We start from the raw sequence: 54699 nt of genomic DNA, 5'->3' as shown, positions 1-54699 counted from the left end.
CGGCGGTCGGCGCCACCAATGCCTTGACCACCTTCACCTTCACCGACGGCATCTACCAGGTCAATCCAGAGGATTTTATCGATACGGTCAACAACCGCGGCAACCTGCGCCTGCGTTCATCGGCCTCGACCGCCGTCTCCACCACTACCGCTGCCCAGGTCCGCGAATGGGACTTCGCTTTCATGAGCATACGGTGGGTGGAGAAGCCGGCTGCGGCTCCCAATATCTCCAGCTATTCTAACTCGACCGAGGCGGGGTTGAATTACTCGGCTTCGTGCACTGATTGCGGAGCCCGCATCGGCCCGGGCGCAACCTACGAACAGACTATCGTGATCAGCGGGTCTGATTTTGGCGCCGACCCCGGTGCCGGCAATCGCGACTCGGCTACCAATAAGGTGGAAATAGTCGGCCCGACTTCGACGACCCTGATCGCTGACGGGAATGTAACATCCTGGTCGGATACCTCGATCACGATCACGACCGACACCTCGGTCACTGGCAATGCCGACGCTGATTGGGGGACGAATTTCGGCGGCGCCAATGCTTTGCGGGTTACGGCCGATGGGCAGGCCAGCAATGCTATGAACTTCTATGTTTTTCCTCAAGTAACCTCCTTGACTGCACCGACTGCCGTAACTGATGCGGCCAGGGAATATGATCCAGCTGATTCGGACGGAGTAATCACCTTGAACGGCACCCGTTTTGGCGCCAACTCTTCCGGGGGGTGGGTGCGGATATTAGGTTGCGACGCCGCTACCTGTTCAGGTCCCTCGGGTTCGGCCACGACGACGGCTTGGAACAATACCTCGATTACAGTGCAAATTCCGACCGTCATTCCTGATAATTCCTATACCGGCAGCGTAGTGATGCAGCAGGGCAGCGGCAGCTGGGGTGACCAGCACACATATACCGCTTCGGGGTTCCGCATCCTGCCTAGGGTGTCCAGCTTTTCTCCTTCAAGCGGAGCCATCGGTGATGCCGTGACAGCCAATGGCAATCACCTGTGCCAGAATGGCGGCAGCTGCCCCGGCTCATTCAATGGCAGCAATAAAGTGACTTTCAGTTCCGGCGTTGACGCGACGGTTTTCACTAGTTGGTCCGATACGGCCATCCAGACGGCAGTTCCCACCGGCGCGGTGACCGGACTGGCAACCACGACTTCCAACGGCTACCCATCAAATACTAAGAGCTTCACGGTATTGTCCAGTACGCCAAGCGATCCGTCGAGCTTGAACCAGTACAGGAATTCCGGACTGACCCAGAGCATCGCCACGGGCGACACGGCCAGCGCTACGCCAGTCTACCTGACCATGACGATGCAAGCCCCGGTTTCCGGCGGCACTCTTTACCCGCAAATCGAGTACAAAGCCGTCGGCTCTGCTTTCGTCTGCGGTGCCGGTGCCTGCGGCAGCGCAAGCGAGGGAACTGGCGTAGCCGGCCCCGGACCGATTGATTGCAGCCAGACCGGCAATAATTGCGCGATCGCTATTTCACCTGCTGACAATAATTACCATTGGCAAGCCCGGGTGCGGTACAACAAGAACGGCACTGATTATTATAGCGCCTGGGTGAGCTTCGGCGGGAACGCTGAATCGGCCAATGATTTTGTCATCCACGTGACACCGCCGGTAATAAGCGCCATCGCCTCTTCGACCACTGCTAATTCCGCGACGGTGACTTGGACGACAGACGAGTTGTCGACCAGCCAGGTTCAATACAGCATCTCTGGAACTTTCGTTAATGATTGCGCTACCAATAACGACTGCACCTCTTTGGATGCGAGCCTGGTAACCAGTCACTCAGTTGACATTAGCGGCTTAGCCTCGACCACGTCTTATTATTTCCGAGTACGTTCGACCGACGGCGCCGGCAATGAATCCATCTCACCAAGCTATGTCTTCGTCACCGGAGGAATGGCACAGATTGCCATTACCGGAGATCTGGTTTCCGCCGTTTTCGATACCGCCAGCTCGACCGATGGACCCGCCTATAATTCCATCTTGTGGCAAGGCGTGCTCGGTGGCGTCGGCCAGAATGAAGGCCGGGTCAGGTTCCAGCTCGCGGCCTCTGATTGTGCCAATGGCTCGACTGATTATCCAGCCTGCTCGGTCGGAACCTGGGTCTATATCGGCGGCACAACTTGCGCGCCAGGGGATTGGTATGACCCGGGCGGTCCCGATGTGCCGGCTGAAATCGGTTGTTTTTCAAGCTTCAATAATAAGCGCTATTACAGCTACAAGGTCCAAGTCTGCTCCGACGATTGCACTGCCAGGGGTTCGTCTACGCCCCGGATCGATGAAATCGTCGTGAATTATAGCCCATAATCATATGCAAAAGAAAAACAAGGTAATAATACTTTCAGTCATCGGCTCAATCCTTCTCCTGACCGTAATTCTGGTTTTTGTCCAAAGCCGGACGTTCAAGCGCCTGGCACCTTTGTTGATCGGCGGCAGAGTCATCGAGGAAGAATTGACCATCCCTGAACTCAAGTCGGCGACAGACGTTGATGGCCGCCTGATGAGTTCCAGCCGATTTCTCACGCCTTTGGTGCCCAAATCAGCCCGCGACAGGGTAATCGTGCCATTGGCTGACCTCACTTTGAAACAGGGGCTGGCAGTCGCCCGCTTGAATGCTGGATATTGGTCTGACGATGCCAAATTGATGTATGCCAAGTCATCTGGCGCGGTTACTCTTGAGGGCAAGTCGAGTCAGTGGCTTTATGTGTTCGGGTCAGAGAAGAAGCGAGCGGCCCTAGGAGTTGTGGTCAGGGGCAAGGAAGTGGTCGCTAATCTTGAACTCGCGGCTGATAATTATGGTCACGATCTGCCCGGAGACTGGCTTGATGTCTCCGAGGCCATTGCCAGTTTAGCCAACACCCCTGGTTTAAGCGACCGCTCGATAGGAGGGCTGGCTCTTTATCATAACGAAGACAGCAAAAAATGGTCATTCGGGATCGCTCTGGACAAAGGCCAGAGTACCTCGGTGCCACTTGAATAAATGAAAATCATTATCGATAATAAAGGCTTCACCTTGCTTGAGGTGCTGATATACACGGCGCTTTTGGCTCTGCTTGCGACTATTCTCACCAATGCCATATTGATGCTTTCGCGCAGCCGAGGACAGGTAGTGGTCAAGTCGGAAATAAACCAGGGCCTGCGGTTTGCTGCTGAACGGATCAAGCGTGATGTTTCCGCTTCTTCAACTTTGATTACGCCGGCATTTGCCGGCGCCACAAGCAGTTCGCTTGTACTGTCAAATTCCGGCGCCAACATCACCTATTGCGTCGCTGATTACCAGCTCAGGAGACAAGCTGGCGGAGCGTGCAATGCTTCATCTGAAGCCATAACCGGAAGCTCAGCCCGTGTCGGCACCCCAGTCTTTACCAGGCTGGAAAATCCCAGCACCGTATTCAGCAAAAAGATAGTCACGCTTGAAATCAGGCTCAGCGCTAGCTCAACCGCTGCCTCCCCGGATTGGCAATATGGCCAGAGTCTCAGGACTACGATCGATTTTCATCAGGATTTTTAATTATGAAAAATCTCTATACACAATCAGGAGTTGCGGCCATGCCAGTAATATTTGCTATGCTGGCTTTGATCGTCAGCTTGAGTCTGCTCACGGCCAATCTGAGCGGCAATGACAACGCATCAAGCGCCGAGGTTGCGAATTCCGATAGTGCGCTTGCCGCCGCTGAATTCGGAGCCAAGGACGCATTGCTCAAGATTGCTCGCAACAAGGGGTATTCAGGCACATATTCCGTGGCAGTGCTTTCTGGCGGGTGCGCTTCACCTGTCAGGGGTTGCGCTACGGTCACGGTCGACACCCAATCCAACCCCAAGACCATCAATTCTTCCGGCCAGGTCGGAGAGCTGGTGCGTAAAATCGTAGTCAAGGCGTATCTAGATGGCAATGGAAAGATAGCCAACTATACTTGGCAAGATAATTAAGGCTGTTTCAATACAAAAAAGCTGCGGATGATTCCGCAGCTTTTTTGTATGTAATGAAGATTATTTCAACCCGATAATTATTTCCAGGTCATAGGCGGCGTCATTTCCAGCAATTTCGGTGATGGCGTCATATTGGGCAGAGACGCCCAGCTTGACGGCTTCCAAGGTTTCATCTGACACACCCAGCTTGTACCTGATGACAGTCTGCTTGAGCGGTGGCGGCAGGTTGTCTGTCTTGAAGTCCGCATCCAGCTTGGATGAAAGCGAGTTTTTTAATTTGCTGGCCAAACCGGATTTTTTAGTGCTGTTGGCGATATGGATAGAGAGTCTTTTTACCGGCTGGGCAAGGGGGGCGGCTTGTGCGGACGTGGTGGCAGTTGTTGTCGCCGATTCCATGGCCACTTCAATGGCTGTGGTCGAGGTGGCTAGAGATTCGGTTGAGGTAGGTGAGGCCTCTGGGGTTGAAGTCGCCAACTTGAGCTTGGCAGCAAGGCGTTCATAACCCTGAAGATCCAGGGTCGTGGTAACGCCTTCCGTTTCCAAGGAAGGCTGGCCGAAGCTGCGGTTGATTTCCTTGGCCAAGAATTTACTGACGGAGATGAAGATTGACAAGAAAACAAATGAATACGCCGCAAAAATAAGGGCATAGCGCCAACGCCACAGGGAGGAGTTCTTTATTTTATTCAACTCGATTTTCTGCATAAAAGTGGCCGATTAAGGTGATTGAAGAGTTGTCATGCCAGCCGGAGCCCGATGCGCTCTTGAAGGAGAAGCTGTCAACGCTGAAGAAATACGGCTGGCCCTCAAGGTCTGATAATAATTTTTGGAAGCTGCCGACAGTGGCGTTGCTCAGCGTGGCTTTGAGGTCCATGCGGTAGAGAGGGGAAGCGTGAATCATCTTGTCTGTCGCCTGCGGACCGGATACCGATATCGATGAGGCGATGCCGTATTTTTGGGCCAAGCTGCCGATGGCATCAGTAATCGGCGACAGATTGCTGGCTGCCGGTATCGCTTCTTTGAGTTCGGCGTCGAAATTCTTGGTCATCTTGATCTGGGCGGAAAGGCGGCTTTCGGAATCAGTCTGCGTCTTCAAGAGGGACAGCATGACTTTCTTCTGCTCGTTGTCATTATTTATTTTTTTGATCTTCTTGGCGTAGACATTTCCAACCAAAAATGAACCAAGCATTAGAGGCAGCAGCCAGGCGATGCTTATGATTATCTGTTTCTGTGTCGGGGTTAGGTTCTTCATTTTGTTGCGTAAAGCGCCGGCGCAGCCAGGCTAAGCGAGAAACTGAACGGTATGTCTATCCTCTTGTCCAGATTGTCCAGCGGCAGCGGGGTGGGAGCGAACATGCCGGATCCGTTCAGGACCTTGATGAAAGAGTTGAGGTCAGCTCTGGTCTTGGCTGTACCGACTAGGCTGATCGGCTGATTGGTCGTGGCCGCAGCGAGCGAAGTTATGATGATGTTCTCCGGAATTATCTTTTCTATGTCGTTTACTAAGCGGCTATAGGCTGTCTGCTCCTGCAATAGCAAGTTGGTCTGGCTCAAGACTTGGTTCAGCTGCTGAGCCCGATTCTGCATTTCGAAGACGCTCCCTTGGCCAGCTTGTCCGGAGTAGGTGGCAATCTGCTGTCCGGTAATGGTTTGCAGGCGGTTCATGAGGACCCAACTGCCGAAAAAGACCGCTACGAAGAATATGGATAATGTGGCCGTAAGCCTAGTTATGAAGGCGACGAAGGAGATCGCCTTCTGGTGCTCATAAATTTCCTCGGTTCCTAACGGCATCAGGCTGATCTGCTTGTCGTTCTGACGTGGCAACAGCCCTCTTCGCGCGGCTCCCAAGGCGATGACCCAGTCAGCTGCGGGCAGGAGCTTTTCCGTTCCGGCAATCGGAGCAAGCGCAGGAACGACGCTCTTCAGCCCGGTTTTGTAGACGTCAGGAGAATCGCCTAATAGGATCAAGTGCTTGATGTCATGGCGCTCGGTCTGGGCGTAATCTGCGAGGTGCTTGATTGCAGACTCGATTCCGGTTTTATTTTTTTCAGCTTCTGGCAAAGGGTGAGCAACTACAGGAATCGCTTGGTCAGTCAGGGAGACTGTGAATCCATGCTGGTTGATTATGGCCAGGATATAAGACGGGTCAGCCTGTCCTTCCAAGAGGCGGCCAGCTGAAAGCTGATGGAACTCGATGGCCACCAGCTCAATGCCCGCTAAAGTAAAGAGGCTTACCAGCTCGTCGATCTTATTCTTATTCGTGGCTACGATCAGCACTCGGCGCTTCGTGGAATCCGGCTGTTTGGGCAAAACCTGCCAATCGAAATACAGCTCATCTGCCGGTAACGGCAATTGGAAATGAGCCATCAGCTCGATCGATTCTTCAATCTTGTATTCTTCCAAGTCAGCGGGGAATTCCACGATTTTCAGGTACAGGTAGTCAGCTGGCAAAGTCAGGACGGCCAACTGCGTCAGCTTGCGGGTTTTGGCGGCCAGGTTGGCCAGGCTTTTTGCCAAACCTTCCGGATTATTGACGCGATTGCCGACAAGATCGCCCGGAGCCAGCGGTTCCAGCAGGGCCTGTTCGAGTAGTACGCTGTTTTTTTTACCCTGCTTGAGCAATGCGAAACGCAATGCCGCATCGGAAAGTTCGATACCGGCTATGGGTTCGGGCTTGATTAAGATGTTGGGCCAATGCATTGATTGAGTCTTTTGAATAGTTATTATATTATACCATAAAAATAACCGATTGGGCTAGAATCGGTTATTTCGAGTAAACGTGGTATAATTATCTCAGTCCATCAGCTGACAATAAAGTAGCTGGCCAGGCTCACCAGGAAGCCGATCAGGCTGCCGACGGCGACTTGCGCGGGCGTATGGCCGATCTTTTCCAGGAGTGCCGGATATTTATAGTCCAGGACTTCGTCATCCTTAAGGTCTTTGACCAGGATGTTGAGTACCTTGCCGTGCTGCCCAAGGTAGCGCCTGAGTCCGACCGCATCCCTAAGGACCAGGATGGTCAAGACGACACAGACCGCGAATAGCGGATCCTGGATACCCAATTCGAGACCGATGATGGTCACGAGGGAGATCATCAAGGCTGAATGGCCAGAGGGCATTCCTGAATAGGCCACCAGGTTGGTGACACCGATCTTCAAGTGGTTGGCGCCGATAAAGAATTTGGAAACCTGGGCGATTACCGCTGCCACGAGGGGCGTAAGTAGGATTTGATACATAATTTAAATTATATGGAATATATAAGCGCGATCATTTTCGGGGTGGTGCAAGGAGTCACTGAGTTTTTACCAGTGTCCAGTTCCGGACACCTTTTGGTCTTGCATCGTTTATTGGCTTTGCCGATAAAAGATGAAGTGGCGTTCGATGTTTCGCTCCACCTGGCTACCTTCGTGGCTGTATTATGGTTTTTCCGCAAGGATGTCGTCTCTTTGGCCTTGCGCTGGCTGCGCAGTTTCAGGTATCTGCCTGGCAGTTTGACTGATTTGAGCTGGCTGATCATTTTTGCCACCATTCCGGCCGGACTGGCCGGGCTGCTCTGGGAAGACACGATCGAAACTGTTTTACGGTCGCCGTTGCTGGTGGCCTTCATGCTTGTCCTGGTCGGAATCCTTTTTATCGTGGTCGAGCGGGTGGGCAAGCAATCGCAAGAGTTGAGCCAGCTGACTTTGAGGCAAGCTATGATTATCGGACTGTCCCAGGCCTTAGCCTTGATTCCTGGCACCTCAAGGAGCGGTATTACTACTATATCAGGTATGGGCCTTAATTTGAAGAGAACGGCTGCAATCCGTTTTTCCTTCCTTTTGTCGCTGCCAATAATCGCCGGAGCGGCCTTGAAAAAAGTTCCTTATCTTTTCGAATCCGGTTTGGAGCCGAGAGAGTGGACAGTTGTGGGGTTGGCCTTCGTTGCAGCGGTCATTTCCGGCTGGCTGGCCATCGCCATGCTTCTTCATTTTACGCAAAAGCATAGTTTACGTGCCTTCGCTTATTATCGTTTCGTTTTAGCTTTCATAATAATTTTTCTGATGTTTTTCTCCGATGTCTTCAATTGATCTCTTAATAGAAGACGGCGCCTTGAGGACGCCGGCAATCATCGCCGCGATGCGCAAGATCAGGCGTGCCGACTTCCTGCCGGTCGCCAATCGTCATATGGCCGATATCGACCAGGCGTTGCCGATCGGCTTCGGACAAACCAACTCCCAGCCTACAACGGTTGCCATAATGCTTGAATTGCTGCAGGTCGAGCCTGGCGATAGGGTCTTGGATGTCGGCAGCGGTTCGGGTTGGACCACTGCTTTGATGGCCGAGCTAGCTAAGCCTGGCACCGTCCTGGGACTGGAAATAGTCCCCGAGCTAGCTGAAACCGCTCAAGCAAACGTCTCGAAATACCATACGTCGGAACAGGCGCGTATAATCTGCGCCGACGCCTATTCAGGTTTGCCCGAAGGAGCTGTTTTTGATAAGATTATGATAGCGGCAGCTGCGCCGAAAGTGCCGTCCAACCTCTTGGATCGCCTTGCTCGTGGCGGCTGGCTTGTCGCCCCGGTCGGGCGGACGGATGCTGACCAGGACCTGGTCCTGATTGAGAAAAAAACTGACGGTACTTATGCTGAAAGGCGCTGGCCTGGCTTCCGCTTCGTACCGCTAATAAACCCAAAATCATGAAATTAATCATTTTAGCCGGCGGTTCAGGCACGCGCTTGTGGCCGGTTTCCCGCAAGAATACGCCAAAACAAGTCCAACAGATCGTCGGCGACCAAACGCTGCTTGAGAAGACTTATGAACGCCTGCGCGCCGGCTTTCCGGCAGAGGATATCTATATAGCAACGAACCAGGTCCAGGCCGAGCTGATCAAGCAGCAGCTGACCGAGGTCCCTCATGGCAATTACATCATCGAGCCTTCAAGGCGCGACACGGCCGCCGCCATCGGATTGGCAGTCACCAAGATACACCACGACCATCCGGGCGAAAGCATTATCAATATAAATTCCGATCACTACATCAAGAACGAGGCCGAGTACCTGAAAATCATCCAGCTGGCCGGAAGGGTTCTGGCCGAAAAGCCTGACGCCGGCGTCTTGATCGGCGTCAACCCGACTTATCCCGAGACCGGTTACGGCTACATCAAGATGGGTGAGGAGTGGAAAGAACTGGAAGGCACTAAGATTTTTGAAATTTCCGAATTCAAAGAGAAGCCGACTTTGGAAAAGGCGCAAGAATATTTCGAGCGCTGGGAGTATCTTTGGAATATCGGCTGCTTCGCTTTCAAGACCGATTACCTCCTTTCGCTGTACCAGCAGCTGCTTCCGGAAATGCATAGCCGCCTGATGGCGATCGAATCGGCCTGGGGCACACCGGAACAAGACGCGATAATCGAGCGCGAGTTCAACCTGATTTCGCCGATTTCCATGGATTACGGCATTATCGAAAAAGCTCCGAAACTTCTAGTGATACCGGCTGATTTCGGCTGGGCCGATGTCGGGCATTGGCGTACGGTCAAGGAAGTCTTGTCAGCGCAGCCGTCCGACAATATCGTCAAAGGCAATGTCATAGAAGTCGAGAGCAGCGGCAATCTGGTTTACGGTTATTCCAACAAGCTGGTCGCTTTGGTCGGGGTCAAGGACTTGGTGGTTATCGATACTCCGGACGCCATGCTGATCTGCCCGCAATCGGAAGCCCAGTCGGTCAAGCAGCTTGTCGACAAGCTGAAAGCCGAGGGCATGGAGGAATACCTATAATTTATGAAAAAGCATATCTGGCTATTCCTGTTCGCCTTCCTACCCGCGGTCATTATCGTAACGATTATTTTTTTCGGCTGGGAATTGCAGCGCAAGCCTGGCGACGGCAAGCCTGGCGAAATCGCCTTTACGATCGAGCGCGGCGAGACTTTGAAGCAGATCAGCCGCTCTTTAGCTGACGAAGGAGTCATCAGTTCGCCTTGGTTCTTTGAAGTGCTCGTGCGTTTGAGTCATAAACAGAACAAGCTTCAAGCTGGCGATTATGAGTTGCCGCGGGGGTTGTCTTTGCTTCAGCTCATCGAAGCCCTGGGCAATGCTCAAGCTAACCAGGTGCAAATCACCTTTCTGGAAGGGGATAGTATCAGGAGCCTGGCCGACCAGCTAGCCAAAGCAGGCATCGTGGCTTCTTCTACCTTTATTGATGCCGCCGGCAGACCGACCGTTGATTACGGCAAACTACCCCTGTCTGAACCTCGGCCGGCTGATTACGCGAATGATTTCAGCTACCTTGAGGATAAGCCGGGTCATTATGGCTATGAGGGGTATCTTTTTCCTGACACTTACCGTTTCAGCAAGACTGCGACCTCCGGGCAGATTATCAGGAAGATGCTTAAGAATTTCGATTCGAAACTTTCTGCGGCAATGCGCCAGGAAATAGCGCGCCAACGCAAGACGGTTTGGGAAGTAGTCATCATGGCTTCGCTTCTTGAAAAAGAAGTTCGTACTGCCACCGATATGAAGCTGGTTTCCGATCTTTTTTGGCGGCGGCTCGACCGCGGACAGGCGCTACAGTCTGACGCCACCCTGAGCTATGTCTTAAATGACACCGTAGCCGCTCATTCGGCTGAAGACCTGGAGTCCGACTCCCCCTTCAATAGCTACCGCTTCAAGGGCCTGCCGCCGACACCGATCGGCAACCCTGGTTTGGCCGCCCTGGTGGCAGCCATCTATCCCGAGCCGAATGATTATAATTTTTTCTTGAACGACCCTAAGACGGGCGCGACCATATTCGCCGAAACATTCGAGCAGCATAAGCAGAATAAAAGGCAGTATCTATACTAAAACAAAATCATGTTCGACAACATGGCTCAAGGGTCCGGCTATTCCGGGCCGGTAACAAACAGACCGCCGCAGAATAACAAGATGCAGATCATGCTTTTTGCCGTTTTGGGCGGCGTGATAGTCATCAGTATCATGGTCGGCTTCATCAAGTCATATCTCGGCACGACAAAGAAGCCGGGTGATAAGCCGCCGGTGGCAACCTCGACCGAGGTGCAGAAGAACTCCACCTCGACCGGTGCGGGTCTGCCGGAGAACGACCAGGCCACGAGCTCCGATCCTTATGGCTGGTCAGGCGATTTTTCCAACGTCAAGGCCGAGGTCCTGAAGTTTTCTGATTATTATGAAGCGCCTCAGGACAAATACGAAGCCAAGGCTGATACCATCAGGATGCCGTTGTCTATCAAAGTCGATGTCGCGAACTACTATGATTTTTCACGAAAAGTCGAATTATCAGAAAAGCAGATTGATGAACTGAACAAGAATGGTTTTACCATTATGGACAATGTCTTCAAGAAGGAGGCGACTGATTTTTACGGGCTTTATAACCAGATCAGCAAGAAGGACATGCCGCAGTTCATCAGTTCAGATTTCATCTGGTATTTTTACCAGAATCAGATGAAAGAAGTATTCGCCGACATCAAGGTCGGGACTTTTTATAAGGATTTGTGGAAAATCAACAAGGAATTCTTCCAGATCGCCAATGCTCGCTATAAGAAGACTAAGGCCAAAGTCGGCACGGCCAACGACCCTGTTTTGGAAGCCGAGCGTCTTGAAGCGGCTTTTTTTGCCGTCGGCCTCGAGCTTTTAAAACCCAAGACCGGGCAGATTTCGAGTGAGGAGCTGACGACCGGCAATAAATTCTCAGCTAGCGAAAAGGACGGCTATGTCTTTGAGCTGCCGGATTATCTGGCGGCTGACGTAGCCAAGGAGTTGGCGCTGATTGCCAAGGCCAACGGCACCTCGAAATCGCCAGTCCTGCTTTATGAGCGCGACTACAGCGAATTCGACCCGACCGCCGAGAACCTGGGCAATGCCAAACTGGCCAACTTCTATCTGGCTCATCGCTGGTTCAACTCGGTCTTTCCTTTGTACTACCGTGATGACAGCTGCAAAGATTGCTTGTTGGACCAGAACGACTGGCTGATTAATTTCATCGCTAACGCTTTCGTGGCCAAAGACTTCGCCGATAACCAGGAGCTGAAAAATCGCTGGGCTAGGATTTACAAGGTGGTTTCGTATTTTTCCGGGTTGCGCAAGGACCTGACCTACTTGCACTATAATGAAGTGATGCTGAATCTTTTTGGCGAGGGTTATGATCCCGAGCAGATTTTCTCGATCGAGCCGGAACGGCAGAGAGCCGAGCAGGCCGCCAAGAAGGTTCAGGCCGAAATCGCCAAGCGCAGCGATTATTACGGATTGGAAGGGAGCTATGACCGCGCTGACCCCAAGACTAAGCCCATCTTAGGCATGCGCTTGCTGCAGACTGATTTCTGGCCCGATTATTTTATCTTCAAGCAGCTGACCAATCCCAAGGTCTCCAAATTTTTGCCAGCCAAAAAGGAGCAACTGGCCAAGAACGTCACCGCTTGTCCGAATCAAACCAAAGAAAAGTCTGAAATCGGCGATGTCCGTTGCGCGGCCATCGGCTTGGATATTATTAACATACTTCAGCCGGTCGTTTCCAACGCCTATTTCAACGAGAACACATCTTATAGGAATTACACCCAGCAATCAGACATCCTTAAGAACCAGCTTCTTAATTTCAGTGCCAACAGCTGGCATGCCAGCCAGTATTGGTCAACGCTCGATGTGATGCGCAAGTCCATGCTTGACCCGCTTGAGCTCACCGGACCGATCGTCACCAACACAGCCAACTGGAGCAACCGCCAAACGACTGCTGCTTTGGCCGCCTGGGTCAATCTGCGGCTGCCGGCTGATAAGTGGGTCCCTAATCTGGAAAATGTCTCCGGTGGCGACTTGGCGGAGTCTTCCTATATGGTGGAGCCGGCCCCAGTCCTGATTGATGAGCTTTTGGCTAACGCGCGGATGCTCGGCAAGATGATGGGAGCCCTGCGCCTGGTTAAAGATGTCGATCTGACCGGCAAGAAATTGGCCGAGGTCCAGGACGAGCTCTTGAAGCTTAAGGCGATTACAAAGAAGGAATTGGCCGGCGAGAAACTGGATAATAATGACTTGGCCAACTTGGCCAACTTCGCCAGGAAGAACCTTGTCAGCAAATCTGGCGAGAAGCGGACGGCATTCAATTTCGAAAAGCTTAAGACCATTGAAGATATCGGAACCCTGAAACTGATAGTCATCATCGAACAGATCAAGGGTAAGAAATATCTGGCCATCGGCCCGGTTTATAATCTGCAGGAAGGTGGCCGATAGCCGCAAGACTCGGGCTATTGACAAAAATGGCTAATCTGCTAGAATAATCTTACATCAAAATATTACTTTACCAGAGACCGCAGGCGTACAAGATAAGCCCTGCCGAGGTGAGGACCATTTTTAGGTTCTTGTTGCTGTGGTAAAGCCACAGTTTTTTTTGTTTATGATTCGTGATTTTTGAGAAATTAAATAATAATTATGGCTAAAAGCAGAGTAAAGAAGCAGACTGAGCTGCGGACTTTAGAGGAACGTGCCGGACGAGCCAAGTCGGTAGTTTTCGCTAATTTCAACGGTTTCGGTGTGCAGGCCAGCGAATCTTTGCGCAATGCGCTCAGAGAAGAACAGGCCGAAATGCTCGTTGCCAAAAAGACCTTGATCGACCTGGCTTTCAAAGGCAAGGGTCTGGACGGTTTTTCTGCCCGTAAGATGGATGGCCAATTGGCTGCGATTTTCGGGTACGGCGACGAAGTGGTCCCAGCTAAGCTGGTGGCTAAGTACAAGAAAGAGAACGAGGGTAAGCTGGATTTTGCCGGCGGTGTTCTCGAGGGTCATTTTATCAGCGCAGCTGAGGTGACTGAATTGGCAAAATTGCCAAGCAAGCAGGAATTGTATGGCCAGTTGGTCGGTTCATTGAACGCTCCGGTTTCCGGATTCGTCAATGCCTTGGCTGGCAACTTGCGCAACCTGGTTTATGTCCTCAAGGCAATTGAGGAGCAGAAAGCCTAAAACATTTATAAAAAATTATTAAGTAAAAAACTATGACTGAAGAAATCAAGACTGAGGAAACCGTAGAGGTTCCTGCAAAATTCCAGGCGCTCGTTGCTGAAATCGAAAAGATGAGCGTCATCGACCTGGCCGCATTGGTCAAGGTTCTCGAGAAGAAGTTTGGCGTATCCGCTGCCGCACCTGCCATGATGATGGCTGCTGCCGGCCCAGCTGCTCCGGCTGCTGAAGAGAAGACCAGCTTCGACGTCGAATTGACTGACTCTGGCGCCAACAAGATCAACGTGATCAAAGTTGTCCGCGAAATCACCGCTTTGGGCTTGAAGGATGCCAAGGATTTGGTAGACGCAGCTCCTAAGATGGTGAAGGAAGGCGTAAAGAAGGAAGAAGCCGATGACATCAAAAAGAAGATCGAAGAGGCTGGCGGCAAGGTTACCTTGAAGTAAATCCTTTTACAATAAAAAAAAGACGCTTCGTAAGAGGCGTCTTTTTTTATTGCTGAGAAAGGGGGCTTTAGTTGACAATTATACATAAATGTGTTATAAATATAAATTCGCGCTTTTTGCTAAAAGCGGGCACCTTAAACAAGGAGAGGAAATACTTATAACGCTGGATTTTAGCGGTCACGTCAATTGAGGAGCTTTTACTCATCCCTAGGAATTGCCACAACCACCACAAGGAGGCAGTCAATGAAAACCGAACAAGCAGAATTCAGAAACACCAATTTGTCGCTCGCCCTCGCCGCATTCGCGATCCAGGATGACATCAATGGTCTCGAAGGCGAAGACCGCAAATCCCACCAACTGCTGGTGCAGAGTGCTGCGCCGAAGGTTTGCGAACGCAAGGTGATGGCCCTTATGCCTGACGTCGAGGTCAAAGTGCCTAAAGCTGGCGGTCTTCGGCTGCAGACAGAGCAGATAATCGAAGGCAAGTCGGTTCCGGCCCATTACCACCACGTCAAGAACTTCAAGGGAGTCTTCGTCAACTGCCACTACTATGGCATTACGCCGTTTGACTTCGGGCACGAAATCACTGCCATCGTGGAGGTTGTCGACAAGATCATCGGTGAACGGCGTTTTACCTTCATCAACTTCAGGAAAGTGACGACCTCACTCCCCGAATTCGACATGAAGATCATGCCTGATACTGAGGGCATCCTCCTGGCCGGCACGGATCATTCGGTGCATTTCCTCCCAAGACAGTAGCGGCTCAAACCGCAAACAGGGCGTACGCAAGTACGCCCGTTTTTTTATCTGGAGAAGGTTATAAGTTGATTTCCCAAGCACTGGAGCCGGAGAGGATGTAGGCTTTGCTGCCGTCGGCTGAGAAGGCGGCGTCACGAGGCTCGTTCAAACCGGCAAAGGTCGCTTGGTTGATGAAGTTGCCGTTCTTGTCTAAAGAGATGATGCGTTTGGCGGCCGGCTCGAAGATAAGTATTTTTTTGTCCGTAATGAAAAGCTTGCTTGCTTTAGCGACTGGCGGCTGGATCTTGGGGGTAGTGAAAGGTTCGGGTTCACCCCGGAGATATTTATAAATCTGCCCATTGTCGACAAGCACGAAAATGGAGGAGTCGATTGACAGCGAGACTGCCCCGGCCAGCTCATTGGCTGGCTGTTTCAGCCAGGCAGAGCCGCCAGAGTATGAAGCGCTTGTCTTGTTGAAGCGATAAATCTGCCTGTCGGCGCTGTTGAGCTGGTATAGCTTGCCATTATAAATAGCCTGATTGGCGATACCGATGGGATTGCCTTGGGGTTCCAGGTTGAATTGCTTGGCCTTGCCGGTCGTCGGGTCGAATTCGATGACCTTGTCCTTGTTGAGGAAACTGGCTGATTTTTCGTCCAAGGCAGGCAAGCGCAGTTCGGAGACCTGGTCGGTGAAATCGTTCTTGATCGTCCCTGACTTGGTTGCCAGGTCGAATCGGTAAATGGCAGAATTGGCTGCGTCGCCGGCGACTAGCTGGCCGGCAATCAACGACAGGTTTTCTGGCTTGGCTTGAGGGCTGATTTGAGCGAAGTTGGCCGCTTCGACGGGGTTGGTCTTGTTTTCTTTGCGGAGCTTCGCCACCTGCTGTTCATATTTCTTGAACAGCTCGGCATATTGAGGGTCATCGGCGGGCAATTGGTCAAGAAGCGGCTTGATTTCCGAAAGGATCTGGTTGGCGCCGTCCTCGTTCTTATAAATAAGACTGGATTCGACGGCGGTTTCTTTCTGCTCGATGAGCTTGGCTGAGTCTTGGTGATTCTGCTCTAAGGCTTCTTCGTAGTTCCGTTGTTTTAGGGTGAAGAGATTCTCGACGAAAAAGCCGAGGGTTACGAGCACGACCACTATTACCACTTGGTGCTTACGCTCCAAGTTCTTGAACCAGAGGAAAAAGCTGGCAGTCCTTTGTTTGGCCGAGTTGAGGCTTTTCTGCCAGCGGTCGGCTTTTAAGAATTGGGGCAAGCCCTTGATCAGATCGAACAGTACTAAGAAAAAAGCTAAAACGACTTGGAATGATTTTTTGAGCCAGAATAGGCCGGTTCTTTTCTTGCTGGCAACCCGGTCAGAGATGGAAAGTTGCCCGCCTTTTGCCGATCGAGGCAGGGAAACGCCCAGCTTGGGGCGCCAGCGGGTAATTTTCTGAATCCAGGACTTAAGGTCTATTACTCCCGAGGGGGTCAGCAGCCGTTCAGTGGCCTGTTCGGTCGAATTGAGCGAGTTGATCGAGTTCTGGCTTGAGCCGGACAAGATGATGCGGTCTGCCGGATTGGCTGCCTGGCCGACAGTATTCTTGATGATCAGCGCCAGGAATGAAACGTAAGCGTTCACTTTGGCCAGCTGGTTCTTTAATTGTTCGACTGCGGAGACGGGGGAGAGGGTGGTGACGATTTCCATGAGCTGTTTGGAAGAGACATACTCAGGCAAGGCCTCGTTGGAAAATATGAAGTAGCCCTTTTCCGGCAATTGGCCATTAATGACGTTGGAGAAGATCTTGGTGGCCACCACGGGGGCAACCGGTTCCGAATCGACCCTGCCGGTGATTTCAGTGATCCGATAATCGCGTCCGTCTAAGTCTTTAGGATTCAGGTAGGCCAGGAAAGCCTTGTTGGCACCGATGACGGAGAAGTGGAGCTCATTTTCGAAAATTACCCCGACCGTGGCGTTGATTGACCGCAACTCGAAGTCGATGACCGGGTTTTGCATGAAATCGGCCAAATTCTTGTTGGTCTTGGCTAAAGCCGCCTCGAAGATATGCTCAATCTTGATCGTAGAGAGCCTTTCGCGCAGGATCAGTTTCTCGTTCTGGTAGTAGTTATGAGTCAGCTCGCTGACCAGGTAATTGATGAATTTGGCTCCGCCCGAGGCATTGGCTGGCAGTTCGATCAATATGAAAAGCCGCCCGGCAAGCCCTTCTTTGTGGGCATCGGGTTGGGCCAGGTAGACTTCGCCCAGCTGGCTGCTTTTTTGAGTGGGCGTCAGGATGAGTTGAGCAATTTTATAAAACATTTTTCTTCAACTCACTATAAAAAATAGAGCCAATAACGAATTGACTACCCCTATATTATACTATAAAATAATAGTAAAGAACAAGCAGTATAAGCTAGCAACAGGTAATCTTAAACTATGCTCGAGAAGCTTTTTGGATCACGAACCCGCGTCAAGCTGATGAAGCTTTTTTTGTTGTCGCCTGACCGGCGCCTGACTTTGGTCGAGATCGTCAAGATGCTCAAGCTCCAGCTGGTGGCGGTCAAGAAAGAGTTGGACAATCTGGAGGAGTTCGGCATGGTCGAGCATGTCATGGCCGAAGAGGTTAATAGCGACGAGAAGGGTGCTCCGCGGCAAGAAAAGAAGCACTACCGCCTCGATCCTAATTTCGTGCTCAAAGATGAGCTTAAGGCGTTAATCGTCAAATCGCAGATCCTTTATGAACGAGACTTCCTTGATCGCCTGATGAAGCTGGGCCGGATAAAGCTGCTGGTCCTGACCGGTATTTTCGTGAATCTGCCCGACTCGCCGATCGATATCCTGATAGTCGGCAAGATCAATAAGGTCAAGCTGCTCGCCCTTTTGGCACAATTGGAGCAGGAATTAGGGCGAGAAGTGAACTTCACCTTTATGGAGCCGGGAGAGTTCTCCTTCCGCTTGAGTATGACTGATGTCTTCCTTTATAATATCCTCGAGGGGAAGCGCTTGATTCTTATTGATGAATTTGGCGTATAGTTAGCAAAAAATAGAGAAAATTCGCTGAAACTAAAAGATTTGCCCGGAAGGGGCATTTTTTTGTTGCCTTGGCCGAATAAGCTATTGACATTTTTACAATAAAATGTTACCATAATTAATCATTTTGAACTATCATTTATAAACCCGATATCTTTAGCGTAGTCGGGGCTTTGAATGTCTAGCCGTAAGACTCATATGGAATTAGCCCAATTCTATCAATTGATCAAAAAAGGCAAGCTGACCTTGGTGACAAGCGTCCTTATTTTCGTGCTACTTGCCATGGCCTTCACTTTTTTGCGTCCGCTCGAGTTCCGAGCCCAGTCACGTTTGCTGATCATCCAGAATAGCCAAGAGGGTACCGATCCTTTTGTCGCTGCCAAGGCTAACGAGTATTTGGGCGGCGTCTTGACCAAGATCGTCGCTTCCAATTCGTTCCTGGAGGAGGTCTTAGCTTCGGGGCTGAATGTCGACAAGGACTATTTCAGCAACGACCAGCGAGAGCGCGCCAAGACATGGCAGAAAATGATTGCCGCCAGGTCTTATGGCGATTTGGGTGTGATCGAGATCTCGGTTTTTCATGCCGACAAATATCAGGCCGAGCAGGTGGCTCAAGCCGTCGATTTAGCTTTGAAGAATAAGAGCAGCGTCTTTCTGGGTACTGGTGATAAGGTTGAAATCAGGGTGATCGACCAGCCCATCGTTTCGAAGTGGCCGGTCCGCCCCAATATCGTCTTGAATATGATATTGGGTCCGGTCATCGGTTTGATTTTCGGCCTGTTCTACCTTTACCTTTTCGCCAAAGTTTCCATCGAGCCGGCGCCCATCCAGGCCGTCCAGGAGACGCAGCCAGAAAAGATGCCGATCGAGCCAGCTCCCCAGCAGCAGGCAGTGGCAACTCCTTGTCCTGAGCCAGCACCAGTAGAGGTCCAGGCTCAGTCGGAACCCGCACGACCTCGGCCAGCCGAACCGGTCGCGCAGCCGGCCGCCGGGCCTTCGCCTAAGCCGGCAATAAGTGATGACTTTGACCTTGACGATATCCTGAACCAAGGCAATATCAGCAACCTGCTTTAGAAGGTTGTTTCGCCTCTGCTCCAGTCTCGTTGACGGGATCAGAAAGAGACAAGCTTAGGCTCATTGACAACACGTGACAACACCGGTCAGATGACCGAAAATCCTCCTCTAGATTGAGGAAAAATCAGGAAGGAGTACGCTATGTTCAGCATGTTCAGTATGGAGTTCGGAACCGATGAATTCTGGAACCTGATGTGCGCCATGGGTGTGGCAGGGATAATTTTCCTTTTTTGCCTCTTGTTCTGGTTCCGATACCAGGATAGGCGCACCTTGCGCGAGGCGATCAAAGGGAATGCCTTGCGGCAACTCGAGGAGCACGACGGAGAAACGCGAGAGGTGTACGTCAGCGGTTATGCCATAAAGGTCAAATACCACGACGGCATCTGGTACTCGCCCTTCGTCAACGCCTCAGGCCAGAATTTCAACAGTTCAAACATCGAAAGCTTGCGCCACTCGATTAGGACTTGCCTTAAGAAACCGGATCGTTTCCAGGAGCAGTTCAACCGATTGGAAGACGCGAAAATCATTACCAAGCTGAGCGACAGGAAGGTGATCGACATCACCGGCGCCAGCTACAACGAGCAAGCCGAAAGGAGGGCGTCATGAGAACAGCAAGACAGCTTATCGCAGCACTGATGTTCGGCAGCCTCGTTTCCGGCTGCTCACACGACTTCATGCGCAAGGAAGAGATGCACCTCGTGCCTCTGCCTGCCAAGCAGGTGAAGCAGGTCATGGTTATGACCTTGCCGCTTCATCCGCAGCTTGACCTGGCAGAAGGCGGGGAACAGAGAACGACCTGGCCCGTCCGCGTAGTTTACAAGGACGGACGGGAACCGCTGAAACTCCATGCCGTCAGCCTGTTCGACAATCCGCTCGTCGACATGGCCTGCACCAAACCCCTGTTCATAACCGTACCCATGGCTAAGCCCGAAGATTTCGATGGCGCGCTGGTCGCCGTGCTTAACCGCACCATGACTGCCGCCTACGGACAGGGCACCGAAGTCAAACTGAAAGAGGCGGGCAAGATCGACTACAAAGAGCTTGAAGCCCACATGCCGAAGTTCGGTACTGGGCAGGAATTCGCCAAGGCAATGAGCACCGACTCACCCGAGTACCGGCAGCTCCTCGATATCTATGCGGGGGCCCTGGTCAAGGAAGTGAAGTGGATGCGCCAGTACTTGGCGGAGGAACACCGCCTGACCCTCAACCCCTCGAGCAAGCTTACAGAAAAACAGCTTGAGGAGATCATGTGGAAGGATTCGAAGGTTTACAACTTTGCCCAGTGGCTTGGCAGCGACTGGAAGATCCTGGTGACCTTGCCGTTCGTCGGCTTCAGGGAATCAGCGATAATCATCGCCGCCATGAAGTTCATCACCGTCCCCGAGATTTTCATCGCGGACAAGATGAACTCCGTAGGCTATGATCAGTACCAGCCATCATCCGGCGACGTGTCCAGGATGTTCCGGTATAACCGTCGCTATGACGCTTGCCTCAGCAAACTGGGGTACATACCGAAATTCTTCCTGGCTGAGTAACTTCACTTGCGGCTTCGGTCGCATCCAAATACGCAGTCCGCTTATACGTTGCATTGCCACACTCAGCTAGTTCCCAAGTAAGCTGGTAGGAAGCCGCAGGCTCCCAGCAGGCTAGGCGTTGACCCGTCGGGTCCGTCGCAGTTGCGCTCTCAAAGCGCAGCATGTCGCTTCCGTTAGCTCGGAAGAAACAGGAATCAGGTGATGGTGCGCAAAAGGATTTCAATTTTTCCAGTATCCAACTGCTGGAGGAAAGGAGCAAGTCATGAAAAAGTTGATCATGCCGACACTGATCGCGCTTTTCGTGCTGATAGCCCTGTTCATGGGTTCCAAGCATAAAGAGCAGCCGGTCAAGACAGTCGCTATCGCGAAGCCAGCCGTGCAGCAGCCGGTTGCCAAGAAACAGCAAGCTTGTATCGCTTGCCACGTTTCTAGAGCCAGCCAAGCCCAGCCAGCCGCGGTGCCAGCATCCGTGCCCGCACCGCCGCAACCGCGCGAGAAGGCCGCAGTCGCAACTTCGCTCAAGCATGTAGTCATCAAGGGCCAATGCCTTTGGACGATCGCTGAGCGTTACTACCGCGACGGCAGCCAGTGGACTAGGATCCATGAAGCCAACCCTGGCATCAAGAATCCACATCTGATCCACCCCGACCAAGCTTTGGTAATCCCGATCGTCAATGGGATCGTCCAGCCAGACACTTCGGTGCCAGCTGAACGCAAAGCCAAGCAGGCGGGAAAAACGCACACGGGCAAAACTGCAGCTAAAGCTTCGGCCGGAGTATTCCTCTGGACGATAGCCGGCGGCAATCCTTTCGGGAAGCGCGACCATCGCAAAGCCCTGAATCTGCTGCCGACCGACGACCAGGAACTGAAGAATCTCCTGGTCAAAACCTTCACCTCAACCACTCCGCAGGCAACCACTGTCAAACCCGGCACCGATTTCGACTGGATACTTTTCGGAAACTACCACTGGGTCCATACGGCCCGCTGGTCAGGTCAAGAAGAGCTCCAGGCGCAAGTCTGGCCCGAGTTCGAACATAAAGGCAGATTGTGGACGATCACGCTGACATCGAAGTGCAACAACCTCGAGATCAGCTCTCGCCCGCTGCCGCCAGCCGTACCGGTAATTCCGCAGGAACCGCCCAAATCGCAACCGCCGCAACCGCCGAAGGAGGGCGAACCGCCACCGCCACCGCCACCGCCGCAGAAAGAAACACCGCCTCAGCCACCACTGCCACCGCAGAAAGAAACACCCCCACCACCGCCGCCGGCTGAAAAACCCTGCTGCAAATGGACGCCTGATTACAAAGGTGCCCTGTTCATCGCACCGCGTTGGGGCGTCAACTACCCTAACAAGGACAAAGAGATGATCTATGGCGGGGAGATGGATATTTTCCCCGGGTACTGCGGCGATAAGAACCGCACCTTCTATCCCGGCGCTTCAATCAAAGGCGTCGGTTGGGACGGACAGTTCGGAGAAAAGAATGGCGGCCTGTTGAAGTTCAAAGGCAACCAGATAGTCTATGGCGGCGTACTCGAAGTACGTCAGCCAAACGACCTCTCAATCCTGCATCTCCGCTACGGCGAACAGGAGGGCTGGGCCAAGAACAACACCGGCTACGAAGGCAGGGAAGAGAACGAACTAATCAATGTCGAAGCGCGGCATCTGCACAAGACCGGCCACGACTGGCCGAGCGAAGTCCAGGTTGCCGGCAGCGCCAACATCGACATCGGCGGCAAGAAGCAGTCATGGGTGAACGGCAAAGCAATGACCGCCGCCCAGGACCCGAGACGCGACCAATCACAGTTCGCGCTTATGGGACAAGCGTCCCTTTACGCCAGCGACAAGGTCGAACCGCTCGTTGGTCTGGTAGTAGACCACACTCCAGGCGCCAAGATGACCGGCGTCGAGCCTTATGTCGGAGCCAAAGTTCTCGAAGAACAGCTCGAACCTTCGGCCCGCTACCGCTTCAATATCGGCAAAGATGATCCCAGTGACACCTTCGGTGCCAATGTAGTCTGGAACTTCGATCGGACATTCAAGAAGGCTTATCATCATGTCGTCAATTCATGGGCCAACCGTGGCGTAACTGAAGCCCAAGCCGCCGAACCAGCCGCATTGCCACTCCCGCTCAAAACCTCCGTACCCGTACCGGCAGTACGCGAACGGCCGTAGGTCTTGACAAATCCTCACTGATGGACTATACTCTGAAGTTCACTGTAATATTGTGAATAATGAGCTCATTCCATCTTGGGGAGGTAAAAAACAGAGTCCACCTAGGCAGCAGGTAACTATCAACCATTCGGAACCTAAGCTCCGGGAAATCGGAGCGATGCTCCGAACAAACCGGAGACAGTGTTCTCCCACACTACAGAAGGAGGAATAGTTATGAAACGTCTTATCAGTTCAACCCTGGTGGCCCTCGCCATCACCCTCAGCAGCACGCTGGCGTTCGCTGGCGTAACCCAGACTTGTGTCGATGGCGACTCGATCCGCGTGCCCGCACGTGCAATGGTCGGACTCAACATGTCCGCCACCATCTACGCGGCCTGCGATGAAAACCAGTGGGGCGCAGGCGACATGACCGGTTATGAGCTGGTCAAGGATTCGGCCGGTGACTACGTCATCGCCAAATCAAAAATCGCCGACGGTCGCTTCCACCCCGTCAACGTCACCAGCGGTAAAGTCCTCTGGTCCAAGACCCATGCAGTCAAGGGCCTGACAGTCGACCGCTCGGAAGGCGGCAGCAACCTCAAGGCAGACGCAGCCTGCAAATAAGCTGCACGTTCATTCGTATCACCGGGCGCTACCCCAAGTAGCGCCCGTTTTTTTATGGTCAAGAAATTTAATTTCCGACTATGTAAATAGTCTAGGTTTTTACCCAAAATGGGGAATATAGTTGACAAAAACGCCAAAATATGATATATATATTAATCCAAGCAAACCTATGGCGACATTAGCAATAACGCAAAATTTAAGCCAAAGTAAGCTATTCTTATCCAAATTCGGTCTCTTCTTGGGCTGTTTGGCTAGTTTTTTGCTGCTAAGCAAGCTAGGCAGCATCGCCCTTGCACTCAGCTTCGTTCTGGCCGTATTTTTCTTTTTCATCTGGCGCGATGAGCTTTGGCGCCTGGTGCTTTTGGCCTTGCCGCTCATAACCTTGGGCAAGGTCATCTTCCTTGAAATCAAACCCGGGCTATCATACGAGATGACTTTGACCGAAGCCGTGCTCCTGTTTGCCTTAGTGGTATTCCTGATCGATCGCACGGTCAGCAACACCTGGAAAGAGGTTATTGTCGACTGGATTACTCTAGCGCTGTTCGGTACGCTCATCTTAGCGGCTAGCTCTTATCAGGTCGGGATGTCCGCAACCTCGTATATCTATGTCATCAAGATCCTGAGTTTCAGCTGCCTTGCCTATTTCTTGTCGCGAAACCTGATCAATTCCGCCAAACGCGTCTCGGCCTTCTATTGGTCGATCGCCGCTACTATCCTGATCATCGCCGGTGAGATCGCTTACAAATTCTTCCAACTCGGCATCACCCAGAAATTCTTCACTGACCGGAAGAGCGTCGTCCTGCCCGTAGCCCCGATTGCCACGACGGCCGCCATCATGGTCTCGCTGACCCTGCTTTTGACCAGTTATTACCTTTGGCGCCACCAGCTTACCAGAAAGAGTTTTCTTTGGCTCGGGGTCATAATCATCGCCTTAGCCGCCATTTTCCTGTCCTTAGGCAAAGCTGCTCTCATCAGTCTCGGCATCGGCATGGTTTTCCTTTTTTTCAAGATCCGGGAACGCCGCACCGCCCTGATGCTAGCCGGGTTGGCTGCAGCCGTTACGGTCGCTCTGATGTTTTCTCCGGTAGCAGTCGTCCTGTGGGAGCGGGTTGCCAATACTTTCAACGACGCCAACACCCAATATCGGGTTTTAGAATATAAGACTTCCTGGAAGATACTGCAGCAGCACTGGCAATTCGGCGTCGGCGCCGGCCAGCAGATGGAGCATTTCAAGAAGATGCTCGGCTATGACCAGAGCGATTTATTGAATAATTTCATCCTCCAAGCGGCAGTCGACCTGGGCGTACTGGGAGTCGCCATGGTGACATTATTGATGGCAAGCGTGCTGGGCCAAGCGGTCTACACTCGCCGTCGGTCGCCAGGAGAACGCTGGCTCGGTTACGGCGTCATCGCCATGGTTATGGCTGCTTTCGTCAATGGGCTGGTAGAGGTGACGTTCCTGGCCTTGCCTTATGCCTTGGTCTTCTGGCTCTCACTCGGAGCTTTGATAAATATAAGCGCTTATGAAAAAAGTATCAGCAGTAATAATTAATTACAACACGCCGGAACTGACTGAGCGCGCGATCGTGCGTTTGCTTGAGCGTGCCGACGAATCGGTCAAGGAAGTCATCTTGATCGATAACGGCTCGACCGAGAGGATGTATATCGAGAACCTTGCCGACGAGCGCATACGCTACTTCGCCAATGAAACCAACCTCGGCTTTGCTGGGGCCGCCAACCAGGGCATGCGCTTGGCTGAGGGGGAATTTATCCTTTTGCTCAATTCTGACGTAATCGTCGAAGCCGGGGCAGTGGACAAGTTGGCAGCCTATCTTGAACAGAACGCCCAGGCCGGCATCGTCGGGCCACGGATGGCTTATCCTGACGGGGAGTTCCAAGTCAGTTGCGGCCGTTCGTTCAGTTTCATGTCGGAATTCATCCGCTTATCCACGCTTTACAAATATCTGCCGGGCGGCAGCCTGCTATATCCTAACCGTTTCAACCGCTCGCTTTTCGAGCATGGCGGCCAAGTCGGCTGGGTTTCCGGCGGCTGCTTGATGCTCAGACGAGCTGTCTTGGAACAGTTGGGCGAGCTGGACGAGAAATTCTTTTTCGGAGTCGAAGACATCGATTACTGCTCGCGGGCGACCGAGTCCGGTTGGCAGGTGGTTTATCTGCCCAAAGCCAAGGTTCTCCACTACCACGGTTTTTCCGCCGGCGGACGCCGCACGCTCGAGCGTATGCGCTGGGAGCGCGACAATCTCGAGTATTTCATGGGCAAACATTGGCCCGACCGCCTCGTCGAGCGGAAGCTGGTCAAGCTGATGCACACTTTGAAGATTTCCATATTAAGATTATTCATCCATTAACCATATGAAAACCTACCAGCCGATCGACGCCACTATCGCCATAACCTATCGTTGCAACTCGCGCTGCCAGATGTGCAATATCTGGCAGGACCAGAATCCGGCCGAATTGCCGCTCGGGTATTTCCGCAATCTGGCGCCGACCTTGAAGCATATCAATCTTACCGGCGGAGAGCCGTTCCTGCGCCCCGACCTGCCTGAAATCGTCGCGATCATCAAGGAGGTTTCGCCGAAGGCCCAGATCATCATCTCCTCGAACGGCTTGGCGACCGAGCTGATCCGCGAACAGATCAATAAGATCTTGGCGGTCGATCCGCAAGTCGGTGTCCGCATCTCCATTGACGGCCTCGCCCCGGTCCATGACCGCATCCGCGGCATCCCAGGCATCTTCGACCACGCCATCTCCACCATCAAGATGCTTAAGGAATCCGGAGTTTCGAACCTCGGCTTGAGCTTCACGATCATGGACGACAACGCTGGCGAGCTGCCGAAAGTTTACGACCTGTCGTGCGAACTCGGCATTGAGATGGCCTTGGCCCTGGTGCAGAACTCCGATATCTATTTCCAAAAGGATTCGAATCGAGTGACCGCGCTGGAAGCGGTTGAACGCGACCTGACCTATCTCATCAGGAAGGAGCTTAAGAGCTGGCGAATCAAGCGCTGGCTCCGCGCCTTCTATGATTACGGCTTATTGCTTTACGCCCGCAAGCAGCAACGTCTGCTGCCGACCGGTGCCGGGAAGGATTCGCTATTTATCGAACCGAACGGCACGATCTATCCAAGCAATCTGATCAGCCAGAAGTTGGGCAATCTGGGAGAGGGGAAGTTAGCGACGACTTGGTTTTCCGCCGCCGCTGACCAGGCGCGCCAGGAGATGGAGGTCAAGAATACCAGCGAGTCATGGATCATCTGCACGATCCGAGGCGAGATGCGCCGGCATCTGCCGAGCGTCGGCTGGTGGATCATCAAGCATAAATTTTTCAGAGCAAGCTTGTAACCGAAGAAGTTGCCTGCCTCTGTATGTCATTTTCGAAGGAATAAAAATTCGTAAGCTTTTATAAAAAAAGCTCCAGAATTTTGATCAAGAAACATGAATTCCCGACCATGCAAAAGACTTCGTCTTTTCTATGCTGACTGAGAAAATGACATACAGAGGCAGGCGACAATAAAGATAATAATCATAATCATGAAAATCCTGCAGATCAACAAATTCTACTACCTCAAGGGCGGCGCCGAGCGTCACCTGTTCGAGCTGTCGAAATTGCTGGAGTCAAACGGCCACACGGTCATCCCGTTCTCGATGCAGGACCCGCAGAATTTGCCGGCACCTTATGCGGAATATTTTGCCAAGCCGGTCGGTTTCGATCATTTCAGCCTATCAGGGTTTTTCAAATTCTTTCATAACTGGGAGGCGGTCAGGCAGCTCAAGCGCTTACTGCGCGATGAAAAGCCTGATTTGGCCCATCTCCATAATGTCGCCCATCAGCTGACACCGTCCATTATCCGCGTCCTGAAGCAGTATGGCATTCCCGTAGTGATGACGCTGCATGATTATCAGCCGATCTGCCCGAGCTATCAGCTGTATGTCAAAGGTAAATATTGCGAACGCTGCAAAGGCGGCAAATATTACCAATGCGCCCTGAATCGCTGCGTCAAAAATTCGCGGCCCAAGAGCCTGATGAGCATGCTCGAGCTTTATCTGCATCGGCGCATCTTCAAGAATTACGACTTGGTTGACCATTTCATCGCCCCAAGCCGTTTCATGGCCGAAGTATCTGCCGCCTTCGGCTTGCCGCAAGAGAAGATATCGGTCGTATACAATTTTTTGGGAGAAGGGCAGCGCATCGAACTGGAAGCTGATGCGGATTACCCCCTTGGCGACTATCTTCTTTATTTCGGGCGGTTGTCCGAAGAGAAGGGGATTAACGATCTGCTTGAGGCCATTTCCGGCACTTCGGCCAAGCTCAAGGTCGTCGGCGCCGGTCCGGAACATGAAAGCTTGCAGGCTCGCTCCAAAGCACTGGGTCTCGGCCGCCAGACGGAGTTTCTGGGCTACCAGGAGGGCAGCGAGCTGATCAGGTTGATCAAGCAGGCCCGAGCGGTAGTATTGCCGGCGCGTTGGCCGGAGAATATGCCCTACAGCTTGATCGAGGCCTTAGCCGCTGGCCGGCCGCTGCTGGTTTCCCGCATCGGCGGACTGACCGAGCTGGTCAATCCGGGCGAGAATGGCTTTACTTTCGCCCCTGGCGACCCCGAAGACCTTAGGCGGGCCATCCTGAAGCTCGAAAAGGCTGATTTCCAAGCTATGTCAGAGGCCTCCAAAGAGCAAGGAAAGAGGTTTGATAGTGGACAGTTTTATCAGAAAATCAGTCAAATATACGAATCATTAATTTGAATTTAAATAGCTAATATTAAATAAAAAATAGTAATTAATCACGAAAACCCTTGACAAAACATTCTGTTTATAGTAGTATAGATTGTTTATCGATATATTTCGTCGATGGCTTTAATTTTCTAAGCGAAACCGTATGAACTACCTAAGTAGTCTGAAAGCAAAAATCAAATCGATCGTTTCGCTCCTATTGATCGTCTCAGTGGTGGCTCAAGGAGTTGTGCTTACAGCCAACGCCGCCGATGCCGTCCCTCTGCCCACCAAACCAGGCGCGAACATGATAAAAGGTGGCAGTTTTGAAACTGACCTCTATACGAGCTGGGGAGTCTGGCAGACAGCCGCTACTCGCCAATATACTTTGTTCCGTTCCTATGAACCGGCTTTCGGGCAGGGATCATACGCAGCCGGAGTTGAAGTTTCCGGTGCAGCTGGCAACCGTGCCAGTGCCGGACTAGTCGGTTCCAAATCCAACTCCTTTCTGATGGAGGCCGGCAAGCAGTACTGGCTGCGATATTATGCTAAAGCTTCCGTGCCGAGCAAACTTTCGGTCTATTTGGAGAACAGTTCGACCTACGTTCCAAGAACGCCCCTGTTCGAACAGTCGGTCGGCACTGATTATAATGAATATAGCCAGATCGTCGTGCCGGAAATTACGGCCTCAGAGCCTGGGCTTCTGGTCTTCGCCTTCGGCGATATCGCTTCAGGCACAACCATGTTCATCGACGGCGTCTCGCTGGTCGAGCTCTCGAGCAAACTGGCAACTTCCGAAGTTCGCGGCTCCATCGGCGACACCAGGAAAGCGCTGCAATTCAACAATTTGAGCTATCTGACTGAGAATGATATCGAAGTCGAGCTCCCATATTATAATCCGACTTCCGGCCAGCCGGAGAGGAAGAAATTCCGCATCGACAGCATGACTGGCGCCGTGGCCTATTTCAGCTTCTATCAGCAGACATTCGGCGGAGTCGGCAAAGTCTATATCAAGGGCCAGCTGGCGGGACAATTCAATTACAATGTCGTGCCTAAAATCATCGAGTTGATCCCGTCGATGCTCGAGGCGGACCAGGACGCCACAATCCGCGTGACCGGTTTCAGTCCGGCTACCGACGCCAGCTTCGTCGTCGTCCGCGTGACGGACAAGACAGGCAAGCAGTGGGACAACTGGCTCAAGCCGATCCGCTTCGATTCCCAATTGAATTACGTTACCGTCAAGCTTCCGACCGGCGTGGTCGCGGGCAGCATGTTCATGCAGACCTCGTTCCAGAACGTAGCCGGCAAGAGCACAGAGAACCGCACGGCGGCTGTGGCCTACAAGGTCAAGCCGGTCATATATAAGATGGTTTGGAGCCAGCGCGGCTACGACCAGGTCGGCGATAAGCTCCTGATCTACGGCAAAGGCATCGCCAATCGTCCGGTCGTGACTTACTGGAACAGCCAAGGCAAGGCCATCGGCACCGAGACTGCCAAGGTCGTCGACATCTTCGAAAAGGATGAGCTGATAGAGGTCAAGGCCTTGAAGAATGCCAACTCGGCCACCGTGACCGTCACGGTCAACGGCGTCGTTTCCGATAAAGGCCAGGCCTTGTCTTACTCGGCCAAGCCGCGTTTGAAGACTATCGCTGCCAAGAACAGCCGCTTCTCGACTGAGACTGCCGAAAGGCTGCCGGCGGCTGCTATCGGCGAGACCATCACCCTGACGGCCGAGGGCGTCAATCCTGATGCCAGCTCATCGACCGCTATCGAATTCCAAGGTTATGGCCAGCGTGTCGCCGCTCCCGTGCTGAAGAACGCCAACGGCGTAATCTCCGTCGTCGTACCCAACAGCGCCCAAACCGGCTTCGTCGCTATCGTCATGAACGGCCAGAAATCGAATTATCTGCCTTTGGAAATAATTCCTAAAATCGTCAACGTGACTCCAGAGCCGGTCCAGCCGGGACAGCCTATGCTTATCACCGCCTACGGCGTCGGCAGCAATATCAATCTGGCCAAGGTCATCTTTACCCTGACCACCAGCGAGAAGGTCGAAGTCACCCCGAGCAGCCTGACTGTCGGTGCCAATGGCACGGTCGTCAGCTTGACCGCTCCGATGGCGATTTCCAACAAGTATTCATCAGTCAACCTGCGTTATGACCGCTGGCAGGATGATGGCAAGGTCAGCTTGTCGGTCCGTCCGACCGTGACCGACGCCCAGATCGACTTGAACACCGGCATCCTGACCATCAGGGGCTACGGCTTCTCGATCAATCCGCGCGAGAACGTCATTACCTATAAGTATGCCGACCAGAACCATACCGTAATCAATCCTAAAGTCCAGATGATCGGCGTCTATCCGACGGTCGATGGGCAGGAGATCCGGGTCAAGATCCTGGATACTTACCATTATGGTTACGTTTCGGTCAGAGTCGGCGATTACACCAGCAATGAATCCGACTTCGGTCCGGTCTCGATCCGCAAGGTCGTCCGCTCGGTCGAGTTCGTCAAAGAGCTCAACCAGGTGACCGGCGCAGTCTACATCTATGGCTACAACTTCGGCACCGAAGGCGGAGTCAGGGTCGGCTCGACTTGGGCCAACGTCATCTATCGCAGTGAATTCTATATCGTGGCCACTATCGACCAGAACTTGCTTAATTCAGGCCCGGTCATCGTAACTAAACCTTAGAGCATAAACATATGAAAATAGCCGTTATCGGACAAAAGGGAATACCAGCCAAATTCGGCGGCGTGGAAAAGCACGTCGAGGATCTGGCTACCAACCTGGTGCAGCGCGGCCATGAAGTGTACGTCTACACTCGCCGCAACTACACCCCGGCTGACCTTGCGTCCTTTCGCGGCGTCAATCTGATCAGCCTCCCGAGCGTCAATTCCAAACACTTGGATGCGATCAGCCACACATTCCTAGCCTGCCTCGACGTCGCCCGCCGCGACGTCGATGTGGTTCACTTCCACTCCATCGGACCGTCGTCGCTCCTCTGGCTGGTGAAGCTCTTGAAGCCGCGGACTCCGGTCGTCGCCACTTTTCACACCCAGTGCTACATGCACCAGAAATGGAACAGCCTGGCCAAATTCTATCTCCGCTTCGGCGAATTGGTATGTTGCAAGCTGTCTGACCGGACCATTGCGGTCTCAAGGACCTTGCAGCGGTACGCCAATGAGAAGTACGAGCAGGAGACCACCTATGTGCCGAACGGCGTTGCCGTCGAGCCTGTCAGCGAAAAATCGGCTTTAGCCCAATGGGGGCTTGAATCGGAAAGTTATATCCTGGCCGTTTCGCGACTGGTCAAGCACAAGGGCGTCCATTACCTGATTGAGGCGTTCAAGAAGATCGAGACCGACAAGAAACTGGTCATCGTCGGCGATAGCGCCTTTACCGATAAGTATGTCTCCCAGATCCATCGATTGGCCGAGGGCGATCCACGGGTTATCTTCACCGGCAACCAGTCGGGCGAAGACCTCAAACAGCTTTTCAGCCACGCCTATGCTTTTGTCCAGCCCTCCGAATCGGAAGGCTTATCGATCGCCTTGCTTGAGGCCATGGCTTACCGCCAAGCCGTTCTGGTGAGCGATATTCCTGAAAATCTCGAGGCGCTGCCCGGTACGGATTATGTCTTCAAGAACAAGAGCATCCGCGACCTGCGCGACAAGCTGCAGCAGATGCTTGATAATCCGGCAGACGTAGCCCAAAGCCGCGATCGTAACCGCCAGCATGTCATTAAATACTATAATTGGAATGACATCACCACTGGCGTCGAACGAGTCTACGATGAGGCGCTGAAAGAGAAGAAGTCCCAGCGCCGACGCTTTCCGCGGATGAAAATCATCGGACAGCTGATGCATCTCTTGTTTTAAAGAAAATAAAAATATAGATAACCGGCCCGCCATTCAGGCGGGCCGGTTTGTTTTAAGCCTTTATTTTTTCTTTTTAATATGTTAAGAATCCTTTAGAGCGTAAATCAATATTATGAATATCTTAAAAATAGACACTACGGACCCCGAGGCTCTGACTGCGGCTGTATATAGGGATGCAGACCTGATCGCCGAGGAGAAAGTGCCAGCGCGCAGACGGCAGTCGGAAGAATTGTTGCCAGCTATCGACCGGGCCTTGGCCAAAGCCGGGATTCGCATGATCGATCTGGAGAAAATCATCGTGGCTAACCAAGGGGGCAGCTTCACTTCATTGCGTATCGGCATTGTCACGGCCAACGCCATGGCCTATGCCTTGCAGGTTCCGGTTGAGGGTACGGTCAGGAACGAAAAGCAGCCAGATAAGGCCTATGTCGAACCGATTTACGACAATACTCCGGATTTCGTCGTTAAGAAAAAAAGCCTTTAAAACAGCTCCAACTGTGGATAAGAATAGGTAACAGCTTAATTTTCTCTATAAAAATCATCCCCACCACTGGCTAGGGGGTGATTTTTTTATTTTTTTTGTTTAATGTTGGCTAATTGATTATGATGGCAAAGTGGTGGAAAGTGGTTGACTTCGGTTTGTTCGTGGGGTAGAATGAAATAAGAAAGGTGAAAAGTGGGGAAAAGTGGAGGATTATCCAATCGCCTCCCGCTCACTCGCCTAGCCCGTTTACCCATGCTTGTCAGCCTTATCGAAATGTAAGGCACAAAAGGGGTTTGGCTAGCCCGGCTAGCCGCACTCCTCTTGAGCCCTAAGGGCGAAAACACCGCTTATGTTTATCGGAGAGTACAAGCACAACCTAGACGCAAAAGGGAGGCTGGCAATACCAGCTAAATTTCGCGTGCTTTTGGAGGGTGGAGCCGTAGTGACTAAGGGTTTGGACAATTGCTTGTTCCTTTACCCGAAAAAAGAATGGGAGCAGCTAGCTAGAAAATTAGCCGCTTTGCCGATCGGCAAAGCCAATACCCGCGCCTTTGCCCGTTTGATGCTGGCCGGAGCCGCCGAAGTCGATTTCGACAGCCAGGGCCGCATCATCCTGCCGGAACATCTGCGCAAATTCGCTGGCTTGAATAAAACGACGGTCGTAGCCGGCCTGTTCGACCGCTTGGAAATCTGGGACGAGTCAGTCTGGGAGGCTTACAAAGAAGGCACCGAGGCCAAGAGCGGCGATATTGCCGAGGCTCTAGGCGAACTTGACGTTTAGTATGTCCAGTTATCATACGCCGGCAATGCTCGACGAAGTCATGGAATATCTGGAGCCGGTCAAAGGCGGCAACTATCTGGACGGGACTTTCGGCGGCGGCGGCTATAGCAAGCGCATTGCGGGCGAATGTCAGCCCGGACAAGTCATCGGATTCGACTTGGACCCCTTGGCCCACGATCAGGCCGAAATCATCAAGGCATCAGGAATTGATAACATACATGTGATCCCTGACAATTTCAGTCGGATGAAAGAGAACCTAGAAGCCGAAGGTTGGTTGGAAAAGATCGGCGGCTTCGATGGACTAGTGCTGGACTTGGGGCTGTCATCAGCCCAGCTAGCCGACCGTGAACGTGGCTTTTCTTTCCAGGCGGACACCCCGCTCGATATGAGTTTCGGCGGCGCAAAGAGGAGCGTCGAAACGACCGAGGCGATAGTGAACGGCTGGACGGAAAAGGAGCTTGAGCGCATCTTGCGCCAATACGGCGAGGAGTCCCATTCGCGAGCCATTGCCAGGGCAATAGTCCGGGCTCGGGACAAGTCACCGATAACCACGACCGGGCAGCTGATTTCCGCCATCGAGTATTCCTTACCGCCCAAGGCTAGGCACGGACAGAAGCATTTCGCTACCAAGACCTTCCAGGCCTTGCGTATCGCCACTAACCGGGAACTCGAAAGCCTGGAGCTGGTGTTGGCGCAATCGCTGGAACTCTTGAAGCCTGGCGGAAGACTAGTGGTGGTCAGTTATCACAGTCTCGAAGATCGCATCGTCAAGCAGTTCATCCGCGAGCAGACAATTGATTGCGTCTGCCCGCCCACCTTGCCGGTCTGCAGCTGCGATCATCGGGCCACCATGAAAAGCCTGACCAAGAAACCGGTCCTGCCGACTGAAGAAGAAGTCAATAATAACCCTCGCGCCCGCAGCGCCAAGCTAAGAGCTGCGGCCAGGATATAAAATAAAATAATGTCACGCTCCAAAAAAATCTCAAAAACCAAAAATTTGAAAAATCTGCACGTTTATAATCGGGTACTATTATTGGCTATGGTAGTCTGCGGCATCGCTTATCTGGTCGGCATCAACGACTTGTCGATCAAGAACTACATGCTATTAGAAGAGAGGCGGAAAGCTAATGCCGTCAGGAACGAGATTAATCAGCTCGAGGTCAAGGCCATGTCCCTAAGTTCATATAATAATCTGGCTCAGCGGATCGCCGACTTGGCAATGGTCAAAGTCGACCAGGTCAAATATCTCAATGCCAATCCGGCGGTGGCATTGAAATGAGCCATTAGCCATTACAATGTCATTCCGGCAACGTAACAACAAGAAGAACGCAACGCAAGATAATCGCATTAGGTTCATAATGGCGGTTGTTTTTTTGTTGGGCGCAACGGCTATCTATAAATTATACGACTTGCAAATCCGTCAGCACGGCCGCTATGTGGCGTTGGCTCAAAGGCAACAGCAGGGAGTCAGCACGCTGCTGCCGAAGCGCGGCCGCGTCTTCATCCAGGACAGTCAGGAATTCAAGGCCAACGGCGAACTTTTCCCCTTGGCGACGAACAAGCAGTTCGCCACCATCTATGCCAAACCGTCCCTGATCAAAGATGTCCCTGCCGCCGCTGAAGCGCTTTACTCGACCTATAATCAGAAGCGTGTCGAACGCGAAATCGATGATTTGATTGCCAACGACCCGACCATGGCTTCATCCACCGCCGAATTCAGGCAGGTCAAGAAAGAGCTGGAACTGCGCCAGCGCAAAGAAAAAATCATAAATGAATATCTGGCTGTTCTGGGCAAAAAAGACGACCCTTATGTCCCGATATCGAAAAAAGTCGAGGAAGAAGAGGCTTTGGCGATCAAGGCTCTCAAGATCGAAGGCTTGAATTATGACATGTTCCAAGACCGCTACTACCCCGAGAGGAATGTCGGATCGCACGTCTTGGGCTTTTTAGGATATATGGATGATACTAGGCGCGGCCGCTACGGCCTCGAAGGGTTTTTTGAAAGAGAATTATCTGGGAGCAGTGCTACCATGAATGTCGATAAAAGCGCCTCGGGCGACGCCATGCTCAAGACGGATCAGCTCGACAAGGTTACCGACGGCAGCGACTTGATTTTGACTATCAATCGATCGGTCCAGTTCGAGACCTGCCGCCTGCTCAAGGCCGCCGTCGATCGCCATGGCGCCAATGGCGGCAGCGTGGTGATCATGGAGCCGAAAACCGGCGCCATCATCGCGATGTGTGCCGTGCCTGACTTCGACCCCAATAATTACCGTGAAGTGGAAAAGATCGAGGTGTTCAACAATCCGGTCATCTTCGACAGCTACGAGCCAGGCTCAACCTTCAAGGCTATCACGATGGCAGCGGCTGTCGATCAGGTCAAGGTTGGCCCCAACACTACTTACACCGACAAAGGCTATATCATGGTCGACGGCTGGCCTAAGCCGATCAAGAATTCTGATTATGAAAGTAAGGGCGGCCACGGCGTTACCAGCATGAATATCGTCCTGCAAGATTCATTGAATACCGGTTCATATTTCGCCATGCAATCGATCGGCGCGCCAATGTTCGCCGAGTATCTCAAACGGTTCGGCTTCGGCGAAAAGACCGGCATCGAACTTGAAACCGAGACGGCGGGCAATATCATCAGCATGACAGGAAAAAAAATCAAACCGGTCGCGGCCGCTACGGCATCTTTCGGCCAGGGCATAACAGCCACCCCGATCCAGATGATAAATTCGTACGCCGTCATCGCCAACGGGGGAATGCTGATGAAGCCGTTCTTGGTCAAGGCCATCATCTCTCCTGATGGCGGACAGATAGTTACCCAGTCGACCCAGGTCAGGCGTGTGATTTCCAACCGTACGGCAACCCTGATGACTGGAATGCTGGTCAATGCCGTTGAGAACGGCCATGCCAAGCGTGCCAAGGTCCCCGGCTACTACGTGGCCGGCAAGACCGGCACCGCCCAAGTTGCCTCTAAGGACAAGAAGGGTTATGGCGATCAGACGATCCAGACTTTCATCGGTTATGCGCCAGCCAACAGCCCGAAATTCGTGATGCTCACCCGTTTGGACGACCCGAAAGATTCTAAATTCGCCGAAAGTTCAGCCGTGCCGCTATTTGGCGAAATCGCCACTTTTGTATTAAACTACTATCAGGTACCGCAAGAACGCAAGATCGAAAGCAAAAAATAAGCATATGTTCAAAAAAATATTACAATGGAAATTGAGATTCTGGTCAAGGATGATTCTGCGCAAGTATCAGCCTGAGGTTATCGGTGTCACTGGCAGCGCTGGCAAGACCAGCTCGCGCGAGGCGATCTATACGGTTCTATCGAGCAAATTCCAAGTCCGGCAGAATATCAAGAATTACAATAACGAAATCGGTTTGCCTTTGACCATCATCGGCATCGAGTCGCCCGGCCGCTCGCTTTTGGGCTGGATCAAGGTTTTTTTGAAAGCGACCAGCCTGATCATCAAAAAGGACAAGACCTACCCGGATATCCTGGTCTTGGAGATGGGTGTCGATCAGCCTGGCGACATGGCGTATCTGACGGACTTCGTCAGACCCAAGCTTGGCGTGGTCACCCTGATCGGACCGATGCACCTGGAGCATTTCGGAACTATCGAGAAAATAGAGAAAGAGAAAGGCGGTTTGGTCTCGGCCCTGCCCAACGACGGCTGGGCGATAGTCAATTATGACGACGAGCGTTGCCGGGCTATCGGCAAAGCAAGCAAAGCCAAGACGCTGACCTACGGTTTCGATCAGAAGGCTTCGGTCCGCGCCGTCGAGATATTCTTCAGTTTCGAACATCAGGATGACCATGAAGGCTTGGCTGGCGTCAGTTTCAAGCTGAGCTACGACGGCTCGATCGTGCCCGTGCTTCTGCCTAAAGTGTTGGGGTATGGCGCGATTTACGCCGCTTTGGCTGGCGCTGCCGTTGGCGTAACTTATGGCATGAACCTGGTCGAAATCGCCCAGGCTCTCCGCAATTTGCGGTCTCCTAAGGGGCGGATGAATATCATTCCCGGAATCAAGCAGACATTGATTATCGATGATACGTATAACGGCTCACCGCAGCCCACTATCGCTGCCTTGCAGGTGGTGGGCAAGATCCCCTTGGCTAAAGGTGCGAGAAGAATCGCGGTTCTGGGGGACATGATGGAGCTGGGGCATTTTACCCAAGAAGGGCATCGTAGTGTCGGCCGCACTGCTGCTGAGAATAAGATCGACATCCTGATCGCGGTAGGCGAGCGCTCTAAAGAGACGGCCAAGGCGGCTGAGCAGGCCGGCATAACCAAGGATAATATTTTCAAATTCGACTCATCTGAAGAGGCGAAGGTATTTCTGAAGGACCTTTTGCTTGCGGGCGACCTGGTATTAGTCAAAGGCTCACAGTCCATGCGCATGGAAAAGGCAGTTAAGGAAGTAATGGCTGAGCCGCTCAAGGCCAAAGAGCTCTTGGTTAGACAAGACTGGTCGGACGCGTAAACCAAAAATTCAGACAGGCCGGCAATTTGCCGGCCTGTTTTTTTATGTTTTTTGGCTTATTTTAGGCAAGATTATGTATTGACATTGCTGCGATATTATGTTATTGTTTACGATTCGCACCTTGATAATTTTTCAGAATTTAGCGCTTAAGTTAGCTGCAAAATACCAACGTAGTCAAAATCACCCCACGAGGAGGTAAGACAATGAAGCAATGGAAAGCAGTATGGTTTTTGATGGCCGCCTTCGTACTCGCGGCAACAATGGTTCATGCCTTTGATTTCGGCATAGCCCTGCCGCCGAAGCCCCAGGGATTCATCAACGATTTCGCTAGCGCCATCCCCGCTGAAAGAAAACAACAGCTGGAAATGCGCCTGGCCGGAATCCAGAAGAAAGGCCTGGCAACGATCACCGTCTTGGTGGTCAAGAACCTCAATGGCAACGAGATTGCTGAGTATTCTATCAACGTCGCAGATGTCTGGAAGGTAGGCAAGAAGGGAGTCGACAACGGAGTGCTGATAACCATCGCGACGGAGGAGCGCGGCAAGAACGGCAAACCTGGAAGAAGAAGGATCGAGGTCGGACGCGGTTTGAATGGCGTCCTGACCGATATGGCCACGGGAAGAATTCTCAAGGCGTCGCGCGAGTCATTCGACAAAGGCGACGTGGTCGGCAGCCTGAACCAGATAACCGACAGTATCGAAGGCTTGCTGGCCAAGGAAAAGGCGTCACAACCGCCGGTTGTTCCGAGCCAATCCACCGGAGAAGCGTCCAAAAGCTCCCCCAAGAGCGATCTGTCCGGGATATTCATCTACGGCCTCATCGCCTTGATGGGTATTATCGTTTTGGCGCTCGGCGGCAATTGGGTGATCAAGCAGATCAATCGGAACCGTGAAAAGAAGCAGGCCGAGCAGAACCAGCAGGAACTGCTCAAAGTCTATGGCGAAGCGGCTGAGGAAATCGGCAAGCTTTGCTGCAATGCCGTCAAGGTATCGGAAGGGCTGCCGCAATTGGCCAAGTCCCAGGGTGAGCAATGCCTGACCCAGATCCGTCGGACGATGGACGAGGTCAATAATGCCAAGCGGGATCTAACGGCAAAAGATCCGATATTTTCCGCATCGCGCAACCCGGCTGATCTCGGTCGCCAGCTCAAGAAGCTGATCGCGGCCAGCAAGCTGCAACTCGACAAGATCGAGAAACTGCCCTTCATGCTTGAGCAGTCGTTTACCGAAGCAGGGGCCAGGATTGCCGGTTTTGATCGTGAAATCGAAAAGGCCGACAAGGCGGCGCTGCAGTATCGGGCCGAAGGCTTCGTGATCGATACCAAGCCGCTGAAGAGGTTTGAAAGCGAAGTCGCAGAACTCAAGGCGGTCATGGAGAAGAAGAAACAGCACCCGGATGACATTAACTGGAAGTATTTCGATGATCATCTCGGCGTAGCCAAGAGGACGATCGAAGAGCCGAAGAAAAATCTCGAACAGGCCGCCAAGCTGATCGCTCAAAACGGTGTCCTATTTACCGAACTTTCCCGCATGGTGGAATCTGCGGCAGCCAAGCTATCAAAGCTGCAGTCGGAAAATCCGGCCGATGTCTGGCGTGAACTGCCGCAAAAGCTTCATGGACTCAGTGGCAATTTTTCAATCTATATCGCCCTGAATTCCTCCGCTTTAAAAGAAAGCGTAATCTCATCCGGTGTAGCCGATTTCGGCTACGGCATGGCGGAGGAGGCTAAAAAAGAGCTCGAAAAGGTAAAGTCTTTCTACGAGGAATTGGACGAGCTTGAGGTAAGTCTCGAGAAAGCGCGGAACGAACATGCCCAATCCTGCACCGAAGCCGAAAGGTCGTATCACAAAGCGTTGTCAGCCGTTAAGGCAGATGGCGTCAAGGACGCGACTGCCGGCAAAGTCAAACGCCTCGAAGAAAAGCTGGCTTCTGCCAAGAAGCTTTCCTCCCAGGCGGGTCAAGGCGGGATGGTCAACATGATCGTCCTCATGGCCCTGATTGCTGAGGTCGCTAGCGACGCCAGACGCATTGCCAGGGAAGCAGAAGAGGAGGCGAACACGCACCAATCCGAGTTGAGGAGGCAGGCGCGTTTGCTTGAAGAACGCAGAGAAGCTGAGCGCAGAGAAGAGAGGCGTAGCGTTATCGCCGTCGATGATGACGACACTTTTAGCCGCAGCCGAGGAGGCGGCGGCGAAGGGATATCATTCGATTCGACGCCTGAGCCAGACTCTGGTGGCGACTGCGATGGAAGCGGTGCTGATGATTAGCAACTAACCCCGTAAGGGAATATCCGAGGAGGAGATTACCGATGAAAAGAATCTGTTTACTGATGCTGCTTGTGGCCATAATGGGACTTTCCGGCTGCGGCTACAACGAAATGCAGGCCAAAGAAGAGGCGGTCATAGCTGCCTGGGGTGATGTCGAGGCTTCGTACCAGCGCCGAGCTGACCTGATACCGAATCTGGTCGAGGTGGTCAAAGGCTACGCCAAGCATGAGAGTGAAACGCTCAAAGCGGTAACCGAGGCTCGTGCCAAAGTCGGATCGATCCAGCTGAATCAGGCCATGATCAACGACCCGGCCATGCTGAACAAGTTTCAGTCCGCTCAAGGCGAACTTTCAAGCGCCCTGTCGCGCTTGATGGTGGTGGTCGAGAGATATCCCGACCTCAAGGCTAACCAGCAGTTTTCGGACCTGCAGAACCAGATGGAGGGAACGGAGAACCGGATTAACGTCGCCAGAAGCCGCTACAACAAAGCTGTCGAGACATTCAATGTCAGCATCCGGACTTTTCCCAACAGTATGACCAACAGCATACTGCTCCACTTAGCACGTAAGGAGCCGTTCAAAGCTGACGAAAAAGTCAAGGACGCCCCCAAGGTCAAATTCTGAAAAAACAGTACATTGCATAAAAAAAGGCCGCTTGGAAACAGGCGGCTTTTTCTTATTTTAAAACGTAGGGTTTATTTATTCTTGGCGATCTGCTCGGACGAGCTGATTTGGTGGTAGTGGATGGACACGTCGGCAATCCACTTGCGCACGCTTTCAGGGTCGTGGCCGGCACAGGTGCTGCCGCACTTCCAAGAGATCATCTCGGCCGGATTGCGGGCCCCGCGCTTGACCATCGATTCGATGCGGTCACCTACGACCTTGATGGCGTGTTCCGGAGAATCGAAACAAGAGTAGCCGCTGGCAGTCGTATTCTCTTTGCCGCGGTAACCCCAGTAGTTGTAGCATTCCGCGCCGTCCTTTTTGGGTGAGTAAATCCCGAACTTGCTTTCCTTCATGGCGATGCCAACAAGGTAAGCGACGACTTTCGTCTCCCGTTCAGCGATTGCGTCGACCATCTTTTCCATCGGAGTGTGTTTGACGATAGAAACAACCATGTCTCTCAGAGGGCCATTTTTAGCGATCGGAGTGGGTAGGCATTCGGCATTCTCAGAGTTTTTAAATGAAGAATAGGGTCCAGGGAGGCAGCCTCGGGTCGGTTTCTTGCTGCCGGCGTATAGATAGTAATGAAGCTCGTCGATGTCATTCTGGGGCAAGAAAACGAAAAAACAGGCGATGCTGACGATCAGCAGGCTGAAGAGACCTTTCTTTTGCAGGAAGATGGGCAGGGTCGCCGGAGCACATGCATTAAGCTGGCATTCCGGGGAACGGAACCTGCGTTTGAGTTTCAATTGTTTATGACGCTTCAGTTGTTTGAGGCGATTTTTCATGCGGTATCAGGCTTTACCCAATAAAAAAGAACGGCCGTTCGGGCCATTCAAGTAAGCAAACCTTAGCATAAATATGTAAAAATGTCAATGGGACCATGTCAAGATGAAAAAAGGGGACGCTCTGTGCGTCCCCTGTCTGTTCAGTTCAAGTCGTCGAATTCTTTGACGACTTTGATGAAAGGATAGTGTTTCATTGCGTAGGTATACCCGCGAAGAATGTCCTTCATCCCGCGGTATTCTTCGGAATATCCGAGGTTGAAGGAGATCCGATTGGACCACCAGTAGTAGCGGGTGCCTTCAAGGGCGACGAATTCACGGTAAAACTTGGGGTCGAATTGCACCAGCTTGCTGTTGTAACTTCGGCTGGCCGAGGTAACGGCGACACGGTTTGGCCGCAAATCGATCTTGGCTGCGAGCACCCAAGGTGCTGACCGGTGAAAACCCCCACGCTCCTCCAGCCAGAAATGGCCGGAAATCTTGTTCCACATGATGGCGACTTCGTATTGTTCCTGATAGTGGATCATTGCGGTGTAGAAAGTGGCAATGATGACTGAACAGAGGCCGAGACCGGCTAAAAGCCGCTTGATGGCGCTCATTTTTTATCCTCCTCCGCCTTCGGTGCGAGGGCCTGGGATGTCTTGACGGGGTTGTTAATCGTTTCGGGTTTGAGTTCCTTGATGATGGTCAGGAAGGGGTACTCATTGCCATCGTACGCGTAGCTCGTGAGTATTTCGCTGAATTTCGTCGTACTGTGGGTTGCGCCTTGGGTCGATGTTCCACCCGAGCCGGATGATGAAGGGCCTTCGTAGTCGTTGCGTCCGTGCCAGCTGAGAAACAGCTCAAGCCCATCGGGGTTGAACTCCACTAGCTTGCAGTTAAGCACTCTCGAGTTGGCATTCATGCAGACCTGCATCGGGCGCAGATCAACAGTGTGCACCTTGACGGCGATAGGTGTGGTAACAATCCAGCCTCTTTCGTAGTTCACCTTGCCGTCGTGTTGAGTTTCCTTCAGAATCTGGATTTTGCCGGTTTTGTCGAGCTTGTCGAATTTGTAGGCGAGCTGGTAGTTGTCAACGAAGTTGACCCAGCCGAGCCAGAAAACAAACAGCCCAAGCAAGGCCAGGGTCACGATAGAGCCGACGACGATACCAATCTTTCCTAATGTGCCAAGATTTCTGAACCAGTGCATAATGCCTCCCCGTGGTTGGTGTGTATCCTTTCGAATACGGTTAGAGTGAAATTACTTTGTTTGCCAAGGTTTTTATGAAACACTAGGTGTGAATGAACGTGCAAAAAGCAATGTTATATTCTAGCATATTTTATAGTATTTGTCAATATTATGCAAAAAAACAGACCGCCTTATCAGGTAGTCTGTTTTTGTATTTTTGTAGCGCTACGGGGAATCTCACCGGGGCGGAAGCCCCACACCGTCAGTATTCCAGTTGGTTTCTTAACGCATTTCATTCTATTTCTCATCCATTCATGTTGGCTACTTTATCAGCCCGAAGTCCTCAACCACGCAACCGTACCAATATAAAAAGAGACTGGTTGTGCCAGTCCCTTTTTGTATTGGTAGCGCTACGGGGAATCGAACCCCGGTTACCAGGATGAGAACCTGATGTCCTAACCACTAGACGATAGCGCCAAAATTGTCGGTTTTTTCAAATAAAATAGCCCTTGTGGTGAGGGTATTTTATAGAAAATAGTATAGAACAAAACTCAGATTATGTCAAAACCGTATGGACGATTTCGGGGTAGCCACGTAAAAACTCGCTAGCGCTGACCGCTGATTTGCCTTCAAGCTGCAAGCGCTCGACGATCAACGAGTCGATGCCGCACTGGATGGCCATATGGCCGTGATCGATGAAGACCTCGCCATGGCGGTATTGTTCGATGCGGTGGGGAGCGTGTTCGACTTTGGTAATCTTCAGGATTTGCCCTTGCCACGTTGTCCAGGTACCAGGCCAGGGAGTCATGGCTCGGATCTGCCGCTCAAGCCGATGGGCCGAGTGGGACCAATCGATGCGCCCGTCGTCCTTGGTCAAGGTTTTGACGTAGCTAGCCAGCTCGTTATTCTGTTGGTGGGGCTGCAACTCGCCCGAAATGTAGCGCTTGAGGACGTCTGGCAATATCGAGGCGCCCAGGGGTGATAGTTTGTCAGCCAAGGTCAAAGGCGTCTCCTCGGGGTCGAGCTCGATTTTGGCTTGGAAGATGACGGGGCCAGTATCCAGTGACTTATCCATCTTCATGATGGTGACGCCCGTCTCCTGGTCGCCGTGAAGTATCGGTGCCTGCAAGACGGCCGCGCCGCGATATTTCGGAAGGAGGGAAGCATGGATATTGATGCAGCCGTAGCGGGGGAGGTTCAGGACCGATTCGGGGATGATCTGGGCATAGGCTACGACTACGATGACATCGGGCTTGAGCTCGGTAAGCTGGGACAAGATTTCACTGATCTTTTCAGGTTGGTAAATCGGCAAACCATATTTTGCGGCCGCCTCTTTGACCGGAGTCGGCGTAATGATCTGCTTGCGGCCGATGGGCCGGTCAGGCTGGCTGATGACGGCGACAACATCAAAGTCGCGGTCATTGACCAAGGCTTCGAGGGTGGGCACGCTGAAGGCTGGGGTGCCGATAAAAATTGTCCGGATAGGCGTCATGTGGTTTATTTTTTCTTTTTCGTGGCGGTCTTCTTGGGGTCTAGATAATCGATGAACAACACGCCGTCCAAGTGGTCGATTTCGTGCTGGAGTCCTCGGGCAATCAAGCCCTCGGCCTCGATGATGCCTTGCTTGTTCAGTTCGGTGGTAAACTTGCAGCAGATCTTCTTGTGACGGCTGATCTTGTGGAAGATGTCGGGTACAGAAAGGCAGCCCTCCTCTTGGGTTTCTTTGGCCCAGGAACGCTTGGTTATCTTGGGATTGACCAGGCAGATCGGCCCTTGGTCGGTGTTGATAGTGATGAGACGGATGTTGTGGCCAACCTGAGGTGCGGCCAGACCGACGCCGTCCTTTTCGACCATCGTGCGCTTCATATCGGCAATCAGCTTTTTGAGCTCTTTAGAGTTGAGTTCTTTGATCTCGACCTCGGTCGACATCTTGCGCAGCCGCGGGTCGGGGTGAGTCAGGATTTTAAGTATATCGGGCATATTTTTGAGATTATTTAGCTAGTTTATTTAATCATTAAATGACGTTTTTGTCAACTTAACAGGCGCCGGGCAGCCTGTTATACTTAGCATATCTTTATGTCAGATGTAAAAATAGACGAAGGATTCCAATCTTTCGGGGACATCTTCAAGAATAGGAACAAAATTCCTGCCAAAAAACCACCGGCCTACGAGTGGCAGGATTTGGCGTTGCAGATAATCAAGGAATTGGCCGTGCCCAACTTCAAGCGCAACTCGGTTTTCAGGGTCTGTAAGCAATACAACAAGGTGATCGTGATGCAGGCGCTTAATGATACCAAGGAACTCTGCCAGACCGGAGAAAAGTGGAAGTATTTCTTCAAGGTCATAGAAAAAAAACCTGACGATCCGGAAACGAAAAAACAGCCTTAGTCGGGCTGTTTTTGAATGGTTGCTTGAGAGACTATTCCGCGGTCACTTTAATGATGCATCAATGATTTCCTTTAGAACCTTCATATCAATATCCGTCAGCTTGTTTATGTAGAGGCAACCGACGCCAGTTTTATGTTTTCCTAATTTTTTTAGTGCGGCAGCATGCTTCACGATATTTACGCTCAGATACAGCGACAGGTTAGCTTTACGAGGAGAGAAACCTATCTGAAGCCAATCGACCTCTCTGCCAGTAGCAGGACTTTTGTATCGTTTATTCCCGAAACCGATAATCGAGCTGCTCCATAGCACGGGATTTTCTCCCGTCGCTTTTCTCATCATTTCCAAAAGCACAAAACTGTCTTTGCGCTTTTGTTCGTCATCAATGTTATTGATGAAATCCTCCACGCTTGCCGAGGTGGGCTTGGTTTTTATTTCAGCTAGTTTCGACTTTTTCTCAGCCATTTAAAATGATTATTTGCTCAACATGTATTTCAGCTAGCTCGTTATTAGGCGAACTACAATTTGAAGTTCATGGTGAGGTAGCCGACGCCGAAGGGCGCTTCGTAGGCTAGGCGTTCCGGCTCGTGGTTGATGCCGTCGAGAATGCCCATGAGAATGAGAATGGATTTGAGACCGCATTCGTTGGCTTCGCGGATGAGGATATGGTTCATATTCAATAGTTCTTCGGGCTGGTTTTTGGTGATTGATTCTACAACTTTTTGGTCGAACTTAGCGGCTTTCGGCGAGTAGCCGGCCGGGGCTTCTTTGGTCAGGCGGTGTGACAGATCACCAGAAGCGATGACGGCGATGCGGTTTTGGCTGTAAAGCAGTTCGCGTTTCAGAAGCTGTCCGAAGCGAAAATGGGCTTCGAAGTCGAGGCCCGAGTAGTATAGAGGAATGACCTTGTATTGCGGTGTCCCGGGAGGTGTCAAAAGGAACAACGGGATGCCTGAGCCGTAGTCGAGATCGGGCTGGCTGATCAGTTGGAGCGGGGCCTTGGTCTCGAGATTTTCGCGGATGCGATGGGCCAGGCCGACATCGCCCTGGACGGTGAATCTGGTGGCGAAGTCGCCGAAATGCTCGAAATTTGCCTGGAATTCCGGACTTAAGTTCATGGAGAAAGTCTTTCCCTGGACCAATCCGTGCGGGGAAATCATCAGGATAGTATCCGCCTTGCTGGCGTAGAGGTTTTCTTTGAGTTTCTTGTAAGCATCATCAGTAGCCTTGAGCCGCGCGGCGTTTTCTTTGCCGATGGCAGGAATTAATAGGGGCGGGTGGGGAACGATCGCCGCGAAGACGATAGACATAAGATTAGCTTTTAGAAATAGTATTATCGGCGCTGGCTTGGTCGCTCACCAGTGGTGGCTGAGCCGTTGCTTGAGGCTCCTTGAGCGGTTCGCCTTGAGGATAATAGTAGAGTATTTTTGGCGAGACGTTGATGACGTTTTCCCATTTGTAGCCGAGCTTTTCGAAAACCTTTCCAGAATAGATCGGGTGTTTCTGGCCATCGGCGATAACGAAGACGGAGGTGCTGGTCAAGGATTTCAAGAGTTGGCCATCTTCGAAGAGTATCGGTGCGACGGTCGGGATAGCGGCCAATTCCTTGGATGAGACGGGCATGGCTTTGCGGCCTTTGAATTTTGTCTGGATGATCACGCGATCAAGGATCGGAGCCTTGGTGTTGTCCTGGACCCAGTAGATGCCGCCGGTTTTCTTGTCTTGAAGCAGGGCGCCGGTCGGGAAGCTCGAAGTCGCGGTGATCGGCAAGCCGTCCTGATAGGTGTTGATATCGCTCCAGCTGGCACTGACTACCTCCTCAGGATTGAAACCGAGCTTTTTGAACGAGGCTCCTGAAGTAATCGGGCGCTTGTAGTCGCCGTCGAGGAGGAAGACGCCGCCATTCGGTGAGCGGACCAGGGCGTATTGCGGGAACTTGATCGGTGAACCAGTCACGTAGGACTCGAGCTGGGTGGGAGTGACTTTAAGAATACGCGAGATGTCATATCTCGAGGAAAGGGCGCCTTTGGAAACGAAGGGCCGTTTCTTTCCGTTCTGGATTAGCCAGACGCCTTTTTCTCCCTCGACTTGCAAGAGCGAGCCGTTGGGATAAGAGGAGGTGATGCGGGGGAAGTAGCGCTGCCAGATGTTGTAAAAATTGAAGTTGCCGTTATAGACGTGCGGAGTGTAGTTGTAGAGCGCTGCGGTGGCTAAGTTCTGCGGGGTGACGACCATCGGTTCGCGCCCGGTGTTGGAAACGGTATAGGTCTGGTTCGGCCTGTAGTTGTAGAGCTGGGGGTTGTCCATATAGTCGCGGAATTGCAGGGAAGCGCTGTTGACCTGTTTCCAGAAGCCCTGGTAGCGCGGGCTGCAGCCGCCTGAATCCGGGCAGCCATAGCCGACCGCCCAATCGACGCGGGTCTGGCTCGGTTTGGTTTTGAGCTCAACCAAGCTGCCTTCCTTTTGCAGGAGGACTATAAGGAATTTCGGATTGACCTTGTTTGTAATGGCCCGGTCGTAGATGATTTCGGCGGCAGTCTTGACCGGTCCGGTGCAAGGCTTGTAGGCCCCGGTCGGGTTATAAAGGTCTGATTCAAGACAAGTGGGAGCCTGATAAGTCGAGAGAAAGCCGGCTTTCAATGATAGGAAGTTGCGGACTTCGTCCATGGACATGGCGGTGTGGTCAAGGACCTCGGCGTCGCCGATGATGTTATGCGGATTGAACGTCTGCTCCGCAAGGGTCTGTGCCTGGGCCTTTACGGCTAGGGTGGCGACGATAGTCAAGATTATGGCAAAGTAGCCGAAGAATTTTAGGTTGATCTGTTTCATATGGTAGTTAGTTATTACCCCCATATTATAATAAAATTTGGCTTTAAAGGCAATATCGCGGAGGTGTGGTATAATTATAGAAAATGGGGATAAATATCTTTATGAATAACTTTCCCGAGCTATCAAGCTATATCAAAATATCGTCCAGCCAGGGCGATAGCCGCGAACAGATCGAGGCTTCCCTCAAGGGAAAAGGTTGGTCAAGCGAAGAAATCAACCAAGCATTCGAACAGGTCAGTGCAGGGGCGGTTATGCGGCTGACGGTGCCGGTTCCGGCAAAACCGCGCGACCGCAAGGGCCAGCTTGTTACTACTGTCGCGGTCTTGGGTTCATTGCTCTTGGGTTTGGGTATAATCCTGATGATCGCCTCGAATTGGCAGGACATCGGACGCTGGACCAAGGTCGTGCTGATTTTCTCGATCCTGATGTCAGTCTATGGAGCAGGGTACTTCATGGAGTACAAGCGCGGCTATCCGCGTATCGGCAGGGCGCTTATTTTCCTGGGTACGCTAATGCTTGGGGCGGCCATCGTCCTGATCCAGCAGATATTCAATATCATGACGGAAAGCGGCAGCACCTTGCTGTGGTGGGCTTTCTTGATATTGCCGATAGTTTACGGGCTGGAACTCAAATCAAGCCTCGCGTTAGCAACTGTCTTGGTGTTTATATGGCAATTCCTGCGGACCAACACCGGTATGGATCTTTTTGATGTTCTTGATTTCAACTTCAGGATGCAGTCTGTTAATTATTGGTATCTCTTGATAGTCGGCGCCATCCTTGTGCCTTTGACATATCGCATCAAGGCGACCAGAGTCCAGCCGCTTAATCTTGTCGGCTTGGGAATCTGGCTCCTCATCGCTTGTTCGCTCTGGGCAGGTGGACGGGGACGGGTCAATCTTCTCGGCTATGATTATGAGCGGGCGATCCCAAGCCTGCTAGCCGCAGTCGCCCTGCTTTACGGTGTCGCTCTCTTTTCTTTGGGCCGCATGCATCAGCTGTGGGACAGGTGGAAGTCGATGGAGTCGGGCTATACGGTACTAGGGTTTTTCTCTGTCTTTTTCACTAGTTTTCTGCTTTCTTTCCAGGAAATAGGCGATGAGTTCTTCACCGGAAAATACTCCGCTTTCGAGGCTGTGACTTGGCAGTCTGGAATCGCTTTGGTCTTGCTAGTTTCAATTTCCTTGGTTTCGATGTGGCGGTATCGCGAGACCGAAACTACGCGTGAGCAGTACTTGGGAGGTAATGTCGCCGTCCTGTCACTCATGGCCTTGGCGTCGGCCATAATATTTTTCCCTTCGGACATCTACGTCATCTTCTTTAATGTCCTGGTATTCGTTGAGAGCTTGGGCATGATCTGGCTGGGGCATGAAGCCAAGAGAGGTGAGTATATCAACCTCGGCCTCTCGCTGTTCCTGCTAATGATATTGGTAAAATATTTCCAATGGGGCTACGAGCTATTTGACCGTTCGCTCTTTTTCATCGGCGGCGGCCTAGTGCTGATGGCGGTGAGCTATTTCGGCGAACGCCAACGCCGCCGCCTGATCGGTCAAATAAAATAATATGATATTCAAACCGACCTCCAAACAACTCTTTCTTGCCTCGATTTTGTTGCAGCTGTTTTTTCTGCTCTTTTTGGTGATTTCGAACCAGCTGATCATGGTGTCGGGCAAGGAGGTATTCTTAAGAACTGCACCGGTCGATCCACGCAGCCTATTCCAGGGCGACTACGTGATTCTGAGTTACGCCATCAATCGGATCAGCCTTTCTGACGTGTCCGTTTCTAAAGAAGATTCAGCCGGACTGGCGCAGGGCGCCACGGTCTATGTCGGACTCGCAACCGAGCCGGGACAAAAATATTCGCATGCTACGACCGTGACTCTGGACCGACCTTCCCAAGGTGATTTCATCAGGGGCAAAGTCCAATACGTCGATTATTATCAGGGCAAGGTCGACTGCCTTCCTGGCAGCGACTGCATTTTGAAGCAAGAAAGCAAGCCTACATCAATCAGGGTGGCGTACGGCATCGAGAGCTATTTTGTGCCCGAAGGCAAGGGCAGAGAGCTTGAGCGGGTGAACCGGCGAGGCGCCTCGCCGATGCTCGTCGGCGTCTCGGTTGGCAGTAATGGCCAGGGCTTGATTAAAAGCTTGTCGATTGATGAGACGGTCATCGACGCCACTGACATAAACCGGGTGGTCGATACGGCCAGCTCGACGGTCAACGCCTATGATGATGTGCGCGAGCGCGAAATGGCTGATTCCGAGTTATCGTCGCTGATGCGAGATTTGTCCAGCGCTTTGCAGGAATACCGTAACAAGAACTATGTTTATCCGGCCAAGATTCAGGGCGTGCTGCCGTATGATGAGCTGGCCAAGCTAGCCACCGATAGCGACAGCCGTTTCCGGTACCTAAAGGTTAGGGCCGACAATTCCAAGATCAATCTGGTCTGGCTCGACAACTCCGCTTATGCCGACGGTTATTGCATCGCTGCCCAGTCTATCGGCAATCCTTCGATCTGGTATTATATCGACTCGAACAATGCCATCGCTGACGCGCCGCGCGAGCTTGCTCGCCAGCCGATGACCTTGGCTGATTGCGGCGTAGTCGTCAAACAGCCCTTGGCCACTATCGAGGGCTATATCTTTATCGATAACAACGGCAACAAGCTTTTTGATGAAGGGGATAAACCCTTCATCGACGCAGACATCTCATTGAACAAACTTTTTGATGACCGCAACGGCTGGGAACGCGTAATCAAGCCTGGGGTCGACGGCAAGTTCAAATTCTCGGTCTACGACGAAGGTACGTTCGGCCTAGGAGCCCATGCCAACCTGGCCACGCCAGTTACTATCAATTACAGCAAATCCAACTCGATCGTCGTCAAGCAAGGCGACACCAGTGCTTATAACAACATCTTGGTCAGTTTTTAGCCACTCAAAAATAATCCTATGAACGAGCAGATCGTCAACTATCTTGCTACTAATCGGGACAAGTATCCTCGGGCAGTACTGACAAATATGCTGGTCAAATCCGGCTATAACCCGAAAGAGATCGAAGAGGCCGCTTCCATGGTTTTTGGCGTGCAAAGCTCCGACGAGTCCGCGCCGAGCGCCCCTTTCGATTTTTGGAATTTTTCCGCCAAGGTCGTCTATGCTTCAAAGGAACAGCGACGCAAGGATTTCTGGCTCGGCTTCTGGGCGCCGATATTGTCTTCGGCCGTCCTGTCTTGGCTGCCGTCAATCTTGGTCAAGCTGAGCGGGATGGAGGCCGACCTATCCTTCATCAAGGATATCCTGGGCATGGTTGGTTCTCTTGTCGGGCTGGCGATTTTCGTAGCGATTTTCTATTTATGGAATCGCCGACGTTCGGTCAGTTACGGCATTATCGGCGGGTATATCTTCAATCTTTTTATCTCGATGTTCATTATCGGCGTCGTCTTGTCGATGCTTGGCTTCTCCTTTCTTAGATTTTAACCAACCAATATGAAACTGACGGAAAAAAATCTTTTCATGGCCGTGTGTTCCTTGTTCGTCATCCTGGCCGCCTCATTCACGACTGGCCTGATCGTCAGCGAGCCCGATCTGAAAAAACCGGCCGTGAATAATGCCAAGACCCTGCCGCCGGAACCCCTGCCGCCAGTGGCGGGTCCTTTTGATATCACCCCTCCGACATTGCCTGGCAGCGATCCGGCTTTTGATGTCACGGGCCAGTTGCCGCCGCCGAATACGCCGACCGATACTGGAACAGTCGTAGTCAATATCGCCAATGGACGGAACAGTCAGAGGTCATTATTTTGCCGCTTGACCAAGGACGGAGTCGATATCCAGCAAGTCCAGGTTTCCGATGCTTTGTGTTCGTTCGTCAAGCTCAGCCCTGGGGTGTACGACGTGGAACTGAATGACGGTATCACGGTCATCGACCAGCAACGGGCCAGCCTCGAGGGAGCGGCAGGCGTTTCCGTCACTTTGGTCGCCAAGAACGCCAAGACCTTCTGCCGTGACAGCGACAATGGCCTGGCTTATGACCAATTCGGCATTACCATAGATCAATACGGCAAGGAATTTCCCGATGTATGCATATCGGACCGTATCGTTAGGGAATTCTATTGCGAGGACAATCAACTCAAACAATCGGATACCACCTGCAGCAGTGCCTGCCTCAGCGGTGTCTGTAAATAAATATTATGAGCGATCAACTCAACACGGCCTCCGAACCGGCAGGGAATGATGAAGCTTACGGTTCAGCTTCAACTCCACCGCCGCCGCCTCCTCCTCCACCGCCGAAGCCTGACCAGCAAAAACCCGCCCAGTCGCTAGAAGAGAATATTGGCGCTAAATGGTTCGCGCGCGTCGGCGTTATAGTCCTGCTGCTGGGCATCTCTTTTTTCCTTAAGTATGCTTTTGACAACAATTGGGTTTCCCCAGCAATCAGGGTGTTGATGGGCGTAGCAGCTGGTGGCATCCTTTTGGCCCTCGGTGAGAAGACCCGAGTCAAGTATTTTGCTTATAGCCAGCTGCTGTCCGGCGGAGGTCTATCGGTGATGTATCTCTCCTTGTATGCAGCCTACGATTTTTACCACCTGATTACCCAGGGTGCGGCCTTCGTTGCCATGTCGTTGATTACGGCCGCTGGCATCGGTCTGAGCATCCGTCTCGATGCCCGGAGCTTGGCTATCATGTCGGTGCTTGGCGGAGTCCTGACGCCCTATCTGGTCTCGAGCGGCCACAATAACCAGGTGGTGCTATTCGTCTATCTCATCGTTTTGGATATCGGCGTCCTCGTGGCCTCGGTTTTCAAGCACTGGCGTTCGATCCAGTATGTCAGCCTAGCCGGCACCTTCATGCTGTTCAGCGGCTGGTATGACCGGTACTACGATTTCAGCCAGCTCAAGAGCACTTTTCTTTTCCTTACCATCTTTTTCCTGATTTATTCAGTGGCTTCAGTCATCTACAACATACTGGAAAAGAAGAAGTCTGCCGGTCCGGAACAAGTCATTACCCTGATTCTGGGACTGCTCTATTTCAGTTTCAGCTACGGCCTTCTGGACCCGGAGTATCATAAGCTGATGGGCCTATTTGCCATCACTCTGGCGGCCTATTATTATATGGGCGCTTATCTCGTCAGGATAAGCACTCCTGACGATGATAATCTGTATGCTTTCCTTGCCTTCATGTCAGCCTCAGCCGGCAGTCTTGCTATCCCGCTCCAGTTCGAGCAGGCTACGATCACAATCGGCTGGACACTTGAGGCCGCCTTGCTGTTCTTTTTGGCGGCCCGGCTGGGCAAGAAGAGTATCGCAGCCTTCGGCCTGGCCATTTATGTCTTGGCCCTTAGCCGTTATCTTTTTGTGGACATCACCCGGACGCCGATAATCGCAACCCCGATCATCAACAAGGCTTTTATGGCTGCCGGATTCCTGATCGCCGCTTCTATCACTTCAGCCTGGGCTTTTTTCAAATCGACGGCTGTTCCGGAGAAGACCGACGATTGGTTCAATCGGCGGCACTTCATCGTCGCCTTCGTTCTAGCTGCCAACCTGCTGGCTTTCTTTGCCGGCAACCGGGAGATCACCCATTATTACAATGGCAAGTCGCAGGTCGCCAGGGATAAATACTATCAGGAACAGAAGCTGACGCCGGTCCAGGACTACAAGGCAAGGCTTGAGCAGTCAGATGTCTTGAACAAGCAGCTCAAGAGCAATCAAAGCCGTTCAAGCATCGGACTGTCGCTCTTCTGGATACTGCATGCCATCATTATTTTGTCTGCCGGTTTTTTTGTCGGCAACAAGGGGCTGCGTGTCGGCGGTTTGATTCTCCTGCTTTTGGCCATACTGAAGCTTTTCTTCTATGACTTGTGGAGTTTGGGAACGCTTTACCGCATAATTTCGACAATGAGCTTGGGCATCGCCCTCCTTTCGATCTCGTTCATCTATCAGAAGTACAAAGCCAAGATCATGGAAATAATCTGATCGGATATAATAAAAACAACCGCCAGTTGGCGGTTGTTTTTTATATGAGCGTACTTTATTTGACGCCTAGGGTAACCTCGTCTTTGACGCCTAGGTCGATTATGACCTCTTGGCCTTCCTTGACCTTGCCCTCGATGATTTCCATCGCGAGTTCGTCCAAAATTTTGGTCTGGATGATGCGCTTCAGCGGGCGGGCGCCGAAAGTCGGATCGTAGCCCTTGTCGGCCAGCATCTTCTTGACCTTGGGTGCCACCCTGATGGTTATCTCTTTGTTCTTGAGCCGACCGGCCACCTTGAGGATCTCAAGGTCGACGATGCGGGACAAGGCCTCTTTCGAGAGGCTGCGGAAAATCAGGATCTCGTCGATGCGGTTCAGAAATTCGAGCTTGAAATGGTCGCGCAGAATCTTGTCGATCTTTTCGCGCATCTCCTCATCGCGCCATTTTTCTTCCTCCTGCTTGCTGCCATAATCGGAGAAGCCCATGGAATGTTCGCGGATCACCTCGTTGCCGAGGTTTGAGGTCATGATGATGATGGTGTTCTTGAAATTGACCAAACGGCCTTTGGAGTCGGTCAGCTGCCCGTCGTCCAAGATCTGTAATAGGACATTGAAGACTTCGGGGTGGGCCTTCTCGATCTCGTCGAAGAGGATGACCGAGTAAGGGCGACGGCGGACACGTTCTGTCAGCTGCCCGCCTTCATCATAGCCGACATAGCCGGGAGGGGAACCGATGAATTTCGCGACCGAGTGCTTTTCCATGAATTCGCTCATGTCCATACGGATCATGGCTTGGCGGTCATTGAACATGAACTCGG

The 54699-nt window shown here is 52.2% G+C and carries 52 protein-coding genes and 1 tRNA gene (1 of these 53 cut by a window edge); 38 read left to right on the top strand and 15 right to left on the bottom strand.

The annotated features are described in order from the left end of the window. From HGA34_01700 to HGA34_01685, 4 genes are all read left to right on the top strand, one after another. Positions 1-2324: hypothetical protein (locus HGA34_01700; protein NTW22242.1), on the top strand; the 2324-nt coding region annotated here is incomplete at its 5' end. Positions 2325-2328: 4 nt separating this feature from the next. Continuing rightward, the gene (locus HGA34_01695) at positions 2329-2997 is read left to right on the top strand and encodes a hypothetical protein (GenBank protein ID NTW22241.1); all 669 of its coding nucleotides are present in this window, start codon (positions 2329-2331) and stop codon (positions 2995-2997) included. Next, positions 2998-3528 (top strand): prepilin-type N-terminal cleavage/methylation domain-containing protein, encoded by a 531-nt coding sequence (locus HGA34_01690; protein NTW22240.1) that lies wholly within the window; start codon positions 2998-3000, stop codon positions 3526-3528. Between the two features lie 38 nt (positions 3529-3566). Then, positions 3567-3947 (top strand): hypothetical protein, encoded by a 381-nt coding sequence (locus tag HGA34_01685; protein NTW22239.1) that lies wholly within the window; start codon positions 3567-3569, stop codon positions 3945-3947. Between the two features lie 60 nt (positions 3948-4007). On the opposite strand, the gene HGA34_01680 is transcribed toward HGA34_01685, so the two are convergent. The 4 genes from HGA34_01680 to HGA34_01665 all read right to left on the bottom strand — a co-directional run bounded on the left by HGA34_01680 (position 4008) and on the right by HGA34_01665 (position 7180). After that, a complete protein-coding gene (locus HGA34_01680) occupies positions 4008-4649 on the bottom strand; it encodes a LytR C-terminal domain-containing protein (protein ID NTW22238.1) in 642 nt (213 codons plus the stop codon). Next, entirely contained in the window at positions 4627-5196 is a 570-nt protein-coding gene (locus HGA34_01675; protein NTW22237.1) for a hypothetical protein, read from the bottom strand. The genes HGA34_01680 and HGA34_01675 overlap by 23 nt, the downstream gene beginning before the upstream one ends. Further along, the gene (locus HGA34_01670; GenBank protein ID NTW22236.1) at positions 5193-6644 is read right to left on the bottom strand and encodes a pilus assembly protein PilM; all 1452 of its coding nucleotides are present in this window, start codon (positions 6642-6644) and stop codon (positions 5193-5195) included. Before HGA34_01670 ends, HGA34_01675 begins: the two co-directional genes overlap by 4 nt. Positions 6645-6745: 101 nt before the next feature. Next, positions 6746-7180: a divergent PAP2 family protein gene (locus HGA34_01665; protein ID NTW22235.1), complete on the bottom strand. Its 435-nt coding sequence runs from the start codon at positions 7178-7180 to the stop codon at positions 6746-6748. Between the two features lie 12 nt (positions 7181-7192). Between HGA34_01665 and uppP the strand changes: the two genes are divergently transcribed. The 8 genes from uppP to HGA34_01625 all read left to right on the top strand — a co-directional run bounded on the left by uppP (position 7193) and on the right by HGA34_01625 (position 15078). Beyond that, positions 7193-8011, top strand: coding sequence for an undecaprenyl-diphosphatase UppP (gene uppP, locus HGA34_01660; GenBank protein NTW22234.1), 819 nt, complete (start codon positions 7193-7195; stop codon positions 8009-8011). Further along, entirely contained in the window at positions 7998-8624 is a 627-nt protein-coding gene (locus HGA34_01655; GenBank protein ID NTW22233.1) for a protein-L-isoaspartate O-methyltransferase, read from the top strand. The genes uppP and HGA34_01655 overlap by 14 nt, the downstream gene beginning before the upstream one ends. Further along, positions 8621-9697 (top strand): mannose-1-phosphate guanylyltransferase, encoded by a 1077-nt coding sequence (locus HGA34_01650; protein NTW22232.1) that lies wholly within the window; start codon positions 8621-8623, stop codon positions 9695-9697. The genes HGA34_01655 and HGA34_01650 overlap by 4 nt, the downstream gene beginning before the upstream one ends. A 3-nt stretch (positions 9698-9700) precedes the next feature. Further along, the gene (mltG, locus tag HGA34_01645) at positions 9701-10759 is read left to right on the top strand and encodes an endolytic transglycosylase MltG (GenBank protein NTW22231.1); all 1059 of its coding nucleotides are present in this window, start codon (positions 9701-9703) and stop codon (positions 10757-10759) included. A gap of 9 nt (positions 10760-10768) precedes the next feature. Next, positions 10769-13150, top strand: a complete 2382-nt coding sequence (locus HGA34_01640; GenBank protein ID NTW22230.1) for a DUF3160 domain-containing protein — start codon at positions 10769-10771, stop codon at positions 13148-13150. A 198-nt stretch (positions 13151-13348) separates the two neighbouring features. Continuing rightward, positions 13349-13876 (top strand): 50S ribosomal protein L10, encoded by a 528-nt coding sequence (locus HGA34_01635; GenBank protein ID NTW22229.1) that lies wholly within the window; start codon positions 13349-13351, stop codon positions 13874-13876. A 32-nt stretch (positions 13877-13908) separates the two neighbouring features. Beyond that, positions 13909-14319 (top strand): 50S ribosomal protein L7/L12, encoded by a 411-nt coding sequence (gene rplL, locus HGA34_01630; GenBank protein ID NTW22228.1) that lies wholly within the window; start codon positions 13909-13911, stop codon positions 14317-14319. Between the two features lie 243 nt (positions 14320-14562). Continuing rightward, on the top strand, positions 14563-15078 hold the full coding sequence (locus tag HGA34_01625) for a hypothetical protein (protein ID NTW22227.1): 516 nt from the start codon (positions 14563-14565) through the stop codon (positions 15076-15078). A 58-nt stretch (positions 15079-15136) separates the two neighbouring features. On the opposite strand, the gene HGA34_01620 is transcribed toward HGA34_01625, so the two are convergent. Continuing rightward, entirely contained in the window at positions 15137-17359 is a 2223-nt protein-coding gene (locus HGA34_01620; protein ID NTW22226.1) for a hypothetical protein, read from the bottom strand. Between the two features lie 117 nt (positions 17360-17476). Here HGA34_01620 and HGA34_01615 point away from each other — a divergent pair, with 117 nt between their 5' ends. The 20 genes from HGA34_01615 to HGA34_01520 all read left to right on the top strand — a co-directional run bounded on the left by HGA34_01615 (position 17477) and on the right by HGA34_01520 (position 40708). Beyond that, entirely contained in the window at positions 17477-18073 is a 597-nt protein-coding gene (locus tag HGA34_01615; protein ID NTW22225.1) for a hypothetical protein, read from the top strand. Between the two features lie 195 nt (positions 18074-18268). Beyond that, positions 18269-19144 carry a hypothetical protein gene (locus HGA34_01610; GenBank protein ID NTW22224.1) on the top strand — a complete coding sequence of 292 codons (876 nt, stop codon included), beginning with the start codon at positions 18269-18271 and terminating at the stop codon, positions 19142-19144. A gap of 141 nt (positions 19145-19285) precedes the next feature. Further along, on the top strand, positions 19286-19750 hold the full coding sequence (locus HGA34_01605; protein ID NTW22223.1) for a hypothetical protein: 465 nt from the start codon (positions 19286-19288) through the stop codon (positions 19748-19750). After that, the gene (locus HGA34_01600) at positions 19747-20679 is read left to right on the top strand and encodes a hypothetical protein (protein NTW22222.1); all 933 of its coding nucleotides are present in this window, start codon (positions 19747-19749) and stop codon (positions 20677-20679) included. Before HGA34_01605 ends, HGA34_01600 begins: the two co-directional genes overlap by 4 nt. Before the next feature lie 262 nt (positions 20680-20941). After that, complete coding sequence (locus HGA34_01595) at positions 20942-22852, top strand: LysM peptidoglycan-binding domain-containing protein (protein NTW22221.1); 1911 nt, start codon at positions 20942-20944, stop codon at positions 22850-22852. A gap of 213 nt (positions 22853-23065) precedes the next feature. Continuing rightward, positions 23066-23455 (top strand): hypothetical protein, encoded by a 390-nt coding sequence (locus HGA34_01590; GenBank protein ID NTW22220.1) that lies wholly within the window; start codon positions 23066-23068, stop codon positions 23453-23455. 169 nt (positions 23456-23624) lie between these two features. Continuing rightward, positions 23625-25007, top strand: coding sequence for an O-antigen ligase family protein (locus tag HGA34_01585; GenBank protein ID NTW22219.1), 1383 nt, complete (start codon positions 23625-23627; stop codon positions 25005-25007). Continuing rightward, entirely contained in the window at positions 24979-25824 is an 846-nt protein-coding gene (locus HGA34_01580) for a glycosyltransferase family 2 protein (GenBank protein NTW22218.1), read from the top strand. The genes HGA34_01585 and HGA34_01580 overlap by 29 nt, the downstream gene beginning before the upstream one ends. A 4-nt stretch (positions 25825-25828) precedes the next feature. After that, positions 25829-26818, top strand: a complete 990-nt coding sequence (locus HGA34_01575; GenBank protein NTW22217.1) for a radical SAM protein — start codon at positions 25829-25831, stop codon at positions 26816-26818. A 189-nt stretch (positions 26819-27007) separates the two neighbouring features. Beyond that, positions 27008-28216, top strand: a complete 1209-nt coding sequence (locus tag HGA34_01570) for a glycosyltransferase family 4 protein (protein NTW22216.1) — start codon at positions 27008-27010, stop codon at positions 28214-28216. A 133-nt stretch (positions 28217-28349) separates the two neighbouring features. Further along, positions 28350-30872 carry a hypothetical protein gene (locus HGA34_01565; protein ID NTW22215.1) on the top strand — a complete coding sequence of 841 codons (2523 nt, stop codon included), beginning with the start codon at positions 28350-28352 and terminating at the stop codon, positions 30870-30872. A gap of 11 nt (positions 30873-30883) precedes the next feature. Continuing rightward, complete coding sequence (locus HGA34_01560) at positions 30884-32059, top strand: glycosyltransferase family 4 protein (GenBank protein NTW22214.1); 1176 nt, start codon at positions 30884-30886, stop codon at positions 32057-32059. A 112-nt stretch (positions 32060-32171) separates the two neighbouring features. Continuing rightward, a complete protein-coding gene (gene tsaB / locus HGA34_01555) occupies positions 32172-32543 on the top strand; it encodes a tRNA (adenosine(37)-N6)-threonylcarbamoyltransferase complex dimerization subunit type 1 TsaB (GenBank protein NTW22213.1) in 372 nt (123 codons plus the stop codon). Between the two features lie 349 nt (positions 32544-32892). Further along, a complete protein-coding gene (mraZ, locus tag HGA34_01550) occupies positions 32893-33324 on the top strand; it encodes a division/cell wall cluster transcriptional repressor MraZ (protein ID NTW22212.1) in 432 nt (143 codons plus the stop codon). A 1-nt stretch (position 33325) separates the two neighbouring features. Then, positions 33326-34276, top strand: coding sequence for a 16S rRNA (cytosine(1402)-N(4))-methyltransferase RsmH (gene rsmH, locus HGA34_01545; protein NTW22211.1), 951 nt, complete (start codon positions 33326-33328; stop codon positions 34274-34276). A 45-nt stretch (positions 34277-34321) separates the two neighbouring features. Further along, entirely contained in the window at positions 34322-34603 is a 282-nt protein-coding gene (locus HGA34_01540; GenBank protein NTW22210.1) for a hypothetical protein, read from the top strand. Between the two features lie 16 nt (positions 34604-34619). Continuing rightward, entirely contained in the window at positions 34620-36521 is a 1902-nt protein-coding gene (locus tag HGA34_01535) for a penicillin-binding protein 2 (protein ID NTW22209.1), read from the top strand. A gap of 4 nt (positions 36522-36525) precedes the next feature. Next, complete coding sequence (locus HGA34_01530; GenBank protein NTW22208.1) at positions 36526-37818, top strand: hypothetical protein; 1293 nt, start codon at positions 36526-36528, stop codon at positions 37816-37818. Between the two features lie 203 nt (positions 37819-38021). Next, positions 38022-40085 (top strand): hypothetical protein, encoded by a 2064-nt coding sequence (locus tag HGA34_01525; protein NTW22207.1) that lies wholly within the window; start codon positions 38022-38024, stop codon positions 40083-40085. 41 nt (positions 40086-40126) lie between these two features. After that, positions 40127-40708: a LemA family protein gene (locus HGA34_01520; GenBank protein ID NTW22206.1), complete on the top strand. Its 582-nt coding sequence runs from the start codon at positions 40127-40129 to the stop codon at positions 40706-40708. A gap of 71 nt (positions 40709-40779) precedes the next feature. Here the strand turns inward: HGA34_01520 and HGA34_01515 are convergent, their stop codons facing one another. The 6 genes from HGA34_01515 to def form a co-directional block, all read right to left on the bottom strand. Further along, the gene (locus HGA34_01515; protein ID NTW22205.1) at positions 40780-41535 is read right to left on the bottom strand and encodes a hypothetical protein; all 756 of its coding nucleotides are present in this window, start codon (positions 41533-41535) and stop codon (positions 40780-40782) included. A 140-nt stretch (positions 41536-41675) separates the two neighbouring features. Then, positions 41676-42131: a hypothetical protein gene (locus HGA34_01510; protein NTW22204.1), complete on the bottom strand. Its 456-nt coding sequence runs from the start codon at positions 42129-42131 to the stop codon at positions 41676-41678. Further along, a complete protein-coding gene (locus HGA34_01505; protein ID NTW22203.1) occupies positions 42128-42724 on the bottom strand; it encodes a hypothetical protein in 597 nt (198 codons plus the stop codon). Before HGA34_01505 ends, HGA34_01510 begins: the two co-directional genes overlap by 4 nt. Before the next feature lie 381 nt (positions 42725-43105). Then, a tRNA-Glu gene (locus tag HGA34_01500) sits at positions 43106-43180 on the bottom strand. Between the two features lie 79 nt (positions 43181-43259). After that, the gene (locus HGA34_01495) at positions 43260-44195 is read right to left on the bottom strand and encodes a methionyl-tRNA formyltransferase (GenBank protein ID NTW22202.1); all 936 of its coding nucleotides are present in this window, start codon (positions 44193-44195) and stop codon (positions 43260-43262) included. A 5-nt stretch (positions 44196-44200) separates the two neighbouring features. Then, the gene (def, locus tag HGA34_01490) at positions 44201-44683 is read right to left on the bottom strand and encodes a peptide deformylase (protein NTW22201.1); all 483 of its coding nucleotides are present in this window, start codon (positions 44681-44683) and stop codon (positions 44201-44203) included. Between the two features lie 96 nt (positions 44684-44779). Between def and HGA34_01485 the strand changes: the two genes are divergently transcribed. Further along, complete coding sequence (locus tag HGA34_01485; GenBank protein ID NTW22200.1) at positions 44780-45091, top strand: hypothetical protein; 312 nt, start codon at positions 44780-44782, stop codon at positions 45089-45091. Between the two features lie 42 nt (positions 45092-45133). Here the strand turns inward: HGA34_01485 and HGA34_01480 are convergent, their stop codons facing one another. From HGA34_01480 to HGA34_01470, 3 genes are read right to left on the bottom strand one after another with little or no spacing between them, the layout of a single operon-like run. Then, complete coding sequence (locus tag HGA34_01480) at positions 45134-45553, bottom strand: DUF1801 domain-containing protein (GenBank protein ID NTW22199.1); 420 nt, start codon at positions 45551-45553, stop codon at positions 45134-45136. 53 nt (positions 45554-45606) lie between these two features. After that, positions 45607-46398, bottom strand: coding sequence for an AmmeMemoRadiSam system protein B (gene amrB / locus HGA34_01475; protein ID NTW22198.1), 792 nt, complete (start codon positions 46396-46398; stop codon positions 45607-45609). Between the two features lie 4 nt (positions 46399-46402). Beyond that, a complete protein-coding gene (locus HGA34_01470) occupies positions 46403-47917 on the bottom strand; it encodes a hypothetical protein (protein NTW22197.1) in 1515 nt (504 codons plus the stop codon). A 101-nt stretch (positions 47918-48018) separates the two neighbouring features. Between HGA34_01470 and HGA34_01465 the strand changes: the two genes are divergently transcribed. Genes HGA34_01465 through HGA34_01445 form a run of 5 tightly spaced genes read left to right on the top strand, consistent with a single transcriptional unit; the run spans position 48019 to position 53883 of the window. After that, positions 48019-49476 carry a DUF2157 domain-containing protein gene (locus HGA34_01465; protein NTW22196.1) on the top strand — a complete coding sequence of 486 codons (1458 nt, stop codon included), beginning with the start codon at positions 48019-48021 and terminating at the stop codon, positions 49474-49476. A gap of 1 nt (position 49477) precedes the next feature. Then, positions 49478-50845, top strand: coding sequence for a hypothetical protein (locus HGA34_01460; protein ID NTW22195.1), 1368 nt, complete (start codon positions 49478-49480; stop codon positions 50843-50845). Between the two features lie 18 nt (positions 50846-50863). Continuing rightward, complete coding sequence (locus HGA34_01455; protein NTW22194.1) at positions 50864-51388, top strand: hypothetical protein; 525 nt, start codon at positions 50864-50866, stop codon at positions 51386-51388. Between the two features lie 9 nt (positions 51389-51397). Further along, positions 51398-52093, top strand: a complete 696-nt coding sequence (locus tag HGA34_01450) for a hypothetical protein (GenBank protein NTW22193.1) — start codon at positions 51398-51400, stop codon at positions 52091-52093. Between the two features lie 5 nt (positions 52094-52098). Continuing rightward, a complete protein-coding gene (locus HGA34_01445; protein ID NTW22192.1) occupies positions 52099-53883 on the top strand; it encodes a DUF2339 domain-containing protein in 1785 nt (594 codons plus the stop codon). 55 nt (positions 53884-53938) lie between these two features. Here the strand turns inward: HGA34_01445 and HGA34_01440 are convergent, their stop codons facing one another. Continuing rightward, a protein-coding gene (locus tag HGA34_01440; GenBank protein NTW22191.1) for an AAA domain-containing protein crosses the window boundary here: on the bottom strand, positions 53939-54699 show its 3' portion. 1876 nt of this gene lie beyond the right edge of the window; only the last 761 of its 2637 coding nucleotides appear in the window; the start codon falls outside the window, past its right edge; the stop codon is at positions 53939-53941.

Source organism: Candidatus Falkowbacteria bacterium, assembly GCA_013336275.1.
In the GTDB taxonomy this organism is placed as follows: domain Bacteria; phylum Patescibacteriota; class Patescibacteriia; order Patescibacteriales; family GWE2-39-37; genus JAAXUA01.
Note: the sequence above shows the minus strand (reverse complement) of the source record. Positions and strands in the feature narration are given on the sequence as shown.

Excerpts from the sequence above, each read along its gene's own strand:
- HGA34_01695 (NTW22241.1), top strand. The coding sequence starts at position 2,329 with ATGCAAAAGAAAAACAAGGTAATAATACTTTCAGTCATCGGCTCAATC.
- HGA34_01690 (NTW22240.1), top strand. The coding sequence starts at position 2,998 with ATGAAAATCATTATCGATAATAAAGGCTTCACCTTGCTTGAGGTGCTG.
- HGA34_01685 (NTW22239.1), top strand. The coding sequence starts at position 3,567 with ATGCCAGTAATATTTGCTATGCTGGCTTTGATCGTCAGCTTGAGTCTG.
- HGA34_01680 (NTW22238.1), bottom strand. The coding sequence starts at position 4,649 with ATGCAGAAAATCGAGTTGAATAAAATAAAGAACTCCTCCCTGTGGCGT.
- HGA34_01675 (NTW22237.1), bottom strand. The coding sequence starts at position 5,196 with ATGAAGAACCTAACCCCGACACAGAAACAGATAATCATAAGCATCGCC.
- HGA34_01670 (NTW22236.1), bottom strand. The coding sequence starts at position 6,644 with ATGCATTGGCCCAACATCTTAATCAAGCCCGAACCCATAGCCGGTATC.
- HGA34_01665 (NTW22235.1), bottom strand. The coding sequence starts at position 7,180 with ATGTATCAAATCCTACTTACGCCCCTCGTGGCAGCGGTAATCGCCCAG.
- uppP (NTW22234.1), top strand. The coding sequence starts at position 7,193 with ATGGAATATATAAGCGCGATCATTTTCGGGGTGGTGCAAGGAGTCACT.
- HGA34_01655 (NTW22233.1), top strand. The coding sequence starts at position 7,998 with ATGTCTTCAATTGATCTCTTAATAGAAGACGGCGCCTTGAGGACGCCG.
- HGA34_01650 (NTW22232.1), top strand. The coding sequence starts at position 8,621 with ATGAAATTAATCATTTTAGCCGGCGGTTCAGGCACGCGCTTGTGGCCG.
- mltG (NTW22231.1), top strand. The coding sequence starts at position 9,701 with ATGAAAAAGCATATCTGGCTATTCCTGTTCGCCTTCCTACCCGCGGTC.
- HGA34_01640 (NTW22230.1), top strand. The coding sequence starts at position 10,769 with ATGTTCGACAACATGGCTCAAGGGTCCGGCTATTCCGGGCCGGTAACA.
- HGA34_01635 (NTW22229.1), top strand. The coding sequence starts at position 13,349 with ATGGCTAAAAGCAGAGTAAAGAAGCAGACTGAGCTGCGGACTTTAGAG.
- rplL (NTW22228.1), top strand. The coding sequence starts at position 13,909 with ATGACTGAAGAAATCAAGACTGAGGAAACCGTAGAGGTTCCTGCAAAA.
- HGA34_01625 (NTW22227.1), top strand. The coding sequence starts at position 14,563 with ATGAAAACCGAACAAGCAGAATTCAGAAACACCAATTTGTCGCTCGCC.
- HGA34_01620 (NTW22226.1), bottom strand. The coding sequence starts at position 17,359 with ATGTTTTATAAAATTGCTCAACTCATCCTGACGCCCACTCAAAAAAGC.
- HGA34_01615 (NTW22225.1), top strand. The coding sequence starts at position 17,477 with ATGCTCGAGAAGCTTTTTGGATCACGAACCCGCGTCAAGCTGATGAAG.
- HGA34_01610 (NTW22224.1), top strand. The coding sequence starts at position 18,269 with ATGGAATTAGCCCAATTCTATCAATTGATCAAAAAAGGCAAGCTGACC.
- HGA34_01605 (NTW22223.1), top strand. The coding sequence starts at position 19,286 with ATGTTCAGCATGTTCAGTATGGAGTTCGGAACCGATGAATTCTGGAAC.
- HGA34_01600 (NTW22222.1), top strand. The coding sequence starts at position 19,747 with ATGAGAACAGCAAGACAGCTTATCGCAGCACTGATGTTCGGCAGCCTC.
- HGA34_01595 (NTW22221.1), top strand. The coding sequence starts at position 20,942 with ATGAAAAAGTTGATCATGCCGACACTGATCGCGCTTTTCGTGCTGATA.
- HGA34_01590 (NTW22220.1), top strand. The coding sequence starts at position 23,066 with ATGAAACGTCTTATCAGTTCAACCCTGGTGGCCCTCGCCATCACCCTC.
- HGA34_01585 (NTW22219.1), top strand. The coding sequence starts at position 23,625 with ATGGCGACATTAGCAATAACGCAAAATTTAAGCCAAAGTAAGCTATTC.
- HGA34_01580 (NTW22218.1), top strand. The coding sequence starts at position 24,979 with ATGAAAAAAGTATCAGCAGTAATAATTAATTACAACACGCCGGAACTG.
- HGA34_01575 (NTW22217.1), top strand. The coding sequence starts at position 25,829 with ATGAAAACCTACCAGCCGATCGACGCCACTATCGCCATAACCTATCGT.
- HGA34_01570 (NTW22216.1), top strand. The coding sequence starts at position 27,008 with ATGAAAATCCTGCAGATCAACAAATTCTACTACCTCAAGGGCGGCGCC.
- HGA34_01565 (NTW22215.1), top strand. The coding sequence starts at position 28,350 with ATGAACTACCTAAGTAGTCTGAAAGCAAAAATCAAATCGATCGTTTCG.
- HGA34_01560 (NTW22214.1), top strand. The coding sequence starts at position 30,884 with ATGAAAATAGCCGTTATCGGACAAAAGGGAATACCAGCCAAATTCGGC.
- tsaB (NTW22213.1), top strand. The coding sequence starts at position 32,172 with ATGAATATCTTAAAAATAGACACTACGGACCCCGAGGCTCTGACTGCG.
- mraZ (NTW22212.1), top strand. The coding sequence starts at position 32,893 with ATGTTTATCGGAGAGTACAAGCACAACCTAGACGCAAAAGGGAGGCTG.
- rsmH (NTW22211.1), top strand. The coding sequence starts at position 33,326 with ATGTCCAGTTATCATACGCCGGCAATGCTCGACGAAGTCATGGAATAT.
- HGA34_01535 (NTW22209.1), top strand. The coding sequence starts at position 34,620 with ATGTCATTCCGGCAACGTAACAACAAGAAGAACGCAACGCAAGATAAT.
- HGA34_01530 (NTW22208.1), top strand. The coding sequence starts at position 36,526 with ATGTTCAAAAAAATATTACAATGGAAATTGAGATTCTGGTCAAGGATG.
- HGA34_01525 (NTW22207.1), top strand. The coding sequence starts at position 38,022 with ATGAAGCAATGGAAAGCAGTATGGTTTTTGATGGCCGCCTTCGTACTC.
- HGA34_01520 (NTW22206.1), top strand. The coding sequence starts at position 40,127 with ATGAAAAGAATCTGTTTACTGATGCTGCTTGTGGCCATAATGGGACTT.
- HGA34_01515 (NTW22205.1), bottom strand. The coding sequence starts at position 41,535 with ATGAAAAATCGCCTCAAACAACTGAAGCGTCATAAACAATTGAAACTC.
- HGA34_01510 (NTW22204.1), bottom strand. The coding sequence starts at position 42,131 with ATGAGCGCCATCAAGCGGCTTTTAGCCGGTCTCGGCCTCTGTTCAGTC.
- HGA34_01505 (NTW22203.1), bottom strand. The coding sequence starts at position 42,724 with ATGCACTGGTTCAGAAATCTTGGCACATTAGGAAAGATTGGTATCGTC.
- HGA34_01495 (NTW22202.1), bottom strand. The coding sequence starts at position 44,195 with ATGACGCCTATCCGGACAATTTTTATCGGCACCCCAGCCTTCAGCGTG.
- def (NTW22201.1), bottom strand. The coding sequence starts at position 44,683 with ATGCCCGATATACTTAAAATCCTGACTCACCCCGACCCGCGGCTGCGC.
- HGA34_01485 (NTW22200.1), top strand. The coding sequence starts at position 44,780 with ATGTCAGATGTAAAAATAGACGAAGGATTCCAATCTTTCGGGGACATC.
- HGA34_01480 (NTW22199.1), bottom strand. The coding sequence starts at position 45,553 with ATGGCTGAGAAAAAGTCGAAACTAGCTGAAATAAAAACCAAGCCCACC.
- amrB (NTW22198.1), bottom strand. The coding sequence starts at position 46,398 with ATGTCTATCGTCTTCGCGGCGATCGTTCCCCACCCGCCCCTATTAATT.
- HGA34_01470 (NTW22197.1), bottom strand. The coding sequence starts at position 47,917 with ATGAAACAGATCAACCTAAAATTCTTCGGCTACTTTGCCATAATCTTG.
- HGA34_01465 (NTW22196.1), top strand. The coding sequence starts at position 48,019 with ATGAATAACTTTCCCGAGCTATCAAGCTATATCAAAATATCGTCCAGC.
- HGA34_01460 (NTW22195.1), top strand. The coding sequence starts at position 49,478 with ATGATATTCAAACCGACCTCCAAACAACTCTTTCTTGCCTCGATTTTG.
- HGA34_01455 (NTW22194.1), top strand. The coding sequence starts at position 50,864 with ATGAACGAGCAGATCGTCAACTATCTTGCTACTAATCGGGACAAGTAT.
- HGA34_01450 (NTW22193.1), top strand. The coding sequence starts at position 51,398 with ATGAAACTGACGGAAAAAAATCTTTTCATGGCCGTGTGTTCCTTGTTC.
- HGA34_01445 (NTW22192.1), top strand. The coding sequence starts at position 52,099 with ATGAGCGATCAACTCAACACGGCCTCCGAACCGGCAGGGAATGATGAA.